At 73.4% G+C, this 56,982-nt stretch carries 52 protein-coding genes (1 of these 52 only partly in view); 18 read left to right on the top strand and 34 right to left on the bottom strand.

Translation table 11 applies throughout. The annotated features are described in order from the left end of the window. The 14 genes from pgeF to mraZ all read right to left on the bottom strand — a co-directional run. A protein-coding gene (gene pgeF, locus ACFPFQ_RS08395) for a peptidoglycan editing factor PgeF (protein ID WP_379616537.1) crosses the window boundary here: on the bottom strand, window positions 1-619 show its 5' portion. It extends 92 nt beyond the left edge of the window; only the first 619 of its 711 coding nucleotides appear in the window; the start codon lies at window positions 617-619; its stop codon lies off the left edge, out of view. A 20-nt stretch (window positions 620-639) separates the two neighbouring features. After that, complete coding sequence (gene ftsZ, locus ACFPFQ_RS08390; protein WP_379616503.1) at window positions 640-2,199, bottom strand: cell division protein FtsZ; 1,560 nt, start codon at window positions 2,197-2,199, stop codon at window positions 640-642. Between the two features lie 135 nt (window positions 2,200-2,334). After that, on the bottom strand, window positions 2,335-3,177 hold the full coding sequence (locus ACFPFQ_RS08385) for a cell division protein FtsQ/DivIB (protein WP_379616501.1): 843 nt from the start codon (window positions 3,175-3,177) through the stop codon (window positions 2,335-2,337). After that, on the bottom strand, window positions 3,174-4,610 hold the full coding sequence (gene murC, locus ACFPFQ_RS08380; protein WP_379616499.1) for a UDP-N-acetylmuramate--L-alanine ligase: 1,437 nt from the start codon (window positions 4,608-4,610) through the stop codon (window positions 3,174-3,176). Before murC ends, ACFPFQ_RS08385 begins: the two co-directional genes overlap by 4 nt. Further along, on the bottom strand, window positions 4,607-5,683 hold the full coding sequence (gene murG, locus ACFPFQ_RS08375; RefSeq protein ID WP_379616497.1) for an undecaprenyldiphospho-muramoylpentapeptide beta-N-acetylglucosaminyltransferase: 1,077 nt from the start codon (window positions 5,681-5,683) through the stop codon (window positions 4,607-4,609). The genes murC and murG overlap by 4 nt, the downstream gene beginning before the upstream one ends. Next, a complete protein-coding gene (locus ACFPFQ_RS08370; RefSeq protein WP_379616495.1) occupies window positions 5,680-7,113 on the bottom strand; it encodes an FtsW/RodA/SpoVE family cell cycle protein in 1,434 nt (477 codons plus the stop codon). Before ACFPFQ_RS08370 ends, murG begins: the two co-directional genes overlap by 4 nt. Continuing rightward, complete coding sequence (gene murD / locus ACFPFQ_RS08365; protein WP_379616493.1) at window positions 7,110-8,492, bottom strand: UDP-N-acetylmuramoyl-L-alanine--D-glutamate ligase; 1,383 nt, start codon at window positions 8,490-8,492, stop codon at window positions 7,110-7,112. The genes ACFPFQ_RS08370 and murD overlap by 4 nt, the downstream gene beginning before the upstream one ends. Window positions 8,493-8,502: 10 nt before the next feature. Next, window positions 8,503-9,573: a phospho-N-acetylmuramoyl-pentapeptide-transferase gene (mraY, locus tag ACFPFQ_RS08360; protein ID WP_379616491.1), complete on the bottom strand. Its 1,071-nt coding sequence runs from the start codon at window positions 9,571-9,573 to the stop codon at window positions 8,503-8,505. Next, a complete protein-coding gene (locus tag ACFPFQ_RS08355) occupies window positions 9,570-11,021 on the bottom strand; it encodes a UDP-N-acetylmuramoyl-tripeptide--D-alanyl-D-alanine ligase (RefSeq protein WP_379616489.1) in 1,452 nt (483 codons plus the stop codon). Before ACFPFQ_RS08355 ends, mraY begins: the two co-directional genes overlap by 4 nt. A 48-nt stretch (window positions 11,022-11,069) precedes the next feature. Beyond that, window positions 11,070-12,617, bottom strand: a complete 1,548-nt coding sequence (locus ACFPFQ_RS08350) for a UDP-N-acetylmuramoyl-L-alanyl-D-glutamate--2,6-diaminopimelate ligase (protein WP_379616487.1) — start codon at window positions 12,615-12,617, stop codon at window positions 11,070-11,072. Window positions 12,618-12,968: 351 nt separating this feature from the next. Further along, complete coding sequence (locus ACFPFQ_RS08345) at window positions 12,969-14,828, bottom strand: peptidoglycan D,D-transpeptidase FtsI family protein (protein WP_379616486.1); 1,860 nt, start codon at window positions 14,826-14,828, stop codon at window positions 12,969-12,971. A 34-nt stretch (window positions 14,829-14,862) separates the two neighbouring features. After that, window positions 14,863-15,531, bottom strand: a complete 669-nt coding sequence (locus ACFPFQ_RS08340; RefSeq protein WP_379616484.1) for a hypothetical protein — start codon at window positions 15,529-15,531, stop codon at window positions 14,863-14,865. Between the two features lie 94 nt (window positions 15,532-15,625). Then, a complete protein-coding gene (gene rsmH / locus ACFPFQ_RS08335) occupies window positions 15,626-16,585 on the bottom strand; it encodes a 16S rRNA (cytosine(1402)-N(4))-methyltransferase RsmH (protein ID WP_379616482.1) in 960 nt (319 codons plus the stop codon). A gap of 258 nt (window positions 16,586-16,843) precedes the next feature. Continuing rightward, on the bottom strand, window positions 16,844-17,275 hold the full coding sequence (mraZ, locus tag ACFPFQ_RS08330) for a division/cell wall cluster transcriptional repressor MraZ (RefSeq protein ID WP_379616480.1): 432 nt from the start codon (window positions 17,273-17,275) through the stop codon (window positions 16,844-16,846). Between the two features lie 465 nt (window positions 17,276-17,740). Between mraZ and ACFPFQ_RS08325 the strand changes: the two genes are divergently transcribed. Genes ACFPFQ_RS08325 through ACFPFQ_RS08315 form a run of 3 tightly spaced genes read left to right on the top strand, consistent with a single transcriptional unit; the run spans window position 17,741 to window position 22,341 of the window. Then, on the top strand, window positions 17,741-18,751 hold the full coding sequence (locus tag ACFPFQ_RS08325) for an AAA family ATPase (RefSeq protein ID WP_379616535.1): 1,011 nt from the start codon (window positions 17,741-17,743) through the stop codon (window positions 18,749-18,751). A 1-nt stretch (window position 18,752) separates the two neighbouring features. Beyond that, complete coding sequence (locus ACFPFQ_RS08320) at window positions 18,753-20,009, top strand: DUF58 domain-containing protein (protein WP_379616478.1); 1,257 nt, start codon at window positions 18,753-18,755, stop codon at window positions 20,007-20,009. 31 nt (window positions 20,010-20,040) lie between these two features. Next, complete coding sequence (locus ACFPFQ_RS08315) at window positions 20,041-22,341, top strand: transglutaminase TgpA family protein (RefSeq protein ID WP_379616477.1); 2,301 nt, start codon at window positions 20,041-20,043, stop codon at window positions 22,339-22,341. Between the two features lie 74 nt (window positions 22,342-22,415). On the opposite strand, the gene ACFPFQ_RS08310 is transcribed toward ACFPFQ_RS08315, so the two are convergent. Together ACFPFQ_RS08310 and ACFPFQ_RS08305 are read right to left on the bottom strand one after the other, a co-directional pair. Next, on the bottom strand, window positions 22,416-22,796 hold the full coding sequence (locus ACFPFQ_RS08310) for a DUF3040 domain-containing protein (RefSeq protein WP_379616533.1): 381 nt from the start codon (window positions 22,794-22,796) through the stop codon (window positions 22,416-22,418). A gap of 276 nt (window positions 22,797-23,072) precedes the next feature. Next, on the bottom strand, window positions 23,073-23,807 hold the full coding sequence (locus tag ACFPFQ_RS08305; RefSeq protein WP_379616531.1) for a class I SAM-dependent methyltransferase: 735 nt from the start codon (window positions 23,805-23,807) through the stop codon (window positions 23,073-23,075). A gap of 76 nt (window positions 23,808-23,883) precedes the next feature. Between ACFPFQ_RS08305 and ACFPFQ_RS08300 the strand changes: the two genes are divergently transcribed. Beyond that, window positions 23,884-24,726, top strand: a complete 843-nt coding sequence (locus ACFPFQ_RS08300) for a ParA family protein (RefSeq protein WP_379616475.1) — start codon at window positions 23,884-23,886, stop codon at window positions 24,724-24,726. A gap of 22 nt (window positions 24,727-24,748) precedes the next feature. On the opposite strand, the gene ACFPFQ_RS08295 is transcribed toward ACFPFQ_RS08300, so the two are convergent. After that, on the bottom strand, window positions 24,749-25,189 hold the full coding sequence (locus ACFPFQ_RS08295) for an SAV_6107 family HEPN domain-containing protein (protein WP_379616473.1): 441 nt from the start codon (window positions 25,187-25,189) through the stop codon (window positions 24,749-24,751). Window positions 25,190-25,238: 49 nt separating this feature from the next. Further along, entirely contained in the window at window positions 25,239-25,556 is a 318-nt protein-coding gene (locus ACFPFQ_RS08290; protein WP_379616471.1) for a hypothetical protein, read from the bottom strand. A 193-nt stretch (window positions 25,557-25,749) separates the two neighbouring features. Between ACFPFQ_RS08290 and ACFPFQ_RS08285 the strand changes: the two genes are divergently transcribed. Both ACFPFQ_RS08285 and ACFPFQ_RS08280 read left to right on the top strand, forming a co-directional pair. Then, window positions 25,750-26,355, top strand: coding sequence for a GNAT family N-acetyltransferase (locus ACFPFQ_RS08285; protein WP_379616469.1), 606 nt, complete (start codon window positions 25,750-25,752; stop codon window positions 26,353-26,355). A gap of 79 nt (window positions 26,356-26,434) precedes the next feature. Then, on the top strand, window positions 26,435-27,139 hold the full coding sequence (locus tag ACFPFQ_RS08280) for an LppM family (lipo)protein (protein ID WP_379616467.1): 705 nt from the start codon (window positions 26,435-26,437) through the stop codon (window positions 27,137-27,139). A gap of 130 nt (window positions 27,140-27,269) precedes the next feature. Here the strand turns inward: ACFPFQ_RS08280 and ACFPFQ_RS08275 are convergent, their stop codons facing one another. Next, complete coding sequence (locus ACFPFQ_RS08275) at window positions 27,270-28,166, bottom strand: methylenetetrahydrofolate reductase (protein ID WP_379616529.1); 897 nt, start codon at window positions 28,164-28,166, stop codon at window positions 27,270-27,272. A 149-nt stretch (window positions 28,167-28,315) separates the two neighbouring features. On the opposite strand from ACFPFQ_RS08275, the gene ACFPFQ_RS08270 reads away from it, so the two are divergent. The 4 genes from ACFPFQ_RS08270 to ACFPFQ_RS08255 are packed head-to-tail and all read left to right on the top strand — an operon-like array spanning window position 28,316 to window position 33,773. Continuing rightward, window positions 28,316-29,452, top strand: a complete 1,137-nt coding sequence (locus ACFPFQ_RS08270) for a polyprenyl synthetase family protein (RefSeq protein ID WP_379616466.1) — start codon at window positions 28,316-28,318, stop codon at window positions 29,450-29,452. Beyond that, on the top strand, window positions 29,449-31,083 hold the full coding sequence (crtI, locus tag ACFPFQ_RS08265; protein ID WP_379616465.1) for a phytoene desaturase family protein: 1,635 nt from the start codon (window positions 29,449-29,451) through the stop codon (window positions 31,081-31,083). The genes ACFPFQ_RS08270 and crtI overlap by 4 nt, the downstream gene beginning before the upstream one ends. 28 nt (window positions 31,084-31,111) lie before the next feature. After that, on the top strand, window positions 31,112-32,821 hold the full coding sequence (gene mptB / locus ACFPFQ_RS08260) for a polyprenol phosphomannose-dependent alpha 1,6 mannosyltransferase MptB (protein ID WP_379616464.1): 1,710 nt from the start codon (window positions 31,112-31,114) through the stop codon (window positions 32,819-32,821). Continuing rightward, window positions 32,799-33,773 carry a phytoene/squalene synthase family protein gene (locus tag ACFPFQ_RS08255; protein WP_379616462.1) on the top strand — a complete coding sequence of 325 codons (975 nt, stop codon included), beginning with the start codon at window positions 32,799-32,801 and terminating at the stop codon, window positions 33,771-33,773. The genes mptB and ACFPFQ_RS08255 overlap by 23 nt, the downstream gene beginning before the upstream one ends. Window positions 33,774-33,804: 31 nt before the next feature. On the opposite strand, the gene ACFPFQ_RS08250 is transcribed toward ACFPFQ_RS08255, so the two are convergent. Further along, complete coding sequence (locus tag ACFPFQ_RS08250) at window positions 33,805-34,200, bottom strand: Rv2175c family DNA-binding protein (RefSeq protein ID WP_379616460.1); 396 nt, start codon at window positions 34,198-34,200, stop codon at window positions 33,805-33,807. 25 nt (window positions 34,201-34,225) lie between these two features. Here ACFPFQ_RS08250 and pknB point away from each other — a divergent pair, with 25 nt between their 5' ends. Then, complete coding sequence (gene pknB / locus ACFPFQ_RS08245; protein WP_379616459.1) at window positions 34,226-35,998, top strand: Stk1 family PASTA domain-containing Ser/Thr kinase; 1,773 nt, start codon at window positions 34,226-34,228, stop codon at window positions 35,996-35,998. Window positions 35,999-36,105: 107 nt separating this feature from the next. On the opposite strand, the gene ACFPFQ_RS08240 is transcribed toward pknB, so the two are convergent. Together ACFPFQ_RS08240 and ACFPFQ_RS08235 are read right to left on the bottom strand one after the other, a co-directional pair. Further along, entirely contained in the window at window positions 36,106-37,509 is a 1,404-nt protein-coding gene (locus tag ACFPFQ_RS08240) for a class II 3-deoxy-7-phosphoheptulonate synthase (RefSeq protein ID WP_379616527.1), read from the bottom strand. Between the two features lie 18 nt (window positions 37,510-37,527). Further along, complete coding sequence (locus ACFPFQ_RS08235; protein ID WP_379616457.1) at window positions 37,528-38,016, bottom strand: polyadenylate-specific 3'-exoribonuclease AS; 489 nt, start codon at window positions 38,014-38,016, stop codon at window positions 37,528-37,530. A 232-nt stretch (window positions 38,017-38,248) separates the two neighbouring features. On the opposite strand from ACFPFQ_RS08235, the gene ACFPFQ_RS08230 reads away from it, so the two are divergent. The 3 genes from ACFPFQ_RS08230 to ACFPFQ_RS08220 are packed head-to-tail and all read left to right on the top strand — an operon-like array spanning window position 38,249 to window position 41,275. Beyond that, window positions 38,249-39,118: a carbohydrate ABC transporter permease gene (locus ACFPFQ_RS08230; protein ID WP_379616455.1), complete on the top strand. Its 870-nt coding sequence runs from the start codon at window positions 38,249-38,251 to the stop codon at window positions 39,116-39,118. Next, window positions 39,115-39,942 (top strand): carbohydrate ABC transporter permease, encoded by an 828-nt coding sequence (locus tag ACFPFQ_RS08225; RefSeq protein WP_379616453.1) that lies wholly within the window; start codon window positions 39,115-39,117, stop codon window positions 39,940-39,942. The genes ACFPFQ_RS08230 and ACFPFQ_RS08225 overlap by 4 nt, the downstream gene beginning before the upstream one ends. A 13-nt stretch (window positions 39,943-39,955) precedes the next feature. Next, the gene (locus tag ACFPFQ_RS08220) at window positions 39,956-41,275 is read left to right on the top strand and encodes an ABC transporter substrate-binding protein (protein ID WP_379616451.1); all 1,320 of its coding nucleotides are present in this window, start codon (window positions 39,956-39,958) and stop codon (window positions 41,273-41,275) included. Window positions 41,276-41,319: 44 nt separating this feature from the next. On the opposite strand, the gene ACFPFQ_RS08215 is transcribed toward ACFPFQ_RS08220, so the two are convergent. Further along, window positions 41,320-41,856, bottom strand: a complete 537-nt coding sequence (locus ACFPFQ_RS08215; RefSeq protein WP_379616449.1) for a hypothetical protein — start codon at window positions 41,854-41,856, stop codon at window positions 41,320-41,322. A gap of 75 nt (window positions 41,857-41,931) precedes the next feature. Further along, window positions 41,932-42,702, bottom strand: coding sequence for a lysophospholipid acyltransferase family protein (locus tag ACFPFQ_RS08210; RefSeq protein ID WP_379616447.1), 771 nt, complete (start codon window positions 42,700-42,702; stop codon window positions 41,932-41,934). 182 nt (window positions 42,703-42,884) lie between these two features. On the opposite strand from ACFPFQ_RS08210, the gene ACFPFQ_RS08205 reads away from it, so the two are divergent. After that, window positions 42,885-43,427 carry a hypothetical protein gene (locus ACFPFQ_RS08205; protein ID WP_379616445.1) on the top strand — a complete coding sequence of 181 codons (543 nt, stop codon included), beginning with the start codon at window positions 42,885-42,887 and terminating at the stop codon, window positions 43,425-43,427. A gap of 113 nt (window positions 43,428-43,540) precedes the next feature. On the opposite strand, the gene ACFPFQ_RS08200 is transcribed toward ACFPFQ_RS08205, so the two are convergent. From ACFPFQ_RS08200 to ACFPFQ_RS08175, 6 genes are all read right to left on the bottom strand, one after another. Beyond that, complete coding sequence (locus ACFPFQ_RS08200; RefSeq protein ID WP_379616443.1) at window positions 43,541-44,488, bottom strand: ROK family glucokinase; 948 nt, start codon at window positions 44,486-44,488, stop codon at window positions 43,541-43,543. A gap of 10 nt (window positions 44,489-44,498) precedes the next feature. Next, the gene (locus ACFPFQ_RS08195; protein ID WP_379616441.1) at window positions 44,499-44,876 is read right to left on the bottom strand and encodes a hypothetical protein; all 378 of its coding nucleotides are present in this window, start codon (window positions 44,874-44,876) and stop codon (window positions 44,499-44,501) included. Continuing rightward, the gene (locus ACFPFQ_RS08190) at window positions 44,873-46,099 is read right to left on the bottom strand and encodes an ArsA family ATPase (RefSeq protein WP_379616439.1); all 1,227 of its coding nucleotides are present in this window, start codon (window positions 46,097-46,099) and stop codon (window positions 44,873-44,875) included. The genes ACFPFQ_RS08195 and ACFPFQ_RS08190 overlap by 4 nt, the downstream gene beginning before the upstream one ends. Window positions 46,100-46,145: 46 nt before the next feature. Then, the gene (locus ACFPFQ_RS08185) at window positions 46,146-46,586 is read right to left on the bottom strand and encodes an SRPBCC family protein (protein WP_379616437.1); all 441 of its coding nucleotides are present in this window, start codon (window positions 46,584-46,586) and stop codon (window positions 46,146-46,148) included. Window positions 46,587-46,618: 32 nt separating this feature from the next. Further along, a complete protein-coding gene (locus tag ACFPFQ_RS08180; RefSeq protein WP_379616435.1) occupies window positions 46,619-47,407 on the bottom strand; it encodes a metallophosphoesterase family protein in 789 nt (262 codons plus the stop codon). Between the two features lie 100 nt (window positions 47,408-47,507). After that, window positions 47,508-47,924: a polyketide cyclase / dehydrase and lipid transport gene (locus tag ACFPFQ_RS08175; protein ID WP_379616433.1), complete on the bottom strand. Its 417-nt coding sequence runs from the start codon at window positions 47,922-47,924 to the stop codon at window positions 47,508-47,510. Between the two features lie 108 nt (window positions 47,925-48,032). On the opposite strand from ACFPFQ_RS08175, the gene ACFPFQ_RS08170 reads away from it, so the two are divergent. After that, window positions 48,033-49,856 (top strand): AMP-dependent synthetase/ligase, encoded by a 1,824-nt coding sequence (locus ACFPFQ_RS08170; protein WP_379616431.1) that lies wholly within the window; start codon window positions 48,033-48,035, stop codon window positions 49,854-49,856. Between the two features lie 19 nt (window positions 49,857-49,875). On the opposite strand, the gene ACFPFQ_RS08165 is transcribed toward ACFPFQ_RS08170, so the two are convergent. From ACFPFQ_RS08165 to ACFPFQ_RS08150, 4 genes are all read right to left on the bottom strand, one after another. After that, window positions 49,876-51,003, bottom strand: a complete 1,128-nt coding sequence (locus tag ACFPFQ_RS08165) for a glycosyltransferase family 4 protein (RefSeq protein ID WP_379616429.1) — start codon at window positions 51,001-51,003, stop codon at window positions 49,876-49,878. 123 nt (window positions 51,004-51,126) lie between these two features. Next, a complete protein-coding gene (locus ACFPFQ_RS08160; RefSeq protein WP_379616428.1) occupies window positions 51,127-52,113 on the bottom strand; it encodes an NlpC/P60 family protein in 987 nt (328 codons plus the stop codon). A gap of 336 nt (window positions 52,114-52,449) precedes the next feature. Further along, window positions 52,450-52,728: a hypothetical protein gene (locus tag ACFPFQ_RS08155; RefSeq protein ID WP_379616426.1), complete on the bottom strand. Its 279-nt coding sequence runs from the start codon at window positions 52,726-52,728 to the stop codon at window positions 52,450-52,452. 515 nt (window positions 52,729-53,243) lie between these two features. Continuing rightward, a complete protein-coding gene (locus tag ACFPFQ_RS08150; RefSeq protein ID WP_379616424.1) occupies window positions 53,244-54,725 on the bottom strand; it encodes an NYN domain-containing protein in 1,482 nt (493 codons plus the stop codon). Window positions 54,726-54,844: 119 nt separating this feature from the next. Between ACFPFQ_RS08150 and ACFPFQ_RS08145 the strand changes: the two genes are divergently transcribed. Continuing rightward, window positions 54,845-56,584, top strand: a complete 1,740-nt coding sequence (locus tag ACFPFQ_RS08145) for a DEDD exonuclease domain-containing protein (protein ID WP_379616422.1) — start codon at window positions 54,845-54,847, stop codon at window positions 56,582-56,584. A 49-nt stretch (window positions 56,585-56,633) separates the two neighbouring features. Then, complete coding sequence (locus ACFPFQ_RS08140; RefSeq protein ID WP_379616420.1) at window positions 56,634-56,912, top strand: Lrp/AsnC family transcriptional regulator; 279 nt, start codon at window positions 56,634-56,636, stop codon at window positions 56,910-56,912. Window positions 56,913-56,982: the final 70 nt, after the last annotated feature.

Here is a 56,982-nt window from a genome sequence, read left to right as displayed (position 1 = left end):
ACCGCGGGTCGGCCCCGATCTTCGCCACACCCAGCGCGGTGAGCTGGTGGTAGAGCCCGGCGCGCAGGTCGAGCCCGGGCGTGCGCTTGCGGGTGGCGACGGCGCTGCCCGGCAGCGCCGCATCCACCTCGGCGCGCATCGCGGCGGGCACCTCGTAGCAGCTGCCGCAGATCGCGGGGCCCAGCAGCACCTCGATGCTGTCCACGCGCCCGCCGAGTGCCACCATCGCCGCGACGGTGGCGGGCACCACACCCGCGGCGGCGCCCACGCGCCCGGCGTGGGCGACGCCGACGACCCCGGCGCGGGGGTCGGCGAGCAGCACGGGCACGCAGTCGGCGGCCAGCACGGCGAGCGCGACGCCCGGCAACGCCGTGACGGCCGCATCGGTGCCCGCGACGTCCGGCGCTCCCGCGGCGGGCAGCGCGTCGATCGTGGCGACCCGCGTGCCGTGCACCTGCGCGAGGAACACCGCGGGCACGCCGAGCTCGCGTTCCACGCGAGCCCGGTTGGCCGCGACGGCCGCCGGCTCGTCGCCCACTCCCCCCGACAGGTTGAAGTGGGCGAACCGGCCGACGGAACGTCCACCGGCACGGGTGCTGACGACCCGACGGACCCGCAGGCCGCGTGCAGCGCTCACACTCAGCGCTTCATGAAGGGCGGAACGTCCACGTCGTCGTCGAGGTCGACCACGGACTCCACCGGGTGGGTGGTGGCCGGCATCGAACGCTCCGGCGCGGGCGGCGCGGTGAACGGCATCGTCTGCTCAGCGGGCGCGTGGTCGGGCTGGCGCTGCACGGGCGGCGTGTACGAGCCCGGACCGGAGTTGCCGCTCGGGGCCGCCGGCGGCAGCGTCCCGGTCTGGTGCGACGTCGGCTGGGCGGCGCCGTACCCGCTGGGCTGCGCCGGGGATCCGGTGCCGCCGTTCCCGTTGCCCTGCTGGCCATAGGTCTGGGTGCCGGGGCCCTGGTTGCCAGCGCCCCCGTTGCCGTAGCCCCCGTTGCCGTAGCCCCCGTTGCCGGGATTCGCGTTGCCGGTGACAGCCCCGCTACCGGTCGAGTTGCTGCCGGGCTGCTGCTGGCCGGACTGCGGCTGCGAGGTCGAGGGAGGCTGCTGCGCCGCTTGGTTGTTGCCCGCGTTGGAGCCGCCCGAGCTCGTGGTGCCGCTGTCCCCGGCCGCGATCACGCCGGAACCGGTGCGGCCCTGCGCACTCTGGCTGCCGAACGCGTTGGGCTCCAGCTTCTTGTGCGTGGGACCGCCCGACTCGAACCCGGCGGCGATGACGGTGACGCGCACCTCGTCGCCGAGCGAGTCGTCGATCACCGTGCCGAAGATGATGTTGGCCTCGGGGTGCGCGGCCTCCTGCACCAGCGAGGCGGCCTCGTTGATCTCGAAGAGGCCGAGGTCGGAACCGCCTGCGATCGAGAGCAGCACGCCCTGCGCGCCGTCCATCGAGGCCTCCAGCAGCGGCGAGTTGATCGCCTTCTGGGCGGCCTGCACGGCCCGGCCCTCCCCGCGGGAGGAGCCGATGCCCATCAGCGCGCTGCCCGCGCCCGACATCACGGACTTGACATCGGCGAAGTCGAGGTTGATCAGGCCGGGGGTGGTGATCAGGTTCGTGATGCCCTGGACACCGGAGAGGAGCACCTCATCGGCAGAGCGGAAGGCGTCCATGAGCGAGACGCCCACGTCGCCCAGCTGCAGCAGTCGGTCGTTGGGGATGACGATCAGCGTGTCGCACTCCGTGCGCATCCCGCCGATCCCCTCCTCGGCCTGCCCGGCGCGCCTGCGGCCCTCGAAGGTGAACGGGCGCGTGACGACGCCGATGGTCAGCGCGCCGAGCTTCCGCGCGATCGACGCGACGACGGGCGCGCCACCGGTGCCGGTGCCGCCGCCCTCCCCCGCGGTGACGAAGACCATGTCGGCCCCCTTGAGGACCTCCTCGATCTCCTCGCGGTGGTCCTCGGCGGCCTTGCGGCCCACCTCGGGGTTGGCGCCGGCACCGAGACCGCGGGTGAGCTCGCGGCCGATGTCGAGCTTGACGTCGGCGTCCGACATCAGCAGCGCCTGTGCGTCGGTGTTCACCGCGATGAACTCGACGCCCTTGAGGCCGACCTCGATCATGCGGTTGACGGCATTGACGCCGCCGCCACCGATGCCGACGACCTTTATCACGGCCAGGTAGTTGTGCGGGGGCGTCATGGCGCACCTTCCAGTCCAGCTCGGGTCCGACCCCGGGGGTCCGGGCCTTCTGTTCGAACGCTAGGTCGCGATCGGGGCGCGGTCCAGCAGGCGCGCCGGGCGGCGGCAACCCCCTGAACGGGTCGACCTCGCCTTTCAGCGACGGACGGTGGCCAGATCGGGGCTCGAAACGTCGTAGACACGACCGGGTCGGGTGAGCAGTGGAACGAGCACGGCGGCCTTGTCCTTGCCCCGATCCGGATCTCCCCACCGTACCTGGCGATCATCGGTGAGCCCGAACGACACCTGGCTGGGAGCCCCTGGAGCGTCGGCGCGGGCATCGATCGACAGGACCTGTGGACGCACCGCGGGCGGCAGGTCGCCCAGCGCGGTGAGCGCTGCGTGGGTGGCCGGGTCGTCGGGGCCCGCGAACGTCATCGTCAGCCGGGGCAGGCCGGGCGGCACCGGACCCGGGTACACCGCACCGCCGCCGTCGACGAGCTGGTCGCCGCGGTCGGTGGCGAACACGGCCACCGGAACCCGCTCGATGACCGCCACGGTGACGGTGTGGGGCCACGACCGGTCGACGTGCACCGAGGCGACGGCGGGCAGCGCCGCCACGCGCTGTGCCGCTCCCGCCGTGTCGACGTCGAGCAGCGGGCCCCCGGGTGTCACGGCCGCCGCGGCGAGCACGTCCGCGACCGGGACGGTGCCCGCTCCGGTGACCGTGACGTCCTTGACGTCGAACAGGCCGGCGTCGTGCAGCAGCACCCGCACGCCGATCCCGAGTCCGGCCAGCACCGCCAGCACCACCACCAGCCCGACGATCCGACGCCTGCGGATCTGGGCCGAAGTCGGGCGGCGCTTGCCCGGCCCCGACCGGCCGGGCTGCTGATCGCGCAGTGCGGGCGAGGACGGTGGCCTGCGGGAGCGGGGTCGCTCGGAGGTCCGCCCGCCCGCGGTGGGTGTGCGCGACGGCCGGGCGACCGGACGCGTCACGTTCCGGCTCGCTCGCTCGCCCGCCCCAGCTGCAGCAGGATCTCCTCGCCCAGCACCGTGACGTCACCGGCGCCCATGGTGATCACCAGGTCGCCCGGTCGCGCGACGCCCGCCACCACCACCGGCACGTCCGACCAGCGTGGGACGTACCGCACGCGCTCGGGCGGCAGCGTCACGGCGTCGGCGATGAGCGCGCCGCTGACCCCGGGCTCCGGATCCTCGCGCGCGCCGTAGATCTGCAGGACGACGACCTCGTCGGCCAGGCCGAGCGCGGCACCGAACTCGCGCGCGAACTCGCGGGTGCGCGAGTACAGGTGCGGCTGGAACGCGACGACGACCCGGCCGGACCCGGCCCCCACCACGTCGCGGGCGGCGCGCAGCTGCGCGGCCACCTTGACGGGATGGTGCGCGTAGTCGTCGTAGACGGCCACGCCACCGGCCCGGCCGCGGAACTCGAACCGGCGGCGCACGCCGTCGAACGCGGCGAGCCCGGCCAGCAGCTGATCGGGCTCCGCGCCCATCTCGATCCCCGCCAGCAGGGCACCGAGCGCGTTGAGCGCCATGTGCTCGCCGGGGACCGACAGCCGCAGCAGGTGCTCGACGCCACGGTGGCGCAGCACGATCCGTGCGCCCGGCCCGTCGGGCCGGAAGTCGACGAGCACGGCGTCCGACGCCGGGTTGCGCCCGTAGCGCAGCACGCGGATGCCGCGCCGCTCGGCGGTGTCCGCCAGCGCCGCGGAGCCCGGGTCGTCGAAGCAGGCCACCAGCGCGCCACCGGGGGTGATCCGGTCGAGGAACGCGTCGAACGCCGCGACGTAGGCCTCGGCGCTGCCGTAGTGGTCGAGGTGGTCGGCCTCGATGTTCGTGACGACGGCGACCTCGGGTGCGAACGCGAGGAACGACCCGTCGCTCTCGTCGACCTCGGCCACGAAGATCGCGCCGGTGCCCTCGTGGGCACCCGATCCCGAGCTGGTCAGGTCGCCGCCGATCGCGAACGACGGATCCAGCCCGCAGTGCTGCAGCGCGACGGTCAGCATCGACGTGGTGGACGTCTTGCCCGCGGTGCCGGCCACGGCGGCGAGCCTGCGCCCGGCGGCCAGTGCGGCGAGCGCCTGCGCCCGGTGCACCACCGGCAGGCCGCGCTCGCGGGCTGCGGCGAGCTCGGGGTTGGTCTCGCGGATCGCGCTGGAGACCACCACCGTGGCGGGCGCGGCCGGCAGGTGGGCCGGGTCGTGGCCCACCTCGATACGCGCACCCAGTGCGCGCAGCGCCAGCACCGCGCGCGAGTCCTTCGCATCCGATCCCGACACCACCGTGCCCCTGGCCAGCAGGATCCGCGCGATGCCGCTCATCCCCGCGCCGCCGATGCCGATCAAGTGCACCTGCTCGGCGAGCTCGACCGGCTCGGTGGACCGCAGGGGGGTGGCCGTCATACCCGCACCCCCGCCACGTCCAGCACGACGCGGGCGAGCCGCTCGTCGGCGTCGGCGTGCCCGGACGCGCGGGCGGCGGCGCTCATCGCGGCCAGCCGCTTCGGGTCCTGCAGCAGCGGCACCAGGTCGGCCAGCACGCGTTCTCCGGTCAGGTCGGCGTCGTCGACGAGCAGGCCGCCACCCGCGGCCACGACGGGTCCGGCGTTGAGGGCCTGCTCACCGTTGCCGTGCGGCAGCGGGACGTAGACGGCGGGCAGGCCGACGGCGGAGACCTCCGCGACCGTCATGGCTCCCGCCCGGCCCAGCACGGCGTCGACCGCCGCGTAGGCCAGGTGCATGTCGTCGATGTAGGGCAGCGGGACGTAGCCGGCTGCCGGCGCCGCGGCGACGCCCTTGGGGCCGTGGGCGTGCAGCACCGCGATCCCGGCCGACAGCAGGCCCGGCAGTGCCGCGGCGAGCGCGGCGTTGACCGACCGGGCACCCTGCGAGCCGCCGAAGACCAGCAGCACCGGACCGTCGGCCGGCAGGCCGTACTTCGCCCGCGCCTCGGCCCGCAGCGCCGCCCGGTCCAGCCCGGTGACCGACTGCCGCAGCGGGATGCCCAGTATCTCGGCGCCCGCCAGCCCGCTGCCCGGAACGGCCGCCACCACGCGAGCGGCGAACCGCGCCCCGATCTTGTTGGCGATCCCCGCCCGCGCGTTGGCCTCGTGCACGACGATCGGGACCCGACCCCGCGCACCGAGGTAGGCCGGCAGCGCCACGTACCCGCCGAAGCCGACCACGACGTCGGCGTCGACCGCCTTGAGCACCGCCCGCACCCGCGACACCGCGGTGTGGATGCGCCGCGGCAGCCGCAGCAGGTCACCGCTGGGCTTGCGGGGCAGTGGCACGGCCGGGATCAGCTCGAGCGGGTAGCCGCGCTGCGGGATCAGCATCGTGTCGAGCCCGCGCTCGGTGCCCAGCGCCGTGATCCGGGCGTCGGGGTGCAGGCGCACCACGGCGTCGGCCAGTGCCATGGCGGGGTTGATGTGCCCGGCGGTGCCACCACCGGCCACGACCACCGAAACGGTCATCGGACACCGCGCTGTGCGGGAGGACGGGATGCGGGCGCCTTGTAGGGCTCCGGGGGCGGCAGCATCAGCAGCTTCGCCACCCGGCCCTGGCCGTGCTGGCGCAGCGCCGCGATGGCCTCGGGTTCGTGCCGGGCCGCATTGGCCAGCACTCCGAACACGAACATCGTGATCACGAGCGAGGTGCCTCCGGAGGAGATCAAGGGCAGGTTCAGGCCCGTCACGGGCAGCACGCCCACCACGTAGCCGATGTTGATGGCCGCCTGGGCCACGAGCCACGCGGTGGACGTGGCCACCACGAGCTTGAGCCACGGATCGCTGCTGCGGGCGGCGATCCGGAAGCCGGTGTAGGCGAGCGTCGCGAACAGCGCCAGCACCAGGAACGCCCCGACGAACCCGAGCTCGCCCCCGATGATGGCGAAGATGAAGTCGTTCTGGGCGTTGGGCAGGTAGCTCTTGAGGCGGCTCTGCCCCAGGCCCTGGCCGAACAGCCCGCCCTCCACGAGGGAGAACAGCGCCTGCTTGCCCTGGTACTCGGCCTGCGGGTCCTTCGCGCCGCCGAGGCCCAGGAACGAGGTGACCCGCTCGAGCCGGTAGCTCGCGGTGAGCGCGAGCACGGTGGCGCCGGCGAGCGCGCCCCCGGTGAGCACGGCCATCAGCTTCATCGGGGCCCCGGCGAAGTACAGCAGCGCGAGCAGCACGATGCCCAGCGACACCGTCATGCCGAGGTCGGGCTCCAGCACCAGCAGCGTCAGCAGCACGACCGCCACCGGCACGACCGGGGAGAGCGCGTACTTCCACCGGTGCATCACGGCCTTGCGGGCGACGAGCACGTGCGCGCCCCACAGCGTCAGCGCGACCTTGACACCCTCGGACGGCTGCAGGGTGAACGCCCCACCGACGCTGAACCAGGCCTTGGACCCGTTGAGGTTCACGCCGACGATCAGCACCGCCACGAGCAGGACCAGGCCGATCACCAGCAGCGCGGGCGCCATGGCCCGCAGTACCCGCGGCGGGATGCGCAGCCCCAGCCAGAACAGGACCAGCCCCGGCACGCAGAACATCAGCTGCCGGGTGAACACCGAGTAGGCCGAGCCCTCCGTGGTCAGCGCCGACACCGACGACGCCGACAGCACCATGACCAGGCCGAAGAGCGTCAGGAGGCCGAACACGCCGAGGATCAGGTGCAGCGACGTCAGCGGGCGGCGCAGCCACTGCCCGACCGCCGTGCCGGTGCGGCCGATGGCGGCCCGCAGCGCTCCCGGCGCCTTCGTGCCGGTGCCCTTCGTCCTGGTACCCGTCGAGGTGGCGGAGCGGGCCGCGCGCATCGAGCCGGTACCTGTCGATCCGGACCCGGCCGAGCCGGACCGGGCCGTGGCGGACCGGGCCGACCGGGAGCCTGCGGCGGGCTTCTCGGCGCCGGAGCGGGTCATCCCTCGGCCCCGCTCGACTCCGGCACGGCGAGCGCGGCGACGGCGGCGGCGAAGGCCTTGCCCCGGTGGGCGTAGTCGACGAACTGGTCCATCGACGCGGCCGCCGGGGCGAGCAGGACGACATCACCCGGCGTGGAGAGGGCGGCGGCACGCCGCACGGCGGTCGTCATGGGGTCATCGTCACCCGACCTGACCTCCACGACGGGGACCTCGGGCGCGTGTCGCGCCAGTGCAGTGACGATCTCCGCACGTTCGGTGCCGATCACCACGGCGGCGCGCAGCCGATGGGCGTTGGCCGCGACGAGCTCGTCGACGGAGGCGCCCTTGAGCAGCCCGCCGACGATCCAGACGATCGGGACGTCCTGCCCGCCCAGCGAGGCCTGCGCGGCGTGGGGGTTGGTGGCCTTCGAGTCGTCGACGTAGCGCACGCCCGCGACGGTGCCCACGACGCTGCTGCGGTGGGGTCCCGGCCGGAACCCGGCGAGGCCGGCCCGGATGTCGGCGGGGGCCACGCCGTGGGCCCGCGCCAGTGCCGCCGCGACGAGCGCGTCGGTGAGCCCGGACGGGCCACCGGGCGTCACGTCGGTGACGGCGGCCAGCTCTCCCCCGCCGAACGCGCGGTCGACGAGGGCCCCGGACACGATGCCGACCTGTCCCGGCGCGGGCTCGGCCAGCGTCGCGCCGACCTTGCACGGCGCGGGTGACGCGGCGAGCAGCCGAGCGGCCGCGGCGTCGTCGACACCCGCGACGGCGACCGGGCCGAGCAGCGCCGCCGCCTTGGCCGCGGCGTAGGCGGCCACCGAGCCGTGCCAGTCGAGGTGGTCCTCGGCGACGTTGAGCACGCAGCCGGCGGCCGGCCGGATCGACGGCGACCAGTGCAGCTGGAAGCTGGACAGCTCCACCGCCAGCACGTCGAGGCCGTCGCGCACGGCGCTGACGACCGGATAGCCGATGTTCCCGCAGGCCACCGACGCCTGCCCGGCAGCGCGCAGGATCGACTCCAGCATGCCGACGGTGGTGGTCTTGCCGTTGGTGCCCGTGACGACCAGCCAGGCCGGAGGCTTCGCGAGGCCCTGCCCGATCCACCAGGCGAGCTCCGGCTCGCCGACGATCGGCACCCCGGCCAGGGCGGCGGCCGCGACCAGCGGGTGGTCGGGACGGCGGCCGGGGCTCGTGACGACCAGCGCGGTGCCGGGCGGCACGGCGTCGGGATCGCCTCCGGGCTCGGCGCCCTTCGGGAGGCCGGCGAGCTTGGCGGCCACGGCGTCGGTGACGGTGACCCTGGCCCCCAGCGCCACCAGCGCCTCGGCCGCGGCGAGGCCGGAGATGCCGGCGCCCGCGACGATCACGGGTGCGCCGTCGAGCTCCTCGGCCTTCATGAGTCGGGTCTCACGAGATCGGGGAGAACGACAGCCAGTCGCTGTAGAACAACCCCAGCCCCAGCGCGGCGCACATGGCGGCCAGCAACCAGAACCGGATGATCACCGTGGTCTCGGCCCACCCGGCCAGCTCGAAGTGGTGGTGGAACGGCGCCATCCGGAACACCCGCCGTCGGGTGGTGCGGAACACGAGGATCTGCAGCGCCACCGACAGCGCCTCCACCACGAACACGCCGCCGGTCACCACGAGCAGCAGCTCGGTGCGCGTGACGATGGAGAGCCCGGCCACCATGCCGCCGAGCGCGAGCGAGCCCGTGTCGCCCATGAAGATCCGGGCGGGAGCGGCGTTCCACCACAGGAAGCCGATGCAGCCGCCCATGCCGGCGGCCGCGAGCAGCGCCAGGTCGATGGGGTCGCGGACCTGGTAGCAGCCCGCCGCGTTGGTCAGCACGCAGGCGTTGCGGCCCTGCCAGAACGCGATGATCGTGTAGCTGGCCAGCACGAGCGCCGTGGTGCCGGCCGCCAGCCCGTCGAGCCCGTCGGTGAGGTTCACGGCGTTGGAGAACGCCGCGATGATCAGGTTGGCCCACAGGATGAACCCGATCGCCCCGAACGACAGCACCGAGATGTCCCGGACGAACGAAAGGTTCACCGACGCCGGGGAGAGCCCGTAGGCATTGGCGAAGTTGAGGGCGACGCTCGCGAAGATCGTGGCGATCAGGACCTGACCGATGATCTTCGAGATGCCGTTGAGGCCCAGGTTGCGGGCCCGGCGGAGCTTGATGAAGTCGTCGAGGAAGCCGACGATGCCCAGCGCCGTGGTCAGGCCGAGCACCAGCATCGCCGACAGCGTGATCGTCTCGCCGGTGATCAGGTGCGACAGCAGGTAGCCCAGCCAGATCGCGAGCAGGATCGCGACCCCGCCCATGGTCGGGGTGCCCCGCTTCTTGAGGTGGCTGCTGGGGCCGTCCTCGCGGATCTCCTGGCCGAAGCCCTGCCGGGCGAAGAAGCGGATCAGGTACGGGGTGACGAGGATCGAGACCGCGAGCGCGACACCGGCCGCGATGAACACGCCCCTCATCGGCCGGCCCCCCGCGCCGGCCCGGCCGACACCAGCTCGTGGCCGTCGAGCAGCCGGGCGGCGAGCCGCTCCAGACCGAGCGCGCGACCGGCCTTGATGAGCACGACGTCGCCGGGCTCCAGTTCATGGTCGAGCAGCGCGACCGCGCCGTCGATGCCGTCGACGAGGCGGGTGCGCATGGCACCCGCACCGGGCAGGTACGCCGGGCAGTCCAGCGCGACGAACTCCGCGACCCCGGCCGCGGCGGCGACCGCGGCGAGGGTGGTGTGGGCGGCCGCCGTGGCGTCGCCCAGCTCGCGCATCGGGCCCAGCACGGCCCACACCCGGCGGCCACCGGCCAGTGCCGTGACGGCGGCGACCGCGGCGCGCATCGACTCGGGGTTGGCGTTGTAGGCGTCGTTGACGACCGTGACGCCGTCGGCGCGCTCGGTGATCTCCATCCGCCACTTCGAGACGGGGCCGGTGGCGCCGAGCACGGCCGCCACGCGCGCGGGCGTGGCCCCCAGCTCGAGCGCCACCGCGGCCGCGGCGAGCGCGTTGCCGATGTGGTGCTCGCCGACGAGCTGCAGCTCCACCCGGGCCGAACCGGCCGGGCTGACCAGCGTGAACCGTGGGCGTCCGGCATCCAGGACGACATCGACGGCGCGCACATCGGCGGTGGGTGCGCGCCCGACCGTGACGACCCGGGCGGTGGTGCGGCTCGCCATCGCGGCGACGTTCGGGTCGTCGGCGTTGAGGACGGCGACACCGTCGGCGGGAAGCGCCTCGACGAGCTCGCCCTTGGCCGCGGCGACCTCGGCGGCCGAGCCGAACACGGCCAGGTGCGCCGAGCCGACGTTGAGCACCACGGCGATCCGGGGCCGGATCACCTGCGCCATCGCCGCGATGTGGCCGGTGTGGCGCGCCGAGAACTCCAGCACGAGGTGGCGCGTGCGCGCGTCGGCCCGCAACGCGGTGTAGGGCAGTCCCAGCTCGGTGTTGAACGAGTTCGGCGGCGCGACCGTGGGCCCGAGGTCGGCCAGCAGCGCGGCCAGCAGGTCCTTCGTGGACGTCTTGCCGGAGCTGCCGGTGACGCCGACGACCGCGAGGTCCGGCAGCCGGTCGACGACGTGGCCGGCCAGCCGGGCCAGCGCGGCGAGCACCGCGGCGCCGGAGCCGTCGACGTCGGCCTCGTCGAGGTAGGTGCCGGTGGCCCGGGGCGCGGGCGGGGCGATCACCGCGGGGGCGTCGACCGGACGTCCGGCGAGAACGGCGACGGCACCGGCGGCGACGGCGGCCGCCGCGAACCCGTGCCCGTCGGCACGCTCACCGGGCAGTGCGAGGAACAGCCCGCCCGGCGCGATCGCGCGCGAGTCGAACTCGACGGCCGTGACGCGCTCGTCGCCGGTGGCCCGGTGCAGGCGGCCTCCGGTGACGGCGGCGATGTCGGCCAGCCGCATCTCGATCATCCTGTGTTCCAAGTCATCGAACGCATCCGATCACGTCGGGGTCGGGCACTAGTGGTTGGCCCGGACGGCTGCCGCGAGCTCTGCCACGTCGTCGAACGGGTGTTTCGTGCCGTTGATCTCCTGGCCGGTCTCGTGGCCCTTCCCGGCGACCACCACCACGTCACCCGGCCGGGCCACGGCGACGGCCGCGGTGATGGCCGCACGCCGGTCACCGATCTCCTGGACCTCACCGACGCTGCGGCCCAGCCGGTCCAGCTCGGCCACCGCGCCGGCGAGCATCGCCGCCCGGATCGAGGCGGGGTCCTCGGTGCGCGGGTTGTCGTCGGTGACCACGAGCAGCTCGGCCCGCGCCGCCGCGGCGGCACCCATCAGCGCGCGCTTGCCCCGGTCGCGATCACCGCCGCAGCCCAGCACGACCAGCAGGCGGCCGGGCACCTGGGCGCGCAGCGTGTCCAGCAGCGCCGCGACGGCAGCGGGCTTGTGGGCGTAGTCGACCACCGCGAGGTAGGGCTGCCCGAGCTCGACGCGCTGCATCCGGCCCGGCACGGCGACGAGCGCGAACCGCTCGGCCGCCACCTCGACCGGAACCCCGACGGCGTCCAGGCAGGCGAGCGCGACCAGCGCGTTCGCCACGTTGAACGCGCCGGGCAGCAGCAGCCGGACCGGGACGCGGGCGCCACCGGGCGGCAGGGCGGTGAACGACTGCGTGCCGTCGGGCCGGGTGACGGGGTCGGCGACCCGCCAGTCGGCCGCGCCTCCGCCGGTCGTGACCGTGACGGCGTCCGGGGTGCGGGCGGCGAGCTTGCTGCCCCACTCGTCGTCGACGCAGATCACGGCGTGGCGGGCGCGGCCGTCGAACAGCGCGGCCTTGGCCTCGAAGTAGTCGTCCATGTCGCGGTGGAAGTCCAGGTGGTCCTGCGACAGGTTCGTGAACGCGCCCACCGCGAACCGGGTGCCCGCGACGCGGCCCAGCGCGAGCGCGTGGCTCGACACCTCCATCGCCACGTCGGTGACGCCTGCCTCGAGCATCACCGCGAACAGGGCCTGCAGGTCGGGCGCCTCCGGCGTGGTGAACGCGCTGGGCGCCACGGTGCCGGCGATGCGGATGCCGACGGTGCCGAGCAGGCCCGGGTTGCGCCCGTCCGCGGCCAGCCCGGCCTCGACGAGGTGCGCGACGGTGGTCTTGCCGCTCGTGCCGGTGATGCCCAGCACCGAGAGGCTGGCCGTGGGATCGCCGTAGACGAGCGCGGCGGCCGCGCCGAGCACGTCGCGCGGGCGCGGGTGCACGAGGACCGGCACGCCCGTGAGAGCGGGCCGCGCGGCCCCCTCCGGGTCGGTCAGCACCGCGACGGCACCGGCGGCGAGCGCGACGCCCGCGTAGTCGGCGCCGTGGGCCCGGGAGCCGGGCAGCGCGGCGAACAGGTCGCCGGGACGAGCGTCGGAGGCGCGCAGCGTCACCCCCGTGACGGCGGGGACGGGACCGGGCGGCGGCGCGACGTCGAGCGCGGAGGCGATCGCCCCCAACCCGATCGGCCGCGTGCCGCGCGGCCGGGGCGCCAGCGCACCCACAGCGGCGGCAGTGCTTGCGGGGGACACCACGGCAGGCTACCGGCGGCCCCGCAACGGCCTTTCCGCACGCCCCCACCCCGTCCGGCCACCCGACAACCGGCGCGCCGGACCGACCGCTCGCCGCACCGCGCCCACCCAACAGCCACCGCGCCAACGCCGATCTCGCCGATCGGACACGCCGATTTCGCCATTCCGACACGGTGGTTTGGCAGATCGAACACGGTGATTCGGCGCTTCCGACACGACGTGCACGTCGATCCGGCCCCGCCCTGGATCGCCGCGCCCGTGTCGAGATGGCCCATACAGCGTGTCAGGACCGCGAAATCACCGTGTTGAGATGGCGAAATCGGCGTGTTGGAAGGGCGAAATCAGCGCTGGTCAGGGTTCCTGGAGGGTCTGGAGGGGGGCGGGGTCGGGGCTCACCGGCAAGTGCTCCCGCTGCGCGAGGTAGGTCGCGATGTCGTGGAACAGGGGGGCGGCGCTGGCCCCGCCCGTCGGCGCGTCGAGCATGATCCCGATGACGTAACGGGGGTCCTGCGCCGGGATCATCCCGGCGAAGGTGATCCAGTAGACGTTGGCCGAGTAGCAGCCGCACCGCGGGTCCACCTGCTGCGCGGTGCCGGTCTTGCCGGCCACCTGGTAACCGGGCACCGCCGCCGGGAACCCCGTGCCGTTCTGGCTGATGCCGTTGGGCGTCGTGCCCTTCTGCGTGATCGCCGTGAGCATCGTGCGCAGCTTCGCCGCCGTGTCCGGCGACACCACCTCGACCGGCTTCGGCGCCGGCGGTGCGGTGCGGACGCCGTCGGGACCGGTGACCGACTCGATGATCCGCGGCGGGATCCGCACCCCGTTGTTCGCGACGGCCTGGTACATGCCGGCCATCTGCAGCACGGTCATCGTGAGGCCCTGCCCGATCGGCAGGTTGCCGAACGTGGAGCCCGACCAGGTGGCGACGGGCGGCACGTCGCCCGCGCTCTCCCCCGGCAGCCCGACGTCGGTGGCGGTGCCGATCCCCATCTTGGTGAGCATCTCGACGAAGCGGTCCACGCCGACCTTCTGCGCGGTCATGATCGTGCCGACGTTCGACGACTTCGCGAGCACGCCGGTGAGCGTGTAGTGATCCAGGCCGTGTACCCAGGCGTCGTTGATCGTGCGGTCGGCGACCTTGATGCTGCCGGGCACGTCGAGCACATCGTCGGGCTTCGCGACGCCCGACTGCAGCGCCGCCGCCATGGTGACGATCTTGTTGACCGATCCCGGCTCGAAGGGCGCCGTCACCGCCGGATCGTCGAGCTGCGACGCCGTGGCGTCACCGAGGTTCTTCGGGTCGAACGTGTCGCCGGTGGCCAGCGCGAGCACCTCGGACGTCTTGGCGTCGAGGACGACCACCGAGGAGTCCTTCTTCGCCCCCGTCTTCGTGACGGCGTCGTTGAGGGCCTTCTGCGTCATGTACTGCAGGTCCGAGTCGAGCGTCAGCTGCACGGTCGAGCCCGGGATCGCGGGCCGTTCGAACCGGGTGCTGCCGGGGATGATCGTGTTGCTGCCGTTGACGGTGTCGACCTCGCGCCTGCCGTCGGAGCCGCCGAGCAGGTTGTCCTGCGAGCTCTCGAGACCGACCTTGCCGACGAGCTTCCCGGCGGCCTGGTCCCACGTCGCCGTGCCGATGACGTTGGCGGCGAGCGTGCCGTTCGGGTACTGGCGGTCCTCGCGGCGCTCCTCGGCGATCTCCGGGAACGCCGTGGTCAGCTTCCGCGCGACGTCGGGATCGACGAGCTTGGCGAGCACGAGGTAGCCGTTGCCTGCGTCGCCGAGCTGGTCGCGCAGCTTCGTCACGTCCTGTCCGGTGGCCTTGCCGACGGCCTCCGCCATCGCCGCGACGTAGGCGGCCGTCGCGTCACCCTTGGTCTTCGCAATCAGCATGGGGTTGGTGATCAGCGCGCTGGCCGCGACGCTGAACGCCAGCGGGGCGCCGGACCGGTCGAGTATCGAGCCGCGCTCGGCAGGCAGCGCGATCGTCGTGCTGAGCTGGTTGGCCGACTCGGCCGACAGCGTGCCCGCCTGGATCGTCTGGATGGAGACGAGCTTGAGCATCGTGATGCCCAGCAGCACCACCAGCACCAGCCGGCCGATCTTGTAGCGGTTGCGGGTGCCCCTGGCGCTCGTGGGAGCGCCCGGGCGCCGCGGGCCGGGTGGGCGCGACGCTCCCGTGGCTCGCGGCCGCGGTGGTGCGACGGTCATGGCACAGCCCCGGCCCGGTCACGATCTGATCCGGTCATGCGCCCGTGCCCACTGCTCCCCCGGTCGGAGCATCGCCCTGGACCGCGGGCGCCGGGACGGCACCGTTCGCCGGTGGCACCACCGGGGTACCGGCCGCGGGTGTGGCTGCGGCGGGCGGGGCGGCGGGCGGGGCGGGCGGGGCGGGCGGCAGCACCGGCGCGGGCTTGAACGCCACCTTCGGCTCGCCGACGACCGTGGTGCTGCCGTCGGGGCCCACGACGATCCGGGCCGGGTCCTGCACCGGCACCATGCCCAGCTCGGAGGCCTTGCGGGCGAGCTCGGGCGCCGCGTCCATGGCCGCGACCTCGCGGTGCAGCCGTTCGCTCTGCTCCTGCAGGTTGCGGGCGTCGGTGCGCGCGTCCTGCAGCTTGTACGAGTCGGCGCTGGCCGCCGTGGACAGCCACAGCGTCGCCACCAGCCCGATCGCGAGCAGCACCATGACGAGCAGCACGAACTGGGTGCGTCCGGGTGCGGTGGCGGTACGGGCCGGGCGGCCGCCGACGAGCCGGCGCAGCCGGTCGTCCCGGCGCGCGTAGGCCTTGCCTGCGGCGCCGCGGTCCTTGCCCCGCACCGCGCCACCGGGCGCCGATCGCTGCGCCGGGATGGTCGTGGCCGCACGGGCCCGGGTGGCTGCCCGCGTCCGTTCGGTGACCGGTGCGCTCACAGCAGTCGCCTCCCCCGACCGGCCGACCCCCGCGCGAGGTCGCCCGACACTCGTGTACTCAACCGTTCGATCCGGATCACCCGGTCGCAGGCGTTCATGCGGCTACCTCCCGGATGCGTTCGGCGGCGCGCAACCGCACGGATGCGGCGCGCGGGTTCTCGGCGATCTCGTCCTCGCCCGCCTGCTCGGACCCCCGCACCAGCAACCGGAACTCCGGGCCGTGACCCGGCAGCTCGATCGGCAGGTCCAGCGGGGACGTCGACGTGGACCGCGTCGCCAGCTCGCGCTTGACGATGCGGTCCTCGAGCGACTGGTAGGCCAGCACCACGATGCGGCCACCGAGCACCAGCGAGTCCAGTGCCGCGGGGATCGCGGCCGTCAGCGAGTCGAGCTCACCGTTGACCTCGATCCGCAACGCCTGGAACGTGCGTTTCGCGGGGTGCCCGCCGGTACGGCGCGACGCGGCCGGAACCGCTTCGTAGAGCAGCTCGACCAGCTCAGCACTGCGCTGCAGCGGCGCCTGCGCGCGGCGGCGTCCCACGGCGGAGGCGATCCGACCGGCGAAGCGCTCCTCGCCGTACTCCCGCAGGATGCGCGCGAGCTGCGGCACCGGGTAGGTGTTGAGGACCTCGGCGGCGGTGGGCCCGGTGGTGGGGTCCATCCGCATGTCGAGGTCCGCGTCCCGGGAGTAGGAGAAGCCGCGCTCGTCGGCGTCGAGCTGCAACGACGAGACCCCGAGATCGAACAGCACGCCGTCGACGTGAGGAAGCCCCAGCTCCCCGAGTACGTCGGCGATGCGGTCGTAGACGGAGTGCACGAGGTGGATGCGTCCGGCGTAGGCCGCGAGCCGGCGCCCGGCCAGCTCGAGCGCGTCCGGATCGCGGTCCAACCCGACGAGCGTCAGCTGCGGGTGCGCGGCCAGCAGCGTGGCCGCGTGGCCACCGAGGCCGAGCGTCGCGTCCACGACGACGGCCGGGTGGCCCGAGAGTGCCGGACCGAGCAGCTCGGTGACGCGAGCCAGCGCGACCGGAACGTGCCTGGCCCCAGCCGGCACGTTCCCCTCGCTGTGCTGCCCGCCGCTCGCCGATGCGTCGGTACCTGCCGGATCGGAACGCCGCGAGCCGGGGTGCTGCGATCCAGGATCCTGCCCCACAGCCCCCACCTCCTCGCCGGTTCACGCCACGGCCCGGGCTCCCAGCCGGGCCGGCGGCGATGCCTCCACCCGGCAGACCTGGCACCGGGGAAGGTGCGCCAGGGCTGCCGGGTGGGGGCACCGCCGGGTCCATCTCTCTCACCCGCATCCCGTCCCGATCTAGATCAGGCCGGGAAGTACCTCCTCCTGCGCCTTCGCGTAGGTGTCCTCGTGTTCGTCCTGGTACCGCTGCCAGGCCCCGGCGTCCCAGATCTCGGCGCGCGTGAAGGCGCCGATCACCACGCACTCCTTCGTGAGTCCGGCGTAGCGCCGCAGCTCGGGAGTGATGGCGATGCGTCCCTGGCCATCGGGGTTCTGCTCATCGGTGCCGGAGAAGAGGTTGCGTTGGAAGACGCGGGCCGACTCGCTCGTCAGCGGCGCGGACGCCACCTTCTGAGCGAGCTCACCGAAGGCGTCCCTGGTGAACACGTACAGGCAGTGGTCCTGCCCCTTCGTGATCATCAGGCCGCCTCGCAGCTCGTCGCGGAACTTCGCGGGCAGCGTCAACCGCCCCTTGTCGTCCAACTTCGGGGTGTAGGTGCCGAGGAACACCGGCCCCACCTCCACCTGGGTTGGGCGGGACAGGCTCTGTGCCCCAGCGATCACCACACTACCCCACTTCGCACCACCGTCAACCGCGAGTAGGCCACCTCCTACCGCATCGGATCGAAGAACCTGCTGGTCAGCGCAGTGGGGGGAAAGTGGGGGGTCTTGCGGCACCACCCGCTCGCGGTACACCCGGACCTCACGGAACGCACACGTTCGGCAGCCGATCGGCTACGCAGAGCCGTCAAATCGCCCTTCTACGGCACCTCTGGACGACGGTGGGGAGGATCCGGTGGGCCGCGGTGGTGGAGGTGGAGCACAGTGGGGACCGCCGCCGTACCCCGACGGGGGGAACGCCGCCATCACTCTTTGACAGACTGTGTACCTGGCCCGGGTCATCCTCGGTCCCAGAACGACCGCAGCAGACGACCGCTAGGAGGCCGGGTGACCGCGACGAGCAGCCGATCCGGGATGGACGGCAGCGTGGACGGGCCGGGGATCGGACCGGGGGTGGGCCCGGCCGCCGGGCTGCCGGAGCTGGCCGAGCTGGCCGGCCGCATCGCCTCCAACATCCAGCGGGTGATCGTCGGCAAGCCCGAGGTCGTGCGCATCGCGCTGGTCACGCTGCTCGCCGAGGGCCACCTGCTCGTCGAGGACGTGCCGGGGGTGGGCAAGACGTCGCTGGCCAAGGCGCTGGCCCGGTCGATCGACTGCTCGGTCAGCCGCGTGCAGTTCACACCCGACCTGCTGCCCGGCGACATCACCGGCATGTCGATCTACAACCGGCAGACCACCGAGTTCGAGTTCCGGCCCGGCCCGGTCTTCGCCAACATCGTGATCGCCGACGAGATCAACCGGGCGTCCCCGAAGACGCAGTCGGCGCTGCTGGAATGCATGGCCGAGCACCAGGTCACCGTCGACGGCGCCACCTACGCGCTCGCGAGCCCGTTCATGGTGGTCGCCACGCAGAACCCGATCGAGATGGACGGCACCTATCCCCTGCCGGAGGCGCAGCGCGACCGCTTCACCGCGCGCGTGAGCGTCGGCTACCCGGATGCGGCCGCCGAGCTCGCGATGGTCGACGAGCACGCGGCGTCCGACCCGCTCGACGTGCTGCGCCCGGTCACCGACGCCCGCCAGGTCGCCGGGGTGGTCGCCGCGGTCCGCCGGATCCACGTGGGTCCCGAGGTCCGGCAGTACTGCGTCGACCTCGTCAGCACCACGCGGCGGCTGCCCGAGCTGCGCCTGGGCGCGTCCCCTCGCGCGACCCTGCAGCTGGTGCGTGCCGCGAAGGCGCAGGCCGCGCTCGCGGGTCGCGGGTTCGTCGTGCCCGACGACGTCCAGGCCGTCGCCGTGCCGGTGCTCGCCCACCGGCTGCTGCTCACCCCCGACGCCGTCGCCGCGCGCCGCTCCGCCGTCGACATCGTGCGCGCGCTGCTGTCGCGCCACGCCGTCCCGGCGCCGGCCCGCCCCGGCGGCTGAGGTGGCCCGCCGCGACGGCGACGCGAGGCTGTCCGGGTTCACCACGCGGGGACGCTGCCTGCTCGCGGGCGGGATCGCCACTGCCGCGTGCTCGCTCGTCCTCAACGAGCGCGACCTGCTGCGCATCGGCGTGTTCGTCGCCATGCTGCCGCTGCTGGGCTGGCTGTTGGCGGCCCGCACCCGCCGTGCGCTGCGGGTCAGCCGGACGATCACCCCGAACCGGCTGCCCGTCGGCACCGACGCCGAGGTCGAGCTGCGCCTGCACGGCACCGCGCTGCTCGGTGCGCTGCGGGTGATCGACACGGTGCCCGACGCCGCGGGTCCGCTGCCGTCGGCGCCGCCCCGCTTCACCGTGCACCGGCTCTCGGGGCGCGGTGCGGCGGTCATGACGTATCCCCTGCGGCCCGTGCTGCGCGGCATCCACCGCATCGGCCCGCTGTCGGGCAGCGTCTCCGACCCGCTGGGCCTCGCCGAGTTCGAGCGCCGGCTCATCGAGGACGACCGGCTGCTCGTGGTGCCGCGCGTCGTCGCGCTGCGCGGCATGCCCCCCGCGCTCGGTGCCGGCGAGGGCACCCCCGGTGCCGCGCTCGCCCACCAGGGCCAGGGCGCCTCCGACGTCCTGATCCGCCAGTACCGGCCCGGCGACGAGCTGCGCCGCGTGCACTGGAAGAGCACGGCGCGCCACGACGACCTGATGGTGCGGCTCGAGGAGCGGCCGTGGCGCGGCGGGCTCACGGTGCTGCTGGATCGCCGCGATGCCGCGCACCGCGGCCGCGGCGTCGACAGCAGCCTGGAGTTCGCGATCACGCTGACCGCCAGCATCTGCGCGCACATGATCGCCCGCGGGGAACCCGTCCAGCTCGTCACCGAGGACGGCGCCGCCCTCACGGCGGCACCGGGCGTCGACGCGGTGCTCGACGCGCTCGCCGCGTTGCGGCCCTCGGCGCGCCCCGACCTGAGCGGTCCCGAGCTCACCCACGGCAACGACGTGCTCGCGGTGCTCGGCGCGGTCGGGCCGGGCCAGCTGGAGGGGTTGCTCGCCCGCCGCACCTCCGGCGGGCACGCGATCCTGCTCGACACCGGCACCTGGGACCCTGCGCAGCGGCGCGCAGGCGGGTCGGCCGCCGTGGCGTCCACGCTGCGGGCGGCAGGCTGGCACGTCGCGGAGGCGCGGCTGGGATCGCTGCCCGACCGCGTGTGGGACGACCTGACCACCGGGGGCATCCCGGACGGGATGCGGATGGGGATGGCGACATGACCGGCGTGGCAGCCCAGCAGGGCAGGGCCGCATGAGCGCCCCTCCCGCGGCCCCCGTCCGCGCCACCCCGCCCCGCTCCCCGCTCCCCCCGGCCGGTCCGCCCCGCGTCGAGCAGCCCGCCGCCGCGGGACTGCCCTGGCTCACTGCTGTCGCGTCGGGCGTCGCCGTGCTGCTGGCGGGCGTGCCCGTCTCGGCCATCGTGCTCACGTCGAGCTGGTTCGGCTACGCGGCGCTGGCCGCGGTCGTCGTCGTGGCGGTGGGGCTCGTGCTGCACCGGCTCGGCGCCACCGTCACCGCGGTCGGCCAGTGCGTCGCGGTGGTGCTGCTGCTCACCGCCCGGTTCGCCGACCACGGCATCCTCGGGGTGCTGCCCGGCCCTGCGGCGCTCGGCGAGTTCGGCGAGCTGATCAGGGGCGCCGGGCAGCAGATCAGCGTGGGCATCGCACCCGTGCAGCCGACGCCCGAGATCATGTTCCTGGTCACCGGCGCCTTCGGCATGCTCACCGTGGCCGTCTACCTCGCCGCCGTGATCGCCGGGGCTCCCGCGGCGGCGGGCGTGCCGCTGCTCGCGATCTTCGCCGTCCCGGCCGCACTGGCCGACGACCTGCTCCCGTGGTGGGCGCTCGTCGCGGCGGGCGCCGGGTTCGGGCTGCTCCTCGTCGTCCGCGACGGGGCCCGGCGGCAGGTCAGCGGCGGTGTCGCGGTCGTGGCCGGTGCCGTCGTCGTCGCACTCTTGGTGGGCGCGGGCGCGGGGTTCATCGGCACCTCCGGCCGGTTCGCCGGCAACGGTGCCGGCGCCGGGTCGGCGGGCTCGATCGGGCTGAGCCCCTTCACCGCGCTGCGCGGACAGCTGCAGCAGAGCACGCCGGTGGAGCTGTTCCGCGTCCGCGGCCTGCCCGAGCCGGCCTACCTGCGCGCGCTCACGCTGCGGGACTACCTCCCCGACTTCGGCTGGCAGACCTCCCGCCCCGACCCCGGCGTGCCGTTGCCCGGTCCCACCGGCAACCCGAACACGGGAGCCGGCAAGGTGGCCAACATCCAGATCGAGAACACGTCCTTCCGGGACTTCTGGCTCCCCGTCTACGGGCAGCCTCTCACCGTCTCGGGGCTGCCGACCGGGCAGTGGTTCTTCGACGAACGCAGCGGCACCGGCTACACGATGCGAGTCCGCCAGGACGGGAGCTGGCAGGAGTCCTCGCTGCTGCCCGCACCGACCGCCGCCGACCTGCGTGCCGACAACGGTGCCGGTGACCCCGGTGCCGACTACCTCAACACCCAGGGCGTCGACCAGCGCGTGATCGACATGGCGCAGCAGGCGGTGGCGGGCACCGCCACCCGCTTCGACAAGGCGATGGCGCTGCAGAACTTCTTCACCGGACCGAGCAGCGGGTTCACCTACAGCCTCCAGACCAAACCGGGCGACGGCGACGACGCGCTCGTCGAGTTCCTCACCACCGGCCGCTCCGGGTACTGCGAGCAGTTCGCCTCCGCGATGGCCGTGATGCTGCGCACGGTGGGCGTCCCGGCCCGGGTGGCCGTCGGCTTCACCGGCGGCAAGGCCGACGGCGACGTCCGGTCGGTCAGCACGTCCGACGCCCATGCCTGGGTCGAGGCCTGGTTCCCGCAGCACGGCTGGATCACCTTCGACCCCACCCCGCTCAACGACGGGCGCACCATCACCCCGCCCTACGTGCAGGAGGCCCGCGGCGACAACGCGGCCGGATCCACGCCGCAGGACGACCCGAAGATCCCCCGCAACAGCCCGAACGACGCCGCCACGCCCCCGTCGGCGCCGCCGGTGGCACCGACCGAGCCGACCGCGGCCCCCACCTCCGACACCGGCAGCAGCCTCCCGCTCTGGCCGATCGGCGTGCTGGTGCTGGTCGCGGCCGCCGCGCTGGTGCCGTTCGCTTTGCGGTCGCGGGAGCGACGGCGCCGCCTCGCCGCCGTCACGGCGGGCGGACCGGGTGCGGCGGCCGCCGCGTGGGACGAGCTGCAGGCGGAGTCCACCGATCGCGGGTCACCGAGCCGTCCGAGCGAGACGGTGCGGGCCACCGCACGCAGGCTGGTGAGCGAGCACCGCCTGGAGGCCCCGGCGCAGGCCGCGCTGCGCGACGTCGTGGGCGCGGTGGAAGCGAGCTGGTACGGCGACAGCCACCCCGCGCCGGGCGCGCTCGACGAGCCGGTGCGCGCGGTGCAGGAGGGCATTGCCGCGGGCACCGCCCTCAGCCTGCGCGAACGCCTGCTGCCCCGCTCCGTGGTGGGCACGCTGCTGGGCCGCATCCCGGGCCGCAAGCGCGCCGCCGAACCCCAGGACAGCACCACCGGCTGACCGTCGCGGAGCGGAGACACCGATGCCGCCCGGGGTGGCCCCGGGCGGCATCGGTGGGAACGGAGGCGGAGGACCTACTCCTGTTCGAAGCGGCGGCGGAAACGCTCTTCCATCCGGCCGGTGAAGCCGTTCTTGTCCGGCTCCGGAGCCTTGGCGTCGCCAGCCTTGCCGGCACTCCCGACCGAGGTGACCGCCAGCACGGCCCCTCCGAGCATCGCGAGGAAGCCGACCACGCTGAGAACGGGAAGCCCGAACAGCCACAGCTGGGGTACTGCGATACCGACCACGAGCATGACGAGGCCGACGACGAAGATGGCGACGCCCTGCAGGCGTCGCCGTCGGGTGGGCTTGCGTAGACGACCACCGCGGACGGTGGACGCGAACTTCGGGTCCTCGGCGTAGAGAGCGCGCTCGATTTGATCGAGCAGACGCTGCTCGTGCTCGGAGAGGGGCATGGCTTCGCCTCCGGCACTGTGGTCGTCCTGTCGGGTCATCGTCCATGGTGCCGGGAACGACCTGACGAGCGCCCGGGAGTGGGCGTCTAGTACAGAGGATACGAGTCTGACGGCCCGGCGACTACCCGGACTCGTCAAGCGGACGGGTCGATCTTTTCCCGACACCCGTCCGATCGGGTGGCAGACCGTGTTCGAACCCCCGCCGGCTGGCCCGAAGCGGTGGAGACGGGTGATCACGGTCGGGACCGCGTAACGCTCCCGGACCGGCCACGTCGCTCAGCTCGAGCGGCGGGCCAGCGCGTGCAACCGGGCCGCGACGTCGAGCAGTGCGGGCTCGGCGGCCGCCATCGACTCGAGCTCGGCCACGGCCGTGGCCGCCGCCGGGCCACTGTCGCGGACGGCCCCCGGGACCCAGCCCTCCAACACCCCGTCGGCCTGCAGCAGCTCCACCGTGAGCGCCCCGCCCGCTTCGAGCAGCTTCCGCAGCTCGCCGGCGCCGAGCCTGCGGCGCAGCGCATCATCGGGGCCGAAGCGCCCATCCGGATCGGTCAGCAGCGCGCGGGCCTCGGCGAGCCTGCCGCCGAGGGTGCGGGCGAGCACCGCCGCGTACCGGCCGGCCACGAGCACCGACACCGCGCCACCGGGGCGCGTGGCCCGGGTGAGCGCCGTCACGGCGGCGGCGACGTCGTCGACCACCTCCAGCAGCCCGTGCCCGAGCACGAGGTCGGCACCACCGGCGGGTGCGACGTCGGCGAGCGCGTCGACGTCGCCCTGGACGGACGTGACGAGGTCGTGGACGCCCGCCTCCCGGGCCCGGCGCTGCAGCGCCGCGAGCGCATTGGGGCTGGTGTCGACCACCGTGACGGCACAACCCAGCCGGGCCAGCGGCACGGCCCACGCTCCGCTGCCACCGCCGACGTCGAGCACCTGCGGTGCCCGCCCGGCCCTCCTGGCCTGCGCGCCGGCCAGCTCGGCGGCCACCGCGCGATGCACGGGACCGTTCCCGACCATGTCTCCCACCGCCATGTCCACCCCAGCCCTCACAGCGGCAGCGTAGTGCGCACCCGTTAGGGGTAGGTTGATCGCCGTGCACGTCGTCGCCACGTTGAGCCTCAAGGGTGGGGTGGGTAAGACGACGGTTGCGCTCGGCCTCGCCGGCGCCGCCCAGCAACACGGTGTCCGGGCGCTCGTGGTGGACCTGGACCCCCAGGCCAACGCCACGATCGCGCTGGACGTCGGCCCCACCACCGCCACCATCGCCGATGTGCTCGACGAACCCCGCCGTGCGGTGATCGCCCGCGCCATCGCCCCGAGCGGCTGGGGTGAGGGCCTCGACGTGCTGGTGGGCGCCGAGCAGACCGAGCGCCACAACCACCCCGATCCCGGGCCCAAGCAGCTCGGCAGGCTCGGCCGGGCGCTGCAACGGCTCAGCGAGCCCGACGGCACCGATGTGGACGGTGAGACCCTCGACGACCCGTACCGGCTCGTGATCGTCGACTGCCCGCCGTCGCTGGGTCAGCTCACCCGCAGTGCGCTGGCCTGCGCCCACCGCGCGGTGCTGGTGACCGATCCCACGATGTTTGCCGTGTCAGGTGTGCAGCGGGCGTTCGACGCCGTGCAGACCGAGCGGCAGCGCGGCAACCCCGAACTGCAGCCGCTGGGTGTGCTGATCAACCGCGTGCGGCCCCGCAACACCGAGCACGAGTTCCGGATCAACGAGCTGCGCGAGCTGTTCGGCCCGCTGGTGCTCAGCGGCGTGCTGCCCGATCGTTCGGCCATCCAGCAGGCACAGGGCGCCTGCCTGCCGATCCAGCGCTGGGACACCCCGGGTGCGCGCGAGGTGTCGGCGGTGTTCACCACGCTGCTCGGCCGCGTGCTGCGCAGCGAGCGCCACCGCACGGTGTCCAGCGCGCCCCCTGCCACGCGCTGACCCACTCCCCTACCCGCGCGCGTCACCGCAGCGGAACAGAAGCCGCCACGAGCCCGACGAACTGCTGGGCCTGCCGCATCAGGTCGTCGGCCTCGCGGGTGCCGACCAACCGCGCGATGCCGGCCTCCGCGGCGGCCCGGGTGTCGGAGCAGGACGCGAAGTACGCCGCCCACTCCCCGAACTCCGGCGCCACATCGGCGAGCAGGAGCCAGACGTTGCGGGTGGCACCGCGGCGCTTCTGCGGGCGGGCCCGTACGGCCAGCACGGCGGCGCCCGCACGGAGTGCGGCGAGGTAGGCGGCCGGGTAGCGCAGCAGCGGATCCGGCGTGCGATGGGCCTCGGCGAGCCCGTCGGCGGCCTGGCGCAGCAGCGACAGCGCGGCCCGCGACACCGGCGGCGGCGCCAGCGGCCCGCGCTGGGCCGGGACCCGCATCCCGGCCGGGTTGATGGTGGTGACGGTCATCGGCTGCTCCTCTCGCTCCGGCTCCTGCCCCCGCATCGGTGCCTCGTACTCATTCGGCCACCCGCACCAGATCCCAGACCCCGGGACCGGCACGCATCCGCAGCACGAACTCGCGCGCAGGCGCCTCGGGCTCCTCTGCAGAGCGGGCCTCCACCCGCCAGCACCGCAGCCGATCGCCCCCGATCGGCATCGGCGACGGGAACGGCCACGGCGACTCCTCGATCCACCGCTCGTGGACATCGGTGATGAGGAACCGGGCACCCCGGCGCACCGGCCGGCGCTGGAACTCCACCGGCTCACCGTCCTGCCAGCGGACCTGGATCGGCGTGGGCTGCCGTGATCCGAACACCCGACCGAAGGCATTCACCTGCGTTTCCCCTCCCGACGGATGCCCGGACCGGCTGACCCGGTGGCGGGGCGCTTCCCCCACCCCGACCACCGGGCCAACCGAAGATCGAACGCATGTTCGATCGGACTCCAGTACAGCGCGCCGGGGGCCCGGCGTCAAGTCGGCCCCACCGGGAGCGGCCCGGCGGCCCCGCACATGGTGTGATGAGAGGGTGACCACGGCCCCGGCACATCACCTCGTCCAGCTCGGCCCCGGCGACCTCGCCGACCGGCTCAGCGAGGCGCTGCAGGTCTACGTAGCAGCGATGGGCTACCCGCCGAGCACCGCCCGGCAGCGCCGCACGCTGTGGCTCGACCACATGCGTCGCCCCGGCTGGCGCGCGGTCGGCTGGATCGACACGGGCGGCGCCCTGACCGGCATCGCCTACGGCTACACCGGCGGTCCCGGCCAGTGGTGGTTCGAGGAGGTCCGCCGCGGGCTGCGCACCCACCCGGCCACCCCTGTCGACGCCACGATCCCGAGTGGGCTCGACTGGCTGGGCGACTACTTCGAGCTCACCGAGCTGCACGTCCGCCCCGACGCGCAGGGCCGGGGGCTCGGCGAGGGACTGCTGCGCGCGCTGCTGACCGGCACCCAGCAGCAGACGGTGCTGCTGTCCACACCGGAGTACGGAACCAACCCGCCGGGCCGGGCCTGGCAGCTCTACCGCCGCATGGGGTTCCACGACGTGCTGCGCGAGCACCGGTTCACCGGCGACTCCCGACCGTTCGCGGTGCTGGGCCGCAGGCTGCCCCTGGAGCCGGCGCCCCCACGCTAAGCACGCGAACGGGCGACACCTCCGCCGCCCCGGGCGTCGCTGCGCCCTGCGTCCCCTGCGCCAATGGCACGATGTGTCCGTGTCCTCCACCGTCGTTCCCAGCGGCACCTCCCTGAATCGCGGCCGCCGCCGGTTGCTGCCGCTGCTGGTGCTCGGGCTGGTGCTGAGCGGCCTCCTGCTGGGCGGGTGCGCCCGCGTGCGCACCGCGCTGGCCGTGCAGCCCGACGACCGGGTCACCGGCGAGATCGTGGTGGCCACCCCGCAGCGGAGCCCGGACGACAAGGGCGCCACGGTGACGCTGCCGGCCGACCTCGCCCCCGAGGTCGACATCTCCAGCTACAAGCAGGACGGCTACGCCGGCTCGGTGCTGCGGTTCTCCCGACTGCGGTTCGACCAGATCTCGGCGCTGACCGGCGCCATCGCACCCGCGGGCAACAAGGCCCAGCTCGTGATGAAGCGGGCGGGCGGGCGGCTGCTGGTCACCGGCTCGGTCGACCTCACCACCGTCTCGGTGGACAAGGCCGACTTCCAGCTCAAGATCAGCTTCCCCGGCACCGTGGTGCAGACCAACGGGGAAGTGGACGGCACCACGATCAGCTGGACCTTCACCCCCGGCGAGGTGGGCACCGTCGACGCGACCGTCGCGTACGCCGACCCGAACGCCCCGTCGCCGCTGAACTGGACGCTGGGCCTCGCCGGCGTCGTGGTGCTCGCCGCCGCGGTGGTGGTGCTGCTGGCTCGCCGCACCCGCAACCCCCCGGTGGCGCGGCCCGGGCGCTCGTAGGCGGCCCCGGCCGGCGAGCGCGCACTGGCTCATGATCCAACCGGAACCTGTGAGCGTTGATCACTCGCCCGGCGCAGCAGGCTCACGCGTTGCAGGAAAGTGGCCTTCCTGCAACGGGGCCAGCGCGGCGCTACGAGGTGACCGCGCCCATCGGGCTGTGTGCCGCCAGCCCCAGCCGGTTGACCAGCTCCATGGTGGCCAGCGAGCGGTTGAGCGTGTAGAAGTGCAGCCCGCGCACGCCCTCGGCGAGCAGTCGGGCGCACAGCTCGGTGGTGACGTCGATCCCCGCCGCCCGGAACCCGGCCGGATCCTCGGCGTACGGCTCGAGCCGCTCGGCGAGCCCGGCCGGCAGTGGTGCCCCGGACAGCTCCGGTCCGCGGCGCAGCGTGCGCACCGTGGTCAGCGGCATGATCCCGGGCAGCAGCGGCGCGTCGCAGCCCGCTGCCGCGAGCCGGTCGCGCAGCCGCAGGAAGCCATCGGGCTCGAGGAACAGCTGGCTGATCGCGAAGTCGGCGCCGGAGCGCATCTTGGCGAGCAGCCGGGCGAGGTCGGCGTCGAGGTCGGTGGAGCGCGGGTGCCCGTACGGGAACGCGGCGACACCGACGCAGAAGTCACCGAGCCTGCGCACGAGCGTGACCAGCTCGTCGGCGTAGTCGAGGCCCTCCGGGTGGGCGACCCACTCGCCGAGCGGATCACCGCCGGGGGGGTCGCCGCGCACGGCCAGCACGTTGGGGATGCCCGCGGCCGCATACGCCCCGATGACGTTGCGCAGCTCGGCCACCGAGTGCGAGACGGCCGTGAGGTGGGCCATCGGTACCAACGTGGTGTCGGCCGCGATGCGCGCGGTGGTGCGGATGGTGCGGTCGCGACTGGACCCGCCCGCGCCGTAGGTGACGGAGACGAACGCCGGGTCGAGCGGCTCCAACCGGCGGATGGCGCGCCACAGCTCGGCCTCGCCCGCCTCGTCCTTCGGGGGGAAGAACTCCACGGAGAACACGGGGTGCTCGCGGTCGATCCGCTCGGTCACCTTCACGGGAGAAGACTACGTTCACCGCCCGTCGACTCGGCGCAGCGGGCACGCCGTCCCCGGATCCCGGTGCCCGATCCGTCCCGACCCGGTCAGGGGTGCGGATACCCTCGACCCGTGCCCCATCCCCCCGTTCGCCCGCTCGCCCGGTGACGCGCTCCGGCTCGGTCGACGCCGGGCAGCGCTTCCCGATCGACGCCGCCGCGGCCACCGATGCCGGCCTCGCCGCCGGCATCGAGGAGTCGCTGGCCGCCTACCTGGCTGTCCGCGAGGCCGACACGTACGCCATCGATCCGGTGTTCTCCGAGGCCACGGGCTCGCTGTCGCGCTTCGTCCTCAACGGTGGCAAGCGCATCCGGCCCACGTTCGCCTGGTGGGGCTGGCGCGGCGCCGGGGGCACGCCCGGTGGCGCGGAGGCCGCCGCGGTGCTGCGGGCCATCAGCGCGCTGGAGCTCATCCAGGCCTGCGCGCTGATCCACGACGACCTGATGGACGCCTCCGAGACCCGGCGCGGCCGACCGACGGTCCACGTCGAGTTCGCCCGCAAGCACGCCGAGCAGCGGTGGAACGGTCGTCCGGCGCGGTTCGGCGCCGCGGCGGCGATCCTGCTCGGCGACCTGGCGCTGGCCTGGGCCGACGACATGCTGCGCGCCGCCGGGCTCGCTCCCGACGTGCTGGTCCGCGCGGCCGGCCCGTGGGAGGCCATGCGCACCGAGGTGCTGGGAGGGCAGTTCCTCGACGTGCTGCACCAGTCCAACGGCGATGTCACCACGCGCGGCGCGCTGCAGATCGACCGGTTCAAGACCGCCGCCTACACCGTCGAGCGCCCGCTGCACCTCGGCGCAACGCTCGCCGGTGCCGGGCCCGAGCTGATCAGCGCCTACCGCCGGTTCGGCGCCGACATCGGCATCGCCTTCCAGCTGCGGGACGACCTGCTCGGTGTCTTCGGCGATCCCGCGGTCACCGGCAAGCCGGCGGGCGACGACCTGCGGGAGGGCAAGCGCACGCTGCTGATCGCGCTGGCCGTGGAGCGGGCCGAGCAGCGCGGCGACACCGCCGCCCGCGCCACCGTCCAGGCCGCCGTCGGCGATCCGGACCTCGACGCCGACGGCGTCGACCGGATCCGCGCGCTGCTCACCGAGCTGGGCGCCGTCCAGTCGGTGGAGCAGCGCATCGCCGCGCTCACCGGCTCCGCGCTCGACGCGCTGAGCACCGCTGACGTCGCCGAGCCCGCGGCGTCGCAGCTGGCGGAGCTGGCCGTCGCGGCCACCCGCCGCCACCGGTGACGCGCACCGTCCCCGGACGGACCGGCCACGTCGTCGTGGTGGGAGCGGGCTTCGCCGGGCTCGCCTGCGCCCTGCACCTGCTCGGAGCAGGCCGGCAGGTCACGGTGCTCGAACGCGGGGAGCATCCCGGGGGTCGGGCCGGGCGGCTGGACCTGCAGACCGAGCGCGGCACCTACCTCGTCGACACCGGACCCACGGTCCTGACGATGCCGGACCTGCTCGACGAGACGTTCGCCGCGGTCGGTGAGCGGTCGAGCGACCGGCTCGACCTGGTGGCGCTCGATCCGGCCTACCGCACGCACTTCGCCGACGGCACCACGATCGACGTCCACGCCGACGCCGCGGCCATGGAGGCCGAGGTCGCCGCCGTGTGCGGCGGGCGGGCGGCGAGCGGCTACCGCGACGTCCGGCGCTGGCTGACGGCCCTCTACCGCGCCGAGATCGACACGTTCATCGGCGCCAACATGGACTCCCCGCTGGGGCTGCTCGGGCCCGACCTGGCCCGGCTGGCGGCGCTGGGTGGGTTCGGCAGGCTGGGCCCCCGGATCGCGCGCCTGCTGCCCGACGAGCGGCTGCAGCGGATCTTCTCGTTCCAGGCGCTCTACGCCGGGGTGCCGCCGCAGCGCGCGCTCGGCGCCTACGGCGTGATCGCCTACATGGACACGATCGCCGGCGTGTTCTTCCCCCGCGGTGGCATGCGGGCGGTCGGGCAGGCGCTCGCCGACGCCGCCGTGGCGGCGGGAGCGCAGATCCACTACGGCCGCACCGTGACGGGGCTGGCCCGCGACGGCGGCCGCGTCACCGCCGTGCGGCACCGCGCCAGCGACGACGCTGCCGACCGCTCCGACCCGCTGGGCTGCGACGCCGTCGTGCTGACGCCCGATCTGCCGATCGTCCACCGGTTGCTCGGGCGCGCGCCGCGGCGCCCGGTGGCGCTGCGCTGGTCGCCGAGCGCCGTCGTGCTGCATGCCGGCCTGCGCACCGCCCGCCCGGCGGCCGCCCACCACACGATCTCGTTCGGCGCCGCGTGGGAGCAGACGTTCCGCGAGATCGTCGACGACGGCCGTCTGATGAGCGATCCGTCGCTGCTGATCACGCGCCCGACGGCGACGGACCCGGGGTTGGCGCCGCCCGGGTCGGACCTGCTGTTCGTGCTGGCCCCGTGTCCGAACCTGCAGGCGGGCCGGCTCGACTGGGCCCGCGTCGGCCCGGCCTACCGCGACGAGCTGCTCGCCGTGCTCGAGTCCCGCCAGCATCCGGGGCTCACCGGCATCGCGGGCGACATCGAGGTGTCCCGGCTGGTCACACCCGCAGACTGGGCCGCGCAGGGCATGGGTGCAGGCTCGCCGTTCGCACCGGCGCACACGCTCGCGCAGACCGGCCCGTTCCGGCCGCGCAACCTCGTCCGCGGGCTCACCAACGCGGTGCTCGCCGGGTGCGGCACCACACCCGGGGTGGGCATCCCGCCGGTGCTGATCTCGGGACGGCTCGCGGCCCAGCGCATCATCGGCGGCGACGGCACCGGGGCCGGCGGGCGGAGGCGCAGCACGTCGAAGCGGGCATCCGCGCCCCGCAACGGTGCGGCACGCCCGTCGGGATGGCCCGGCGGCAGGGTCCCCACTGCCGGCTGAGGGCCCTCGTGGCAGCATGGACCGCGTCATGAGGCCCTCACCATCGGTCGACGGACCGGCCATCCCCGACCCGGCGACGCCCGCGCCTGAGAGCGCCGCGTCCCGGAACTGGCGCACCCGTCTCGGGCATCCGCCGCGCCGTCCCCTGCTGCTCGGGCTGCTCGCGTCGCTGATGATGCTCGTCGGATCGTTCGGTGCGGGCGGCGTGCTCGTGCGCGATCCACTGCTCACCAACTCCGCGCTCGGGTTCTGGCGCTACGGCCACGGCCACGACCTCGCACTGTTCCTGATCTACGGGGGCGTCGCGCTCATGGCGTGGGCGTGGATCCAGCTGGGCCGCAAGGTGCTGGCGGGCGAGGTCAACGGCCGCGCCGTGCTCACGATCGCGGCCGTGTGGCTCATCCCGATGCTGGTGTGCCCGCCGCTGTTCACCCGCGACATCTTCAGCTACCTCGCGCAGGGTGGGCTCCCGCTCGCCGGCTTCGACCCCTACGCCGTCGGTCCGGACGCGATGCCGGGCATCTTCACCGACAACGTCCACTACTTCTGGCAGAGCACGCCGGCGCCGTACGGCCCGCTGTTCATCCTCCTCGCCAAGGGCGTGGCCTTCGTCACCGGCAACAACATCATCCTCGGCGTCGTGCTGATGCGGCTCGCGCTGCTGCCGGGCCTGCTGCTGCTGGTGTGGGCCCTTCCGGAGCTGTCCCGCAGGCTCGGCGGCCGCACCCCGGTCGCGCTCTGGCTCGCCATCGCCAACCCGATGATGGTCATCCACATGGTCGGCGGCGGCCACAACGACCTGCTCGCGATCGGGCTGCTCGCCGTCGGCTGCATGTTCGCGCTGCGCTCGCGGTTCGTGATCGCGATCGCGCTCCTCACGCTCGCCATGGCGGTGAAGGCGAGCGTCGCGATCGCGCTGCCGTTCATCGTGCTGATGTGGGCAGCGCAGCTGAGCGGCTCGCTTCCGAAGCGCATCCTCAAGGCCGCCGCGGCGGGCATCGGCGTGTTCGTGGTGGTCTTCGCGGCCTGCACGCTCGCCGCCGGGGTGAACCTGGGCTGGCTCCCCGCGCTCAGCGCCCCCGCGATGATCGTCAACTGGATGTCGATCCCCACCGGTATCGGCGAGCTCCTGCACGCGATCGTCAGCATCTTCGTCACGGTCGACAAGACGTGGTTCGTCGTCGTCACGCGCATCCTCGGCGGGATCGTGCTCATCGTGGGCATCGCGCGGCTGTGGTGGGCATCGCGCGACGGCGGCCCCGACGCCATCCGCCGGGCCGGCATCGTCCTGCTCGCGGTGGCGGTGCTCTCCCCCGCCACGCTGCCCTGGTACCTCAGCTGGGGCATGGCGCTGCTCGCCGCGGTGGCCTGGACGCCGCGGGCGCTGCAGTACGCCGTGTTCGTCTCGTTGATGCTGGTGATCGTCTACCAGTCCAACGGTGAGGACGCTCTCTACAACCTGCCCTACCTGCTCTCGTGCGGGCTGATCGCGGCGCTCGCGGCCGTCTCGCTGGTGCGTCCGGATCCGCTGCGGCTCGCTGCCGGAGCCCGTTCGAAGGTCCACGTCGCCCCGGCGCCACCACCGCCACCTGTCGAGGTCGCGCAGACCGACGTCCCAGCCGCCGACGTCCCAGCCGCCGACATCCCAGCCACCGGGCTCCCAGCCGCCGGGATCACGGCCGCCGGCGTGCCACCAACCGGCCCTGCGACTGCCGGTGCCGAGCAGCGCACGGGCTGAGCTCGACGCCGCCGGGATCACCGCCCCGGCGCTGCGAGCCGCGTACTCCCGGTGCCGTCAGCTCAACGCCCGCTACGGCCGCACCTACTTCCTCGCCACCCGCCTGCTCCCGCTGCGGCGCCGCCCGGCCGTCCATGCGCTCTACGGCTTCGCCCGCTATGCCGACGACATCGTCGACGACCTCGGTGACGCGGCCTTCCCCGCTCGCCGGGCAGCTCGCCTGGACGCGCTGACGGCTGATCTGGAACGCGCGCTGAGCGGCGGGCCCGCTGCGCACCCCGTACTGGCGGCCGTCACCGACACGGCACAGCGCTACGGCATCGACCACCGGCACTTCACCGACTTCATGGCGTCGATGCGGATGGACACCCACGTCACCGGCTACGCCTCCCTCGACGAGCTGGGCGTCTACATGCACGGTTCGGCCGCGGTGATCGGGCTGCAGATGCTGCCGGTGCTGGGCACCACCGTGCCCCGCGCCGAGGCCGAGGGTCCCGCCGCGGCGCTGGGCGTGGCGTTCCAGCTCACCAACTTCCTGCGCGACGTCGGCGAGGATCTCGACCGCGGGCGCGTCTACCTGCCCGCGGACGAGCTGGCGGCGTTCGGCGTCGACCGGGAGCTGCTGCTGTGGTGTCGCCGCACCCACCGCAGCGACGCCAGGGTGCGCCGCGCGCTGGCCTACCTGGTGGCGCACACGCGGGCGGTCTACCGCCGGGCCGAACCGGGCGTCGGCATGCTGGAACCGGTCTCGCGGGCGTGCGTCGCCTGCGCCTTCGGCCTCTACCGCAGCATCCTCGACGAGATCGAGGCGGCCAACTACCCGGTGTTGCACCGCCGTGTGACGGTGCCGCTGCCGCGACGCGCCGCCGAGGCGGCGGGCGCGGTGGCACGCGGCGGCCGAATCCGATCAGCGCAAGCGGGCGTTGCGCCGTCCGGGAGAAGCGTCACGTGACGATTCACCCGAATGCGCCGGGTGCTGACGGTCAGAAGGCCATCGCCTGAGCACGACGCTTCACCTCGCGGTGGCGTCCCTCCTTGAGCGACCCCACCGGGGTGCCGGGCAGCGAGTCGTCCTCGGCGAAGAGCCAGCGCAGGATCTCGTGGTCGGTGTAGCCGCCGTCGCGCATCACGGTGATCGTGCCCGGCAGGCCCTTGACCACGGTGTCCCCGTCGATGAAGTCGGCGGGAACCACCCATTCGCCGTCCTTGCGGAAGGACAGGAGCTGCCCGTCACGCACCAGCTGGTGCACGCGGGACACCGGAATATCGAACTGCTCGGCCACCGCGGCAACGGGCAGGATCGCCACGTCCTCGGACAGGAGGGACACGTCATTCACAGGCGAATACGATGCCACAGGTGCGGGTGTGCCGGGCAGCATCCGGTCGGGCGGTACCGTCGTCGGCGTGAACGCCCCGACCGCCGCAGGCGCGCTGCTCGACGCGCGCTACCGGGTGGGGAGTGTCATCGCTCGCGGTGGCATGTCCACCGTGTACCGCGGCATCGACACGCGACTCGACCGGCCCGTCGCCATCAAGATCATGGAATCGCGGATGGCGGGCGACCCGGCTTTCCGCACGCGGTTCGAACGGGAGGCGCGCTCGGCCGCCCGGATCGACCACCCCGCGGTCGTCGACGTCTACGACCAGGGTGACGATCGGGGCCCCGACGGTCCGGTGCTCTTCCTCGTCATGGAGCTGGTGGAGGGTGGCACGCTGCGCGACGTCCTGCGCGAGCGCGGCCCGCTGGGCGTGCCCGCGGCTCTGGCCGTGATGGAGCCGGTGCTGGCCGGGCTCGCCGAGGCCCACCGGTTCGGGCTGGTGCACCGCGACATCAAGCCGGAGAACGTGCTGATCAGCGACCGCCGCGAGGTCAAGGTCGCCGACTTCGGCCTCGTCACCGCGGCCGCGCAGGCCGGCCACAGCCACGCCGGCATGATCATGGGGACGGTCGCGTACCTGTCGCCGGAGCAGGTGGCCACCGGGGCCGCCGACGCCCGCAGCGACGTCTACGCCGCCGGGGTGCTGCTCTACGAGCTGCTCACCGGCGCGCCTCCCTACACCGGCGACTCGGCCATCTCGGTGGCCTACCAGCACGTCAACTCCGAGGTGCCGGCGCCGTCGCTCATCGCGGGTGACGTGCCTCCCGAGCTCGACGACCTGGTGCTGCGCGCCACCCGGCGCGACCCGGCCGCGCGCCCGGCCGATGCTGCGGCGATGCTGGCCGAGCTGCGGCGCATCGCCACGCTGCTCGCCGTGCCCCGGGTTCCCGCACCCGCACCGCCGCACCGCGTCCCCGTCGAGCAGGACACGGTGCCCCACCGCGCACCGGCGGTGGTCCCTGCCGGGCCGGCACCGACCGTCCCGGCGTTCGGCGCGGCCGCCGGCCCCGGTGGTACCCGTGCCATGCCACGGCCCACCGACGCGCTGGAGGACCCCACCGCCATCGTGGCCGAGGGCCCGCCGTCCCACCTGCAGGCGCGCAGGCGCAGCCGCCGCGTGTTCGCGCTGTGGATCGCCGTGATCCTGATGATCGGCCTGGCCGTCGGCGTCAGCGCCTGGTGGTTCGGCTCCGGCCGGTGGACGGCCATGCCGCCGCTCGTGGGCGTCGAACGCACAGCGGCCGAGCGGATGCTCGCCGAGGCCGACCTCGTCGCGAAGATCACCACCCACTACGACGAGGGCGTTGCGGCGGGGTTGGTGTCGGCCACCGACCCGGCCCCGCAGGCCCGCCTGCTGCGGGGCAGCTCCGTGGCGCTCACCGTGTCCACCGGGCGTCCCCAGGTGCCGGCGATCGCGCCCGGCACCACCGTGGGGGCCGCAGAGCAGGCGCTGCGCGACGCCGGGCTGGCGGCCGATCAGGACACCGACGACGAGTACAGCGACACCGTCACGTCCGGCGCCGTGGTGCGCACCGATCCCGCAGCTGGCACGAAGCTGGCCCCCGGGACGGCCGTGACGCTGGTGCAGAGCAAGGGCGCCAAGCCGAAGCAGGTGGAGGTGCCGCCGGTGATCGGCCAGTCGTTCGACGACGCCAAGAAGACGCTCGAGGACCTCGGGCTCGTCGTCAAGCAGCACAGCACGTTCCCGTTCTTCAACCTGGGCCGCGTCACCGACCAGAGCCCGAACCCCGGCAAGCAGGTGGCGCCGGGCTCCACGGTCACCCTCGACACCTTCTGACGGGGAGTAACCGCAGCACCCGTCGAGAACGACGTTGCCATGATCAAAAGGGCCTGTTGATCATGACAACGTCGTTCTCGACGGGGTGGCGTGACCGAGGGTGACGCTCAGCCGCGCAGCATCTCCGCCACGAGGAACGCCAGCTCCAGGGACTGCTGCGTGTTGAGGCGGGGGTCGCACGCCGTCTCGTAGCGGCCCGACAGATCGGCGTCGGAGATCTCCTGCGCACCGCCGAGGCATTCGGTGACGTCCTCGCCGGTGACCTCGACGTGGATGCCGCCCGGGTGGGTGCCCAGCGCGCCGTGCACCTCGAAGAAGCCCTGGACCTCGTCGACGATGCGGTCGAAGTGGCGCGTCTTGTAGCCGCTGATGGACTCGACGGTGTTGCCGTGCATCGGGTCGCACTGCCAGATGACCTTGTGGCCCGATGCCTCGACCTTCTCCACGATCGCCGGGAGCGTGTCGCGCACCTTGCCGTTGCCCATCCGGCTGACCAGGGTGAGCCGGCCCGGCTTGTTGTGGGGGTCGAGCCGCTCGACGTACTCGACGGCGAGCTCGGGCGACGTGGTGGGACCGATCTTGAGGCCGATCGGGTTGGACAGCAGCTCGGCGAAGGCGATGTGCGCGCCGTCGAGCTGACGGGTGCGCTCCCCGATCCACAGGAAGTGGGCCGAGAGGTCGTAGAGCCGGGGCTGCGCGGGATCGCGGACGTCGAGGCGCAGCAGCGCGCGCTCGTAGTCGAGCAGCAGCGCCTCGTGGGAGGCGTAGAACTCGACGCTGTGCAGGCTGTGGTCGTCGACGCCGCACGCCTCCATGAACCGCAGGGCGCGCTCGATCTCGTTGGCGATGGCCTCGAACCGGGCGCCCGCGGGCGAGTTGCGCACGAAGTCCTTGTTCCAGTCGTGCACCATCGTCAGATCGGCCATGCCGGTGGCGGTGAGCGCGCGCACGAGGTTCATGGCAGCACTCGCGTTGGCGTAGGCCCGCACCATCCGCGACGGATCCGGGATGCGCGCGACCGGGTCGGCCACCAGCGAGTTGACGATGTCGCCGCGGTAGGACGGCAGGCCCAGCGCGTCGGTGCCCGAGCTGCGCGGCTTCGCGTACTGGCCGGCGATGCGCCCGACCTTCACCACCGGCAGCGAGGCGCCGTAGGTGAGCACGATGGCCATCTGCAGCAGCGTGCGGATGGTGGCCCGCAGGTGGGGCTCGGTGTTGTCGACGAACGTCTCGGCGCAGTCGCCACCCTGCAGCAGGAACGCCTCACCGTTGGCGACGGCCGCTAGCCGCTCGGACAGGCGGTCGATCTCGGGCGGCAGCGTGACCGGCGGGACGCTCTCGAGCACCGTGCGGACGTGGCTGACGTGCTCGGCGTCGGGCCAGTCCGGCTGCTGCGCCGCGGGCCGCGTCAGCGCATGGTCGAGGCGCGACCGCAGTTCGGCAGGCAGTGGTGGCAGCTCGGGCAGCACTTCGACCGGGGCGTCGACCGTCCAGTTCACACCGCTGAGGATATGCCGTGGCCCCACCGGTCAGCGCGCGGCCACCGCCGCGTCGATGGCGTCCCAGCGCAGCCGGTTGAGCCGCGCGTCGGCGAGAGCGTCGTGGGCGTCGGCCGTGGGCGGGGGCAGCGTCGGGCGGCCGGCGTCCTCCCAGCGCTGGCGCAGCTCGCGGGTGAAGCGCGGCAGCGGCCGTGGCAGCGCCGGCATCGCGCCCCAGAGCTGGCACAACGCGACGTGGTCGTACGCCGCGATCCAGGCCCACAGCTCGACGTCGCCGGGTGCGGAGGTGAGGAACTCCAGCAGGTCGGCACGCAGCTGCTCGCGCGAGCGCCAGGCCTTGTCGGCGGGCGAGGGCAGCTTGGGCAGCACGTTGGCACGCACCCAGGCACCGGCCCTTGACGGATCGAACTCGGTGGACACCGCGTAGAACTCGCGGCCGTCCTCGCCGACGACTCCGATGGACACCAGGTCGATCGTGGTGCCGTCCTCGATGAACTCGCAGTCGTAGAAGAACCGCATAACCGTCCCGTTCGCCCTGAAATCATCACGATCATCACGCTCGACCGCAGCGCGGCCCGGCACTGAGCGTAGGTGCTGCGCCGGGGCGAGCGGCGGGCAGCGTCATCACCGGACTGGTTGCGCGTGCACCGACCGGTCGGCCAGCGCTTGACAGCGTCCCGAGACGATCTTAGCGTCCCGGCAGCGTCGGTCCGTCGACGCCGTCGGCGAGCAGGCGTGGGGGCGGCCCTCGATGAGACCCCGCGAGACGCGGATCGCGTACCTCCTGCTCGCGCCGAGCCTGTTCGGTGTTGCGGTGTTCCTCGTGCTGCCGGTACTGGTCGTGATCTGGCTGGCCCTGCAACGCTGGGACCTCATCAGCCCACCCTCGTTCGTCGGGCTCGCCAACGTCACCGACGTGGCCACCGACGGCCGGTTCGCCCGCTCCCTGCTGATCACCGCGATCTTCGTCGCCATCGTCATCCCCGCACAGACCCTGCTCGGCCTCGGCGCCGCACTCCTGCTCAACCGCGGCCTGCGCGGCTCCTCGCTGTTCCGCGTCCTCTACGTGCTGCCCTGGATCTGCGCCCCGCTCGTGCTCGGCGTGGTGTGGCGCTGGATCCTCGCCCCCACCGACGGCGCCCTCAACGCACTGCTCGGCACCCGCATCGAGTGGCTCGCCGACCCCGCCCTCGCCCTGCCGTCGGTCGCCGCGGTCACGGTGTGGACCCAGGTCGGCTACGTCGCCCTGTTCTTCGTCGCCGGGCTGCGCGCGATCCCCCCGACCGTGCTGGAGGCCGCGATGCTCGACGGCGCCGGACCCTGGCAGACCTTCCGCCGCATCACCCTGCCCCTGCTGCGCCCCACGATGTTCTTCGTACTGGTCACCGGGATCATCTCCAGCTTCCAGGTGTTCGACTCCGTCTACGCCCTCACCCCCCGCGGCGGCCCCCAAGGCGTCACCGACGTCGTCGCCGGGCGCATCTACTACGAGGCCTTCGAACAACGCGCCATCGGCCAGGCCGCCGTCATGGCCGTGGTCCTGTTCCTGCTGCTCGTCATCGTCACCCTCGCCCAGCAGCGGTGGTTCGCCCACCGCACGACCTACGACCTCTCGACATGACACGCCGCCTGACCGGACACATCGCGACCTACCTGGTACTGATCGCCGGCGCCCTGCTGACCTTGGCGCCGTTCGTGCTCAGCCTCATGACCGCAGTCAAAACACCCGGCCAGTTCGCCACCGAACCCACCCTGACCTGGCCCAACCCGTTCACCGGCGACAACTTCGCCCGCCTCTTCGGCGCCGAGTACGACTTCGTCACCCCGATCGTCGTCACCGCCCAAGTGGTCGCCGTGATCCTGATCGGGCAGCTCACCTTCTCCGTGTTCGCCGCCTACGCCTTCGCCCGGCTCCGCTTCCCCGGCCGCGACACCCTGTTCTGGGTCTACCTCGCCACCCTCATGGTCCCCCAAGCAGTCACGATCATCCCGCTCTACGCGATGATGGCCGACGTCGGACTCCGCAACACCTTCTGGGCACTCGTACTACCCCAGGTCTTCGGCTCCCCCTACGCGATCTTCCTGCTCCGCGAGTACTTCCGCGGCATCCCCGGCGACCTCCTCGACGCCGCGAAACTCGACGGCTGCGGCACCCTGCGCATCCTGCGCCACGTCGTCATCCCCGTCAGCCGCCCCATCCTCGCCACCCTGACGATCATCACCGTGGTCACGCACTGGAACAACTTCCTGTGGCCACTCGTGATCACCGCCGGCAAGCAGTGGCAGACCCTCACCGTCGCCACCGCAGCACTCCAATCGCAGTACAACGGCAACTGGACCATCGTGATGGCCGCGACGACCGTCGCGATCCTGCCGCTGCTGGTGCTGTTCCTGATCTTCCAACGCCATGTCATCAGGTCGATCACCATCACCGGGTTCCGGTGAGGAGAGGGTTCCCATGAAGTTCCGGTACCTCGCAGCGGCAGCCGCAGCCGCGATCGTCCTCGCCGGGTGCTCGCCCGCGGCCCCGAGCGGGAACGCGCCCAGCGCCGCAGGCGTCACCACCGTGACGTTCCGCCTCTGGGACACGCAGGTGGCAGCGGCGTACGCCAAGTCGTTCGCGGAGTTCAGCAAGCAGCACCCCGACATCAAGGTGCAGCTCAACACCGTCGCGTTCAGCGACTACTTCACCAAGCTCCCCCTCGACGTCTCCAGCGGCACCGCCGATGACATCTACTGGCTCAGCTCCCAGTACTTCGGCGGGCTCGCCGACAGCAAGAAGCTCATCGACGTCGGCAAGGAACTCGCCCCCGAGGTCCCCGCCTGGGTCCCCGCGGCCGTGCAGCAGTACACCCGCGGCGGCGCCCTGTGGGGCGTCCCCGCGCTGACCGACGGCCGGATCGTCGTCTACTACAACAAGGACATGGTCACCGCCGCCGGCGTCGACCCGAGCAAGCTGACCTGGAACCCCACCGACCCCGCCGCCGACACGTTCCTGCCCGCCGCGCAGAAGCTCACCAAGGACGCCACCGGCAAGACCGCTGATCAGCCCGGGTTCAACCCCGGCGCCGTCACCCAGTACGGGTTCAACGCCGCCCGCGACCTGCAGGCGATCTACTACAACTTCGTCGGCTCCAACGGCGGCACGTTCCAGGCCCCCGACAACACCTTCGACTTCGCCTCGCCCCAAGGCGTGCAGGCGTTCTCCTACCTGGCGGACCTGATCAACAAGTACCACGTGGCACCGTCGGCGGCCGACACGAACACCAACGGCGACTTCAGCCGCGACCAGTTCCTGCAGGGCAAGATGGCGCTGTTCCAGTCGGGCACCTACAACCTCAAGAACATCTCCGACGCCGCGAAGTTCGGCTGGGGCATCGCACCCCTGCTCAACGGCCCCAAGGGCCGCGTCAGCGTCGTGAACAGCGTGATCGCCGCGGGCAACGCCGACAGCCCCCGCCACGACGCGATCATCCAGGTCCTCAAGTGGCTCGGCTCCGAACAGGGCGCCTCGTTCGTGGGCGCCGAGGGCGCGGCTCTGCCCGCCGTCACCGCAGCGCAGAAGGGCTACTTCGACTTCTGGTCCGGCAAGGGCGTCGACACCCAGTACTTTGGCGCCGCCGGAGGCACCGACACGATCCCGGCACCGGCCGGCCCGAAGTTCGGGGCCGCGTCCACCGCGTTCGAACCCACCCTCAACGAGATCTTCGCCGGCCGCACCCCCGCCGCCACCGGGTTGCAGCAGGCGCAGGACCAGGGCAACGCGGCACTGAAGTAGCTGCTCGGTGAACGTCAGGAGGGCGTCCTTCCTGACGTCGAGTGTCAGGGAGCGGTCGGGTTCGTTCCGGTCTGCGCCGCCGCCGCGTCGGTGCACGGCTGGACCCGGCACGTCTCGGCGGGGTTGGGCGCCGGCCCGAAGAGCGGCGACCGGACCTTCGTGGCGCTCGCCGCCGCTGCCGCGCTCGTCGGCAGCGCCGACGTCGGGGTCGGCGGCAGCGTCGGCGTCGTGACCGGCGCCACCACCGGGGCGGGAGCCACGGGAGGCGGTGCCGCCTTCCGCGGGACCGGGATCAGGGCCGCCTCCGGCACGGGGACGTGCGGCGGTGCGGTCGTGGACGTCACGTCGCTGACGAGTGACGTGGCCGGGCTGACCGCCGGGGCCGCGTCCAGCACGGGCTGGGCCGCGGTGGGTGCGCGCAGCGATCCGGCCCACGCCGTGGTCGCGGCGATCACCACGATCGCCACCACGGCGAACCCGGCCCATGGCAGCCACTTGCGCCACAGCGGGGGTGGTGGTGCCGGTTCGACTCGGGGGAGGAAGGTCGTGGGGAGGTCAGGGAAGTGGTTGGGGGGAGCCACACTTCGACATCGACGGCGCACCCTCAGGCATTACACGCTGCAACAATTCCGCGGGCGGCGGTCGCCACAGCGCGATCAATGGTGTTTCGTGCCGTCCAACCGGGTGGCGACATGCGTGACAGTCGCGCCGTTGCGTGAGCTCGCGGCATCATCCGTGGCTGCCGCTGCCTTCGCCGCCCGCTCCTTCACCGACGCCGCGTACTGGTCGACGTAGGTCTGGCCGGACAGCTCCATCAACGCGTACATGATCTCGTCGGTCATGGAGCGCTCGATGAACCGGTCGCCCGCCATCCCCGCGTAGCGGGAGAAGTCGAGCGGCTCCCCGATCCGGATGTGGACCTTGCGCGGGCGCCACATCCGCGATCCGATCGGGTTGACGCGATCGGTGCCGACCATCGCCACCGGCACCACCGGGACGCCGGCGTCGAGCGTCATCCGCGCGATGCCGGTCTTGCCCTTGTACAGCCGCCCGTCGGGGGACCGGGTGCCCTCGGGATAGATGCCCAGCAGCTTGTCCTCGCGCAGCAGCCGCACGGCCGTGTCCATGGCCGCCTGCGCCGCGGAGCCCACGGAACGGTCCAACGGCACCTGGCCGACGCCGGTGAAGAACATCCGCTTGAGCGCCCCGACGAGGCCCGGCTGCGTGAAGTACTCGCTCTTGGCCAGGAACGTGACGCGGCGCGGCACCATCAGCGGCAGCACGAAGGAGTCGACGACGGCGAGATGGTTGCTGGCCAAGATCGCGCCACCGCGCTCCGGCACGTGCTCGAGGCCGGTGACCGCCGGGCGCAGGAACAGGCGGATCAGCGGGCCGAGTAGCACGAACTTCGACCACCAGTACAGCACCTGGGCGGGCCCCCTCCAGTTCGACGGCGTCAGCCTACGGACGGGCGCAACGCGACGACAACGGGCACGTGGCAATGCGCTCACAGCATCGGTGTCCCGCCTGCTGCCCCCGAGGGCTCCGGCGTGTCAGGATGGGAGCGTGGCACGCCCGCCGGTCGGGGGGCGGACGCGAAGGAGGCCCAGTGAACCGCGAACCGGATGCCGAGGGCGGTTCCGACATCGGCGACGGCCCGCCGCCCGATGAGTTCGACGCCATCGTCGCGGCCTGGAAGCTCGAGGGCAGCGTCCCCGCGTGGCCGGCCGACGGCATCCCGCCGTCACTGTTCGACGCCGAGGCCGAGCAGGCCGCGCCGCCCCGTGAGGGCAGCAGCACTCCCGATGCCGTGCCGGACAGCAGGCCGGACAGCGCACCCGCGGCCGCCGCCCCCGAACCGGCGGTGGCCCCGCTGGCGAAGCCCGCCCCGGTGGAGGACGAGCACTTCGTCCCGCCGGAGCCGCCACCGCTGCCTCGCCTCGGCCCGCCCGCGTTCGTCGGGATCGGGCTACTGGTGCTGGGCCTCGTCCTGATCATCTCGCCCGGCTGGGTGGGTGTGGCGCCGATCTACGGCCTCCCGCTGGGCCTGCTCGGGCTGGCCGCCGGCCTGGGCTGGCTGGTGCTGCGGCTGTGGCCCGACTCCCCCGAGTCGATCGAGCCCGACGAGGACGACGACGGCGCCGTCCTCTGACCACCCTGCGTCACCCGCCCCCGTCGAGAACGACGTTACGATGATCAAAAGGCCCTGTTGATCATGACAATGTCGTTCTCGACGGGGTGGGGGTGACAGAGGGTGCGCAACGCTCAGCGCAGCAGGTCCTCGCGGGCCAGCTGGGCGGCACCGACGACGGCGGCGGCCTCGCCGAGCTGGGCGGTGCGGATGCGGGCCAGCGGTCGACGTCCCGCTCCCGTGACCACGCTGGCGTAGTGCTCGCGGGCGTCGTCGAGGAACAGCGGCGCCGACTCCGACACCCCACCGCCGATGACGACGAGCTCCGGGTCGAACACGTCGGCCACCAGCGCGAGCCCCTCCCCCAGCCAGCGGGCCAGCTCGGCGACGGCGGCGCTGGCGATCGGATCGCCCTGGCCGGCAGCTGCGGCTACCCGCTGGCCGGTGACGCGCCCCGGGTCACCCGCGGCGAGCCGGCGCAGCGTCGGGGACAGGCCGGGGTCACGCCCGAGCAGCTCGACGGCCGTGGCGGCCAGTGCGGTGCCGCTGCAGTAGCGCTCCCAGCAGCCGCGCTTGCCGCAGGGGCACGGGCGCCCGTCCGGCACGACCCGCAGGTGGCCCAGCTCCGGGGCGACGCCGAACGCGCCGCGGTAGAGCTCCCCGTCGACCAGCAGCGCCGAGCCGATGCCGGTGCCCATCGCGATGAACACCACGGTGCCCGGCCCGGACGCCGCACCGAAGTGCCGCTCGGCCAGCGCGGCGGCGTTGGCGTCGTGCTCGAGGACGACGGGCAACCCGATCCGCTCCGCGATCCGGTCGGCCACGGGGGCGTCGCGCCACGACAGGTGCGGCGCGAAGCGCACGCCGCGCCGATCCGGGGTGATGAACCCGGCCAGCGCCAGCCCCACCGCGCCGATGGCGTGGCGTCCCGCGAGCTCACGCACGACGCGCGCGACCGCGGCCTCGAGCGCGGCATCGCTGCGCGGCGTCGGCGTGCGCGCGGTGTCGATGACCACGCCTTCCTTGTCGACGACGCCGGCGCGGACGCTGGTTCCGCCGACGTCGACGCCCACGGTCAGCATGAGGGCCCGTTCACCGGTCTCTCCCCGGTCGGTCGATGTGGATGTGCTGCACGACCCGGCCGTTGGTGGCCGGATGTGCGGCCTCCGGCGGCGCGGGTTGCCGGCCGGCGGCAACGGGGTCACCCTCGTCCAGTGCCGCCCGCAGCACCGTGAGCAGCCCCGACAGCTGCTCGGCCAGGCGTACTGCCAGCTCGGAGCGCTCGCCGCGCAGCGTGGCGAGCACCGCGCAGACCGGACAGACCGCGCACGTGCTCGGTGTGCTCGTGGGATCCGCCGGCTCCGCGGTGATCTTCTCGAGCACGGGTGTCAGCCGGTCGAGTGTCGCGGCGGCGAGGCCGCGCAGGTCAGCGGTGATCCCGGGATGGCTCTCGCAGGTGGGCTCGGTCATCGGCTCCACAGCCTCGGGTCCGGGGTGAAGACGACGCACAAGTCGTCGTCGACGAGGCGCGCCGCGGTGACGGTGCAGCGGCGCAGCACCGACGGCAGCGCCACCATGCGACGGACCGGGCCCACCCCGATGGCCAGGTCGTCGCCGACGCGGGCGAGGTCGAGCGGGCCGTCCGCGACCCCGGGCAGGCGCAGGACCAGCTCGAACTCCGAGTCGACCGACGTGCCCGTACCCGCCGTGCGGCGCACGGTGATCAGGGGCGGCGTCGCGATCCCGGGCGGGACCGGGTCGGCATCGCCGTAGAGCGACAGCGCGATCTCCATCAGTGCGTCGACGCCGGTGGGCTCCGCCGCGGCGTAGTCGGCGGTGTGCAGCGCCACCTCGCCCATGCCCGACAGCTCGGCGAGCACGCTCTGCTGCTCGGTGTGGCGCTCGCGCAGCCAGCGGGCGGCGGGCCCGCGCAGCGACGGCGGCGGCCCCGGCATGACGCGGTTGGCGACGATCCCGTCGACGCGCAGCCCGTGCAGGGCGAGCGCGGTGAGCGTGCGGCGGGTCTCGGCGGCGACCACGCGTTCGGGCGTGAGCACGAGCCGGACGGAGGTGCGGGTGTGGTCGGCCAGCATCGCGCGCAGCCCGGTGAGCTGCTCGGCGAGCCCGTCGAGGGCATCGATGGTGGCATCCCACGACGCCTCGGCACCCTTACCGACGCCCGACAGCCCGGCCAGCAGCCCGCGCACGGCGCGCCGGTGTGCCGGGAACAACCGCTCCAGGTAGCCCGAGATCGCCTCGGGCAGTCCCAGCAGCCGCAGCGTCTCGGCGGTGGGGCCGCAGTCGACCACCACGACCTCCCACGGGCCGCTCTCCGCGGCGCGGCGGACCTCGCCCAGCGCCAGCAGGTCCTCGACGCCGGGCAGGACGGTCAGCTCGTCGGCGACCAGCTCGTCGACGCCGGCACCGGCCAGCACCGTGCGCAGGTGGCCTTGCAGCTTGCCCCACGAGTCGTCGAGCAGTGCGCGCGTGTCGATGTGCGCGGCGTAGAGGCCCGGCTCCAGCTCGACGGGCTCACCGCCGAGCTCGGCCTCCAGCGCGTCGCCGAGGGAGTGTGCGGGGTCGGTGGACACCACGAGCGCCTTGCGGCCGCTGCGGGCGAGCGCGGTCGCGGTGGCCGCGGCCAGCGTCGTCTTACCGACGCCACCCTTGCCGGTGAACAGGACGACACGCACGGTTCGGGAGGGTAGTCGGGTCGGTGTCGGCGGGCTCGGTGCGGTCTCAGCCGAGTCGCTCGACATGGCGCTTGAGACCCTTCAACGCCGTATCGATGATCACCTTCTCCGCCTTGCGGCGCAGCATGCCGATCATCGGGATGTTGAGGTCGACGCTCAGCGCGTACGTGACGACGGTGGCGTCCGGGCCGCCCGCCAGCGTGTACGACCCGTCCTGCGCCTTCTGGATCTGGCCCTTGATCAGCGTCCACGACACCGCCCGGCCGTCGGCGGCCCAGCGGTAGTCGAGCGTGTAGGAGTCCTTGATCGGACCGGCGTCCATGGTGAACCGCACGCGCTCGGCCCGGCCGTCGTCGAGGGTCTGCAGGATCTCCACCGTCTTGACCTGCTCGGCCCACTCCGGATAGGCGGCGAAGTCGGCGATCACCGCCATCACCCGCTCCGGAGGGGCGGCGATGGTGATCGAGGAGGACGTCGCGTCGGCCATGGCGGCAGGCTACCCAGTTCTCCCGTCGACGCTCACCAGCGCAGCACGTACGGCGTGCCGGTCTGCCGGAAGTGCCCCACGTTGACGCATTCGGTGCGCCCGACCCGCACCCGCTGTGCGAGCGGCTGGTGGACGTGCCCGAACAGCGCGGCGCGCGGCCGGTCGCGGTGGATGACGTCGAGCAGCGCGGGGGCGGGCGACTCCGTGCGCCGCGACACCACGTCGTAGGCCAGTTCCGGCACGGCGGGTGGCGCGTGGCTGCACAGGACGTCGACCGTGCCGAGCGCGTGCACCGCGGCGGTGTACTCCTGCGCCTGGCGCAGGTACGGCTTCCACGGGCTCCCGGTGCGGGGTTCGACGCCGGGCGGCAGCGGGATGCCGCCGACGAACCCGAACCGCAGCCCACCGATCGTGACGACGGTGCCCTCGGCCAGCGTGACGCCGTTGCCGGTGAACTCCGGCCACAGTTCCGGCAGGTCCACGTTGCCCGCGATCGCGAACGTGGGGTCCGGCAGCACGGCGAAGAGCTGCTTGTACTGGTCGCGGACGGCCTCGGCGACGACGGCGGCCGGATCGTCGAACCGGGACCAGGCGTCACGGGCGAACGCCATCAGCTCTCCCGGGCGTCCACCCCTGCGCAACTGCCCGAAGCGCGCGCTCACCGTGGGGCCGAGCACCTGGCCGATGATGCCGCGGGCCGGATCGCCGTAGTCGACGAAGTCCACGAGATCCCCGAGCACGACCAGCGCGTCGGCGCCGTCGGCGGCCCGGGCCAGCGCTTCCACGTTGCCGTGCACGTCGGAGACGAAGTGCACGCGCATGTCCGTCACGCTACCGCCGGGGGTGGTGGGCGGGGAGCCGAACGACCGGCGAGGTGGCATTCCAGCGGGGTGACATTACTGACGTCGGACCTCAGCGATGTCACCCCGCTGGACGGTCAGCAGCGGCTGCCGGCGGCTCCCCCGGCGCCCGGCCCGCCTCCAGCCGCGCCTTGCACGCCAGCGCGATGGCCTTGGCCGCACGCTGGCGCCTGCGGGCCTCCGCGGCGCCGCGGCGCACCGGGGCGGGCGCGGGGAGGCCGCCGGCGCCCGCCGGGTCGGCGCGCAGGAAGTAGTGCAGGACCGTGCCGTCGAGCACCGGTTCGAGCCAGATCTCCATGCTGCCGACGAGCGCACCCTGCACGGTCCACCGCACACCCTGGACCCCTCGGTCGGTGACGACCTCGAGCCGCAGGTCCGGCCACAGCTGCGGCCAGCGTCCCGGCTGCTGGAACTCCGCGGCCACCACCTCGGGTGCGACCGCGAGGAAGGTCTCGTCCACCACGTCGACAGAGGGCATGGCAGCCAGCCTGCCGGACGGGACAAAACCGGCATCGGTCGGACCTGCCCGAAAGGGCTACCAGAGGGTAAGTTAGCGCGAACAGCAGCGTTGCAGGAGGTCAGGACCGTGCGCGAATTCAGTGTGCCCGCCACCACCAAGGTCGGTGCGGAGGGCAACCTCGTCTCGGCGGTGTACGAGGCCGCCCAGTCCCGGGGCTCCACGGTCGCGTACCGCAGGCGGGGCACGGACAAGGTCTGGCGCGACGTCACGTGCGGCGAGTTCGCCGATGACGTCACGACCGCGGCCAGGGGCCTCATCGCCGCCGGTGTCGCCGCCGGTGACCGGGTGGCGCTGCTGTCGCGCACCCGCTACGAGTGGACGCAGCTCGACTACGCGATCCTGGCCGTCGGCGCCGTCACCGTGCCGATCTACGAGACGTCCTCGGCCGAGCAGATCGGCTGGATCCTCTCGGATTCCGGGGCCGTCGGCATCATCGTCGAGACGGCCAAGCACGCGGCGCTCGTCGAGGGCGTCCGCAGCGGCGCGCCCGATCTGCGCGAGGTCTGGCAGATCGAACCGGGTGGCGACTCCCCCGGCGCCGTCGCCGGGCTGCGGGCGCTGGGGGCCGACACCCCCGCCGAGGCCGTCACCGAGCGGCGCACCGCGCTGCGCGCCACCGACCTCGCCACGCTGATCTACACCTCGGGCACCACCGGCAGGCCCAAGGGCTGCGAGCTGACCCACGGCAACGTGCAGTCCGAGGTGGAGGCCGTCACCCAGGTGCTGCCCACGCTGCTGTCCGAGAGCGGCTCGGTGCTCCTGTTCCTGCCGCTGGCCCACGTGTTCGGCAAGGTCATCCAGTGCGGGTCCACGTACACGCACTCGATCATCGGCCACACGTCCGACGTCTCCGACCTGCTCGGTGACCTGCAGGCCTTCAAGCCGACCTTCCTGCTCGCGGTGCCGCGCGTGTTCGAGAAGGTCTACAACTCCGCCCGCCAGAAGGCCCACGACGAGGGCAAGGGCAAGATCTTCGACGCTGCCGCCGACACCGCCATCGCGTGGAGCCGCGCGAAGGACACCGGCGGCGCCGGCATCGCGCTGCGGCTCAAGCACGCCGTGTTCGACAAGCTCGTCTACAGCAAGCTCCGCGCCGCCGTCGGCGGCCGGGTGCAGGGCGCGGTGTCGGGCAGCGCGCCGCTCGGCGAGCGCCTCGGCCACTTCTTCCGGGGCGTCGGCCTGCCGATCCTCGAGGGCTACGGCCTCACCGAGACGGCCGCGGGCATCACCGTCAACACGCTCACGGCGCAGCGCATCGGCAGCGTCGGCCGCCCCGTTCCCGGCCACTCCGTACGCATCGCCGACGACGGGGAGATCCTGCTCAAGGGCCCGATCGTGTTCCGGGGCTACTGGAAGAACGAGAAGGCCACGCAGGAGGCTCTCGAGGACGGCTGGTTCCACAGCGGCGACATCGGCGAGCTCGACGACGCGGGCTACCTCACGATCACCGGCCGCAAGAAGGAACTGATCGTCACCGCCGGTGGCAAGAACGTGGCCCCCGCGGTGCTCGAGGACCGGCTCCGGGCCCACCCGCTGGTCAGCCAATGCATGGTCGTGGGCGACAACAAGCCGTTCATCGGGGCGCTCATCACGGTCGACCCCGAGGCGCTGCCCCGCTGGCTCGAGCAGCACGGCAAGCCGGCCGACACACCCGTCGCCGCCCTGGTCGACGACGCGGAGCTGCGCGCCGACGTCCAGGGCGCGGTCGACGAGGCCAACCTCGCCGTGTCGCGTGCCGAACAGATCCGTGAGTTCCGGATCCTGCCGGTCGACTTCACCGAGGAGGGCGGGGAGATGACCCCCACCCTGAAGGTCAAGCGCGCCGTGGTGGGCAGCCGCTTCGCCGACAGCATCGCCGACATCTACGCGGGCACGAAGCAGCACGCGTAGCGCGCCCGGCCGCGCCGCCTCAGCCCGCCAGCAGCGGGCGCAGGCGCGCGAGCACCGCGTCCCAGCTCCAGTCCTGCTGCATCCGCACCCGGCCGGCCGCGCCCATCGCGGCGGCCCGGTCCGGGTCGGCGAGCAGGCCCGCCAGCGCCGTCACCAGTGCCGGCCCGTCGCAGCCGCCCACGACGTGCCCGGTGCGGCCCGCCAGCACCGTTTCCGGCGCCCCGCCCGAGTCCCCGGCCACCACGGGCAGCCCGGCGGCCGCCGCCTCCAGCAGCACGATCCCGAGGCCTTCCACATCGAGGCCGCGACCGCGGGTGCGGCACGGCAGCGCGAACACGTCACCGACCGCGTGGTGGGCGGGGAGCTCGGCCTCCGGAACGGGCCCGGTGAACGTGACGGCGTCGCCGACACCGAGCTGCGCGGCGAGCCGGAGCAGCCCCGGACCGGCCGGGCCGTCACCGACGACGAGCAGGTGGGTCCCCGGCACCCGCGACCGCACCTGCGGCAGCGCCCGGATCAGGCTGTCCTGCCCCTTGCGGGCGACGAGTCGGGAGACGCACGTGATCAGCGGGGCCGCGCCGATCCGGTAGCGCCGCCGCAGCTCCGCGCGCGCCGCGCCGTCGGGACGGAACACCGCGGTGTCGATCCCGGAGGGCAGCAGCTCCAGTGCTGCGGCCGGCCCGAAGGCCGCAGCGACGCGCCCGCGGGTGTAGCGCGAGATCGTGGTGACGACGTCGCTGTCGCGTCCGATCCGGCGCAGCGCCTGCCGCGCGGCCGGCAGCATCGACCAGCCCACCTCGTGCCCGTGCGTGCTGGCCACCACGCGCTCGATGCCGGTCCGGCGGCGCAGCGTGGGCCCGAGGAGCGCCAGCGGTGCCGCGGCACCGAACCAGACGGTGGTGGCACTGTGCTCGCGGGCCAGTGCCGCGGCCGTACGGGCGACGCCCGGCTCCGGCAGCATCAGCGATCCCCGGTGGCGGTGCACCGGGAACGGTTGCGCCGCATCGAACTGCGCGGCTCCGGGCCATTCCGGCGCGTAGACGACGACCTCGCCGGCAGGCAGCCGGGACACCATGGCGTGCAGGTAGTTCTGGATGCCGCCGGTACGGGGCGGGAAGTCGTTGGTCACCAGCAACGTGCGCGCCACGCCGCGACGCTAGCGCGTCGCCTCCGACGCCTGCCGGGGACCTGAGTTCGGGTGGCGGCCGGCCGTCGGAACGGCCGGCCGCCACCCGTACCACTGGGGAGCGGACGAGGTCTGCCGGTGGCGCTACAGGCGACGGGCAGCGACGAAGGCGCTCCGCGAAACCGGTTGGATCTTCACGACGTCGCCGGTCTGCGGCGCGTCCAGGAAGTTGCCGTTGCCGGAGTAGATGCCGACGTGGCCGATCGGGGTGTAGTAGAAGACCAGGTCACCGACCTGGAGGTTGTCGAACGACACCGGCTGACCGACGGTGGCCTGGTCGGCCGCCATCCGGGGCAGGGTGACACCCGCCTTCTTGAAGGCCCACACGGTCAGGCCGGAGCAGTCGAAGCTGTTGGGTCCGTTGCCACCCCATGCGTAGGGCTTGCCGAGCTCCTCGCGCGCGAAGTTCAGCGCGGCGACCCCGACACCGGTACCGGCGAACGGCCCCGGGTCGTTCGAGCTGCCGGACCCGTTGCGGTCGCGGCGCTGCTGCGGGGTGAGCCGGTCGAGCAGCTTCTCGGCCTGGTCGATGCGGATCTCGGCGTCGCGCTTGCGGTCGGAGAGGTCCTTCTCGGCCTTCGCGGCCTCGTCCTCGGCCGCCTTGGCCCTGGCCGCGGCGGCGTCGGCGTCGGCCTGCGCCCGCTTGGTGGTGTCGACGATCGCGAGCAGTTTCTCGAGCGCGTCCTTGTACTCGGCGGAGATCTGCTCGAGCGCGGACATCTGGTCGAGGAAGTCCTGCGGGGAGCCGCTGGCGAGCAGGGCGTTGAACTGGTCGAGGTTGCCGCTCTCGTACGTGGACATCGCGACCGCGTCGGTCTGCTGGCGGTAGGCCTCCTCGTCGGCCTTCGCCTTGTCGGCCGCAGCGCGGGCGGGCCCGATGGCCGCGTCGAGCGTGGCGGCCTCGGCCTGGCGCGCGTCGAGCGTGTCCTTCGCGCCGTGCCACTGCTCGGTGAGCTGCTCGGCCTCGCGCTGGACCTGGTCGAGCTGGGTCTTCGCGTCGGCCGCGTTGCTCGGCGGAGTGGGCGGGGACGACGGCTGCGCGCTCGCCGGAGCTACTCCCAGGACTGTCACCAGGAGTGCGACGAGTACCGCGGCACCTCGAGGTGCCACCCGCCGGAGCTGCCGACGGGATCCAGATGGGGTACGCCGAGGCGACACCACGCGGACGGTTCTCCCTTCTCCACCCGTTGACTCCTCGTTCGGCGCAATGCAACACGCCGAACGGACGAGTCTTCGGTGACCTTGCGTCGCCATTGCTGGTCGAATGGCTGACCGCCCACAAGGTCCCGCGGAGATTACGGAGACCAGCTGGGTGCGTCCAACTCCACCCCCTCCCGGCGCGCCGCCGTTCTCGGTGACTCTGAGAGAGCGGCGAACTCTCTCAGGACGTTTCACAACAGCGTTATGTCACCCTGCGTCACGGACCCCCTCCGGCGAGTCGGCATGATCGGTCGCTCGGCGCGGCGGAAGGGCCACCAGCCGCAATCTGGGCACCAGCCCTTGCGCAGCGAGCACATCGAGGGCGTGTCGCTCCGGTGCGTCGAGCTGCACTTTGGACGCGCCGGACGGCGCGTGCGTGCCACCGTTTGCGGCCGCCGCGGGAGCCGGAGCCCCCAGCAGCACCCCGATCACGCAGTCGCCACAGGCGATGTCGCGGACCTGGCAGCGTTCACAGTCGATGATCATTTCTGCTCCTCGGTACGGCCGTTGACGTCCGGCACGAGTGACGCTAGGAGTGCGCACCGACAGTTCCGGACAGAGCCGGGGATGGCGTCACCCGTTGCGGGTACCTCTCACCGTGTTGCAGCGCGATCGTGGCCAGCCTGCGGCGTGGCCTTCCTGCAACGCGAGAGCCCGCCGCGCCGGGCGAGTGATCAACGCCCACAGGTTCCGGTTCGATCATGAGCCAGTACGCGCTCGACCACCGGCACGAAGACCGCACCCACGGCCCACGCCGGGCCCTGCCGTGCGCCTCGGCGAGCATGATCCGCGGGGTTGTGGTGCCCTCCTGTTGATCTGCCGGCCCGGTGAGGGCGCCGTAGAGCGGGGCACGCCCCCCATCCGCAACCGACGTCCCGGTTCTCATCCTTCATGGCGGCAGCAGGCCATGACGGACTTTCCTGCAACACGAGAGCCCGGCGCGCGCCGCTCGAGTGAGGGATGCCGTCACCCGACCGGGCGGAGCAGCAGGCCGGGGGACGTCAGCCGCGGACGAGCCGCCCGATCAGCAACGACGAGGGCACGGAGTAGGCCCCCCGCTTGCGCACCGACGCCACCACGGCGCGGTCGGAGGTGGCCACCACCACCGGACGGCCCTGCGGTTCCGACGCCACGAGCGTGCGGATCACGTCGTCGGCGAGCACGCCGGGATCGCTGAACAGCACCCGCACTCCCCGGGAGCCGCGTGGCGGCGCCGTGACCACCCCGGCCCCGTCGAAGACGACGGTGATCTCCACGGCCGTACGGGCGGCCAGCGCCGCGAGCTGCCCCACGAGTCGGGTGCGCTGATCCGCCAGCGGCAGCTCCGGATAGCCGGTCTTGCTGACGTTGTAGCCGTCGACGATCACGTGCAGCGTCGGGACCGACAGCAACGCGTCGAGCGCGGCGGGCCCGTCGATGGCCGCGCCGCTGCGCGCGGCCTGCGCACCGGCGATGAGATCGGCCGGGCGGGGTCCGCCGCCGCCGAGCGCCAGCTCGCGGCGCAGTCCGGCAACCGCCCCACCGAGCGTGTCGACGAGCAGCGACAACCGCACCTCGTCGGCCTGACGGGCCTCCCGGGCGGCCTGGCGGGCCGCGGTGACCTCGGCGGTGGCGCGGGCGGCCCGGCGGCGCTCGTTCTCGGCACGCTGGCGTTCGCGGTCGCGCTCGGCGACGGCCGCGGCGATGGCGGCGGCCGTCTCGGTGCGCACCTGCTCGGTCAGCGCATCGGCGGCCTCGCGGGCGTCCAGCGCCGCACGCAACCGCGAACCCTGCTCCGACACCCGCCTGCGCAGCTGCTGGTACTCGGCGTCCCGCGCGGATCCGGCGGTGCGGGCCTGCGCGCGCGCCTCGGTGAGCTCGCCCCGCATCCGTTCGAGCTCGAGAGTGAGCTTGTCGACGCGTGACATCGCGGCATCCAGCTCGGCCCGCAGCTCACCGGTCTCACCACGCCGGGACGCGGCCTCCACGGCAGCGGCCGCGGCGACGTCATCGAGGAGGATGGCGGCGGCCGCGGCGGTGAGCGGGTCGTCGGCGGCGGTGGACAGCTCCCCTGCGCGGTTCTCCTCCCACCACGCGACGACACCGGCCCGGAACGCCGACGACGCCTCGAGCTCCGCGGTGAGCGCCCGGCCACCGAGCTTGGCCCGCTTGGCCGGGGTGAAGCGCGCGAAGCGCCGCAGCGCCATCGGGACCTCTGCTGCGGGCAGGGCGCCGACGGCGGCCGAGGCGACCTCAGCGAGGCGGGAGAGCACCGGATCGGGCAGCCGTTCCCAGTTCACACCGGCCCGCGCGCCATCCTCCGCGCCGTCCTCATGGTCGCCCTCGGACTCATCGCCCCCGAACTGGACGTCTCCCCCGAACTGGACGTCTTCCCCGAACTGGACGTCGCCCCTGAACTGGACGTCCGCGGACCCGCCGGGCCCGTCGGGGCTCGGCGCGGTGGCCCCCCGGTCGGGCGGCGAGCCGTCGGGCTTCGCGAACATCGCTCCAGGTTATCCGCGTTCCGCCCCTCGTACCGGCCCGATACCGTCGCGACGCGCGAAACGAGATCCACGTCCCTGCGCCGAAGGGTTGTCGGTGGGCGTCGCTAGCGTCCCCGCCCGTGCCCGCTCCCCCGCTCCCCGCACCTGTTCCGGTCGCCGCCCAGCTCTCGTTCGACGAGCTCGGCACGCCGTTGCGCGAGGTCACGTTCGTGGTGCTGGACCTGGAGACCACCGGTGGCGCCGCACGCACCGACTCGATCACCGAGATCGGTGCGGTCAAGGTGCGCGGCGGCGAGCAGATCGGCGAGCTCGGCACCTTCGTCGATCCGGGTGTCGGCATTCCTCCCAACGTGGTGGCTCTCACGGGCATCACCACCGCGATGATCCAGGGCGCGCCGCGGATCGAGGCGGTGCTGCCGATGCTGCTGGAGTTCCTCGGCGGCACGGTGTTCGTGGCGCACAACGCGCCCTTCGACTCCGGCTTCCTCAAGGCGGCCTGCGAGCGGCACGGGCACCGCTGGCCCCGGCCCCCGGTCCTGTGCACCGCACGGCTCGCCCGGGCCGTGCTCAGCCGCGAGGAGGCTCCCAGCGTGCGGCTGGGCGCGCTCGCGCAGCTCTTCGGCACCGCCACCACGCCCAACCACCGGGCGCTGTCGGACGCGCGCGCCACGGTCGAGGTGCTGCACCGGTTGCTGGAACGCGTCGGCAACCTCGGTGTGCAGAGCCTCGAGGAGCTGCTCGGGCTGGCCAGGGAGTCGGCGCCGCACCGTCCCACCCAGCGCCAGCGCCAGCAGCGCGTGCTCGCCGACAAGGTGCCCTCGGCGCCCGGTGTCTACCTGTTCCGGGGTCCGCGCGACGAGGTGCTCTACGTCGGCACGAGCGGTGATCTGCGACGCCGCGTGCGCAGCTACTTCACCGCCGGTGAGCGGCGCAGGCGGGTGCGCGACATGGTGGCGCTCGCCGAGCGCGTCGACACGGTCGTCTGCGCGCACGCGCTGGAGGCGTCGGTGCGGGAGCTGCGGCTGATCGCGGCCCACCAACCGCGCTACAACCGCAGGTCGCGCAAGCCGGGCAACCTGTGGTGGGTCACGCCCACGGCGGAGGCCTTCCCGCGGCTGTCGGTGGTCGCCACGGCCCGCGCGGGCGCGCTGGGCCCGTTCCGGTCGCGGCAGGCGGCCACCGCCGCCGTCGAGACCGTCCTGCACGCCGTCGCGCTGCGGCCGTGCACGCAGCGGATCCCGGCCAGCGGGGCGGCCGCCACCCCGTGCGCGCTGCACGAGCTGGGCAGCTGCGCCGCGCCGTGCGCCGGCCTGCAGACCCCCGAGGAGTACGCCCCGGCCGTCGAGGCGATGGCCCGACTGGTGGCGGGCAGCGACGACCACCCGCTGCGCAGCCTGGCCGCCGTCGTCGACGACCTGGCAGCCCGGCAGCGCTTCGAGGCCGCCGCCCGCGATCGTGATCGCCTCGCCGGGCTCATCGGCGCGCTCGACCGCGGCCAGCGGCTCTCGGCGCTCGCCGCGCTGCCCGAGCTCGTCGGGGCCCGACCCGACGGTCGCGGTGGCTGGGAGGTGGCCGTCGTCCGGTTCGGCCGCCTCGCCGCGGCCGGGGTCGCGCGCCGCGGCGTCTCCCCGATGCCCGTGATCGACGCGCTGCGCCTCGGGGCGCAGACGGTCCTGCCCGCCGACGGCCCGCTGCGCGGCGCCCCGGCCGAGGAGGTGCAGCTGGTGCACCGCTGGCTCGCCACCGGAGGCACCCGGCTGGTCCACACCGAGCCGCCGTGGGCCGAACCCGCCCGCGGTGCCGGGTCATGGCGTGCGTGGGCCGAACGGGCACGTCCCGTCGCTCCGGAGCGCGACTGACGTGCACTAGTGTCGCCAGCGCATGCCGACCGACCCCGAGGGAGCCGTTGTGATCACCGCGATCGTCCTGGTGCACACCGCAGCCGACCGCATTCCCGAGACGGCGCAAGCCATCGCCGACCTCGACGGCGTCACCGAGGTCTACTCGTGCGCGGGCGACGTCGACCTGATCGCCGTGGTGAAGGTCACCGAGCACGACCAGCTCGCCGACGTCATCGCCGGCGGGCTGAGCAAGGTCGAGGGCGTGCTGCGCACCGACACCCACATCGCCTTCCGCTCCTACTCGCGGGCGGACACGGAGTCGAGCTTCTCCGCGGGTCTCGACTAGCTGTACTGACCGGACAGGTTGGTCAAGCGGGTGATGGGTGGCTTCCTGCCGGTCGCACTGTGGGGCCGGT

The organism is Pseudonocardia sp. GCM10023141 (assembly GCF_042653605.1).
This window is presented reverse-complemented; position numbering and strand designations above follow the sequence as displayed.

What these genes read in the sequence shown, in the direction of transcription:
- ACFPFQ_RS08315 (WP_379616477.1), top strand. Translation starts at nt 20,041, where the DNA reads ATGAGCGCCCCTCCCGCGGCCCCCGTCCGCGCCACCCCGCCCCGCTCC.
- ACFPFQ_RS08175 (WP_379616433.1), bottom strand. Translation starts at nt 47,924, where the DNA reads ATGCCCTCTGTCGACGTGGTGGACGAGACCTTCCTCGCGGTCGCACCC.
- ACFPFQ_RS08150 (WP_379616424.1), bottom strand. Translation starts at nt 54,725, where the DNA reads ATGTTCGCGAAGCCCGACGGCTCGCCGCCCGACCGGGGGGCCACCGCG.
- ACFPFQ_RS08180 (WP_379616435.1), bottom strand. Translation starts at nt 47,407, where the DNA reads ATGCGCGTGCACTTCGTCTCCGACGTGCACGGCAACGTGGAAGCGCTG.
- mptB (WP_379616464.1), top strand. Translation starts at nt 31,112, where the DNA reads ATGAGGCCCTCACCATCGGTCGACGGACCGGCCATCCCCGACCCGGCG.
- ACFPFQ_RS08235 (WP_379616457.1), bottom strand. Translation starts at nt 38,016, where the DNA reads ATGCGGTTCTTCTACGACTGCGAGTTCATCGAGGACGGCACCACGATC.
- ACFPFQ_RS08195 (WP_379616441.1), bottom strand. Translation starts at nt 44,876, where the DNA reads ATGACCGAGCCCACCTGCGAGAGCCATCCCGGGATCACCGCTGACCTG.
- ACFPFQ_RS08200 (WP_379616443.1), bottom strand. Translation starts at nt 44,488, where the DNA reads ATGCTGACCGTGGGCGTCGACGTCGGCGGAACCAGCGTCCGCGCCGGC.
- ACFPFQ_RS08325 (WP_379616535.1), top strand. Translation starts at nt 17,741, where the DNA reads ATGGACGGCAGCGTGGACGGGCCGGGGATCGGACCGGGGGTGGGCCCG.
- ACFPFQ_RS08345 (WP_379616486.1), bottom strand. Translation starts at nt 14,828, where the DNA reads ATGACCGTCGCACCACCGCGGCCGCGAGCCACGGGAGCGTCGCGCCCA.
- ftsZ (WP_379616503.1), bottom strand. Translation starts at nt 2,199, where the DNA reads ATGACGCCCCCGCACAACTACCTGGCCGTGATAAAGGTCGTCGGCATC.
- ACFPFQ_RS08355 (WP_379616489.1), bottom strand. Translation starts at nt 11,021, where the DNA reads ATGATCGAGATGCGGCTGGCCGACATCGCCGCCGTCACCGGAGGCCGC.
- ACFPFQ_RS08185 (WP_379616437.1), bottom strand. Translation starts at nt 46,586, where the DNA reads ATGGCCGACGCGACGTCCTCCTCGATCACCATCGCCGCCCCTCCGGAG.
- murC (WP_379616499.1), bottom strand. Translation starts at nt 4,610, where the DNA reads ATGACGGCCACCCCCCTGCGGTCCACCGAGCCGGTCGAGCTCGCCGAG.
- ACFPFQ_RS08250 (WP_379616460.1), bottom strand. Translation starts at nt 34,200, where the DNA reads ATGCTGCCCGGCACACCCGCACCTGTGGCATCGTATTCGCCTGTGAAT.
- ACFPFQ_RS08305 (WP_379616531.1), bottom strand. Translation starts at nt 23,807, where the DNA reads ATGGTCGGGAACGGTCCCGTGCATCGCGCGGTGGCCGCCGAGCTGGCC.
- murD (WP_379616493.1), bottom strand. Translation starts at nt 8,492, where the DNA reads ATGAAGGCCGAGGAGCTCGACGGCGCACCCGTGATCGTCGCGGGCGCC.
- ACFPFQ_RS08220 (WP_379616451.1), top strand. Translation starts at nt 39,956, where the DNA reads ATGAAGTTCCGGTACCTCGCAGCGGCAGCCGCAGCCGCGATCGTCCTC.
- ACFPFQ_RS08295 (WP_379616473.1), bottom strand. Translation starts at nt 25,189, where the DNA reads ATGACCGTCACCACCATCAACCCGGCCGGGATGCGGGTCCCGGCCCAG.
- ACFPFQ_RS08225 (WP_379616453.1), top strand. Translation starts at nt 39,115, where the DNA reads ATGACACGCCGCCTGACCGGACACATCGCGACCTACCTGGTACTGATC.
- ACFPFQ_RS08230 (WP_379616455.1), top strand. Translation starts at nt 38,249, where the DNA reads ATGAGACCCCGCGAGACGCGGATCGCGTACCTCCTGCTCGCGCCGAGC.
- ACFPFQ_RS08155 (WP_379616426.1), bottom strand. Translation starts at nt 52,728, where the DNA reads ATGATCATCGACTGTGAACGCTGCCAGGTCCGCGACATCGCCTGTGGC.
- ACFPFQ_RS08310 (WP_379616533.1), bottom strand. Translation starts at nt 22,796, where the DNA reads ATGCCCCTCTCCGAGCACGAGCAGCGTCTGCTCGATCAAATCGAGCGC.
- ACFPFQ_RS08370 (WP_379616495.1), bottom strand. Translation starts at nt 7,113, where the DNA reads ATGACCCGCTCCGGCGCCGAGAAGCCCGCCGCAGGCTCCCGGTCGGCC.
- murG (WP_379616497.1), bottom strand. Translation starts at nt 5,683, where the DNA reads ATGACCGTTTCGGTGGTCGTGGCCGGTGGTGGCACCGCCGGGCACATC.
- mraY (WP_379616491.1), bottom strand. Translation starts at nt 9,573, where the DNA reads ATGAGGGGCGTGTTCATCGCGGCCGGTGTCGCGCTCGCGGTCTCGATC.